Source organism: Hallella absiana, from assembly GCF_025457485.1.
GTDB classification, from domain to species: domain Bacteria; phylum Bacteroidota; class Bacteroidia; order Bacteroidales; family Bacteroidaceae; genus Prevotella; species Prevotella absiana.
Window position 1 is genome coordinate 1 of the sequence record NZ_JAMXSP010000002.1, and the last position, 57671, is coordinate 57671.

General features: G+C 52.0%; 36 protein-coding genes and 1 pseudogene (1 of these 37 running past the window's edge). 23 read left to right on the top strand and 14 right to left on the bottom strand.

Annotated features, from left to right (window positions below; genetic code table 11):
- Nucleotides 1–137: 137 nt before the first annotated feature.
- The 4 genes from NG346_RS01090 to NG346_RS01105 form a co-directional block, all read right to left on the bottom strand.
- The gene (locus tag NG346_RS01090) at nucleotides 138–1196 is read right to left on the bottom strand and encodes an Outer membrane protein SusF domain-containing protein (RefSeq protein WP_262288133.1); all 1059 of its coding nucleotides are present in this window, start codon (nucleotides 1194–1196) and stop codon (nucleotides 138–140) included.
- 15 nt (nucleotides 1197–1211) lie between these two features.
- Nucleotides 1212–2381, bottom strand: coding sequence for a SusE domain-containing protein (locus NG346_RS01095; RefSeq protein WP_262288134.1), 1170 nt, complete (start codon nucleotides 2379–2381; stop codon nucleotides 1212–1214).
- Between the two features lie 74 nt (nucleotides 2382–2455).
- Nucleotides 2456–4039, bottom strand: coding sequence for a RagB/SusD family nutrient uptake outer membrane protein (locus tag NG346_RS01100; protein WP_262288135.1), 1584 nt, complete (start codon nucleotides 4037–4039; stop codon nucleotides 2456–2458).
- Between the two features lie 21 nt (nucleotides 4040–4060).
- The gene (locus NG346_RS01105; RefSeq protein ID WP_262288136.1) at nucleotides 4061–7165 is read right to left on the bottom strand and encodes a SusC/RagA family TonB-linked outer membrane protein; all 3105 of its coding nucleotides are present in this window, start codon (nucleotides 7163–7165) and stop codon (nucleotides 4061–4063) included.
- A 275-nt stretch (nucleotides 7166–7440) separates the two neighbouring features.
- Here NG346_RS01105 and NG346_RS01110 point away from each other — a divergent pair, with 275 nt between their 5' ends.
- The 5 genes from NG346_RS01110 (at nucleotide 7441) to NG346_RS01130 (ending at nucleotide 17265) form a co-directional block, all read left to right on the top strand.
- A complete protein-coding gene (locus NG346_RS01110; protein WP_262288137.1) occupies nucleotides 7441–8790 on the top strand; it encodes a site-specific integrase in 1350 nt (449 codons plus the stop codon).
- A gap of 903 nt (nucleotides 8791–9693) precedes the next feature.
- Nucleotides 9694–12741, top strand: a complete 3048-nt coding sequence (locus NG346_RS01115) for a SusC/RagA family TonB-linked outer membrane protein (protein ID WP_262288138.1) — start codon at nucleotides 9694–9696, stop codon at nucleotides 12739–12741.
- A 25-nt stretch (nucleotides 12742–12766) separates the two neighbouring features.
- On the top strand, nucleotides 12767–14476 hold the full coding sequence (susD, locus tag NG346_RS01120; RefSeq protein ID WP_262288139.1) for a starch-binding outer membrane lipoprotein SusD: 1710 nt from the start codon (nucleotides 12767–12769) through the stop codon (nucleotides 14474–14476).
- Between the two features lie 73 nt (nucleotides 14477–14549).
- The gene (locus tag NG346_RS01125) at nucleotides 14550–15731 is read left to right on the top strand and encodes a SusF/SusE family outer membrane protein (protein ID WP_262288140.1); all 1182 of its coding nucleotides are present in this window, start codon (nucleotides 14550–14552) and stop codon (nucleotides 15729–15731) included.
- A gap of 22 nt (nucleotides 15732–15753) precedes the next feature.
- A complete protein-coding gene (locus tag NG346_RS01130) occupies nucleotides 15754–17265 on the top strand; it encodes an Outer membrane protein SusF domain-containing protein (RefSeq protein ID WP_262288141.1) in 1512 nt (503 codons plus the stop codon).
- Between the two features lie 158 nt (nucleotides 17266–17423).
- Here the strand turns inward: NG346_RS01130 and NG346_RS01135 are convergent, their stop codons facing one another.
- Complete coding sequence (locus tag NG346_RS01135; protein WP_262288142.1) at nucleotides 17424–18416, bottom strand: hypothetical protein; 993 nt, start codon at nucleotides 18414–18416, stop codon at nucleotides 17424–17426.
- Here NG346_RS01135 and NG346_RS01140 point away from each other — a divergent pair.
- The 8 genes from NG346_RS01140 (at nucleotide 18388) to NG346_RS01175 (ending at nucleotide 31176) form a co-directional block, all read left to right on the top strand.
- The gene (locus tag NG346_RS01140) at nucleotides 18388–18822 is read left to right on the top strand and encodes a hypothetical protein (RefSeq protein WP_262288143.1); all 435 of its coding nucleotides are present in this window, start codon (nucleotides 18388–18390) and stop codon (nucleotides 18820–18822) included. The genes NG346_RS01135 and NG346_RS01140 overlap by 29 nt on opposite strands.
- A 233-nt stretch (nucleotides 18823–19055) precedes the next feature.
- Nucleotides 19056–20081, top strand: a complete 1026-nt coding sequence (locus NG346_RS01145) for a LacI family DNA-binding transcriptional regulator (RefSeq protein ID WP_262288144.1) — start codon at nucleotides 19056–19058, stop codon at nucleotides 20079–20081.
- A gap of 106 nt (nucleotides 20082–20187) precedes the next feature.
- Nucleotides 20188–21498 (top strand): MFS transporter, encoded by a 1311-nt coding sequence (locus NG346_RS01150; RefSeq protein WP_262288145.1) that lies wholly within the window; start codon nucleotides 20188–20190, stop codon nucleotides 21496–21498.
- A gap of 47 nt (nucleotides 21499–21545) precedes the next feature.
- Complete coding sequence (locus tag NG346_RS01155) at nucleotides 21546–22118, top strand: phosphatase PAP2 family protein (RefSeq protein ID WP_262288146.1); 573 nt, start codon at nucleotides 21546–21548, stop codon at nucleotides 22116–22118.
- A 223-nt stretch (nucleotides 22119–22341) separates the two neighbouring features.
- Nucleotides 22342–25038, top strand: coding sequence for a 4-alpha-glucanotransferase (locus NG346_RS01160; RefSeq protein ID WP_262288147.1), 2697 nt, complete (start codon nucleotides 22342–22344; stop codon nucleotides 25036–25038).
- Nucleotides 25039–25172: 134 nt separating this feature from the next.
- On the top strand, nucleotides 25173–27317 hold the full coding sequence (locus NG346_RS01165; RefSeq protein ID WP_262288148.1) for a glycoside hydrolase family 97 protein: 2145 nt from the start codon (nucleotides 25173–25175) through the stop codon (nucleotides 27315–27317).
- A 101-nt stretch (nucleotides 27318–27418) separates the two neighbouring features.
- The gene (gene pulA, locus NG346_RS01170) at nucleotides 27419–29320 is read left to right on the top strand and encodes a type I pullulanase (protein ID WP_262278976.1); all 1902 of its coding nucleotides are present in this window, start codon (nucleotides 27419–27421) and stop codon (nucleotides 29318–29320) included.
- A gap of 14 nt (nucleotides 29321–29334) precedes the next feature.
- Complete coding sequence (locus NG346_RS01175; protein WP_396266673.1) at nucleotides 29335–31176, top strand: glycoside hydrolase family 13 protein; 1842 nt, start codon at nucleotides 29335–29337, stop codon at nucleotides 31174–31176.
- A gap of 125 nt (nucleotides 31177–31301) precedes the next feature.
- Here NG346_RS01175 and NG346_RS01180 read toward each other — a convergent pair whose 3' ends face one another.
- Together NG346_RS01180 and NG346_RS01185 are read right to left on the bottom strand one after the other, a co-directional pair.
- Nucleotides 31302–31937 carry a lysine exporter LysO family protein gene (locus NG346_RS01180; RefSeq protein ID WP_262288149.1) on the bottom strand — a complete coding sequence of 212 codons (636 nt, stop codon included), beginning with the start codon at nucleotides 31935–31937 and terminating at the stop codon, nucleotides 31302–31304.
- Nucleotides 31934–32215 carry a lysine exporter LysO family protein gene (locus tag NG346_RS01185; RefSeq protein WP_262288150.1) on the bottom strand — a complete coding sequence of 94 codons (282 nt, stop codon included), beginning with the start codon at nucleotides 32213–32215 and terminating at the stop codon, nucleotides 31934–31936. The genes NG346_RS01180 and NG346_RS01185 overlap by 4 nt, the downstream gene beginning before the upstream one ends.
- Before the next feature lie 665 nt (nucleotides 32216–32880).
- Here NG346_RS01185 and NG346_RS01190 point away from each other — a divergent pair.
- The 5 genes from NG346_RS01190 (at nucleotide 32881) to NG346_RS01210 (ending at nucleotide 41380) form a co-directional block, all read left to right on the top strand.
- Nucleotides 32881–35661, top strand: a complete 2781-nt coding sequence (locus tag NG346_RS01190) for a TonB-dependent receptor (protein WP_262288151.1) — start codon at nucleotides 32881–32883, stop codon at nucleotides 35659–35661.
- A 38-nt stretch (nucleotides 35662–35699) separates the two neighbouring features.
- Entirely contained in the window at nucleotides 35700–36944 is a 1245-nt protein-coding gene (locus NG346_RS01195; RefSeq protein ID WP_262288152.1) for a DUF4876 domain-containing protein, read from the top strand.
- Nucleotides 36934–38490, top strand: coding sequence for a DUF6850 family outer membrane beta-barrel protein (locus NG346_RS01200; protein WP_262288153.1), 1557 nt, complete (start codon nucleotides 36934–36936; stop codon nucleotides 38488–38490). Before NG346_RS01195 ends, NG346_RS01200 begins: the two co-directional genes overlap by 11 nt.
- A gap of 423 nt (nucleotides 38491–38913) precedes the next feature.
- Nucleotides 38914–40236 (top strand): ATP-binding protein, encoded by a 1323-nt coding sequence (locus tag NG346_RS01205; RefSeq protein ID WP_262278982.1) that lies wholly within the window; start codon nucleotides 38914–38916, stop codon nucleotides 40234–40236.
- A 526-nt stretch (nucleotides 40237–40762) separates the two neighbouring features.
- Nucleotides 40763–41380 carry a fumarylacetoacetate hydrolase family protein gene (locus NG346_RS01210; protein WP_154535136.1) on the top strand — a complete coding sequence of 206 codons (618 nt, stop codon included), beginning with the start codon at nucleotides 40763–40765 and terminating at the stop codon, nucleotides 41378–41380.
- A gap of 88 nt (nucleotides 41381–41468) precedes the next feature.
- On the opposite strand, the gene NG346_RS01215 is transcribed toward NG346_RS01210, so the two are convergent.
- The gene (locus tag NG346_RS01215) at nucleotides 41469–41765 is read right to left on the bottom strand and encodes a hypothetical protein (RefSeq protein ID WP_262288154.1); all 297 of its coding nucleotides are present in this window, start codon (nucleotides 41763–41765) and stop codon (nucleotides 41469–41471) included.
- Between NG346_RS01215 and porU the strand changes: the two are divergent.
- The 3 genes and pseudogenes from porU to ispF all read left to right on the top strand — a co-directional run.
- Nucleotides 41710–45246, top strand: a pseudogene (gene porU / locus NG346_RS01220) (type IX secretion system sortase PorU); the annotation flags it as partial. The gene NG346_RS01215 and the pseudogene porU sit on opposite strands and share 56 nt — an antisense overlap.
- 88 nt (nucleotides 45247–45334) lie before the next feature.
- Entirely contained in the window at nucleotides 45335–46525 is a 1191-nt protein-coding gene (porV, locus tag NG346_RS01225; RefSeq protein WP_262288156.1) for a type IX secretion system outer membrane channel protein PorV, read from the top strand.
- Between the two features lie 34 nt (nucleotides 46526–46559).
- A complete protein-coding gene (ispF, locus tag NG346_RS01230) occupies nucleotides 46560–47051 on the top strand; it encodes a 2-C-methyl-D-erythritol 2,4-cyclodiphosphate synthase (protein ID WP_263010665.1) in 492 nt (163 codons plus the stop codon).
- Between the two features lie 861 nt (nucleotides 47052–47912).
- Here ispF and NG346_RS01235 read toward each other — a convergent pair.
- Both NG346_RS01235 and NG346_RS01240 read right to left on the bottom strand, forming a co-directional pair.
- The gene (locus NG346_RS01235) at nucleotides 47913–48845 is read right to left on the bottom strand and encodes a peptidoglycan DD-metalloendopeptidase family protein (RefSeq protein ID WP_262278986.1); all 933 of its coding nucleotides are present in this window, start codon (nucleotides 48843–48845) and stop codon (nucleotides 47913–47915) included.
- A gap of 241 nt (nucleotides 48846–49086) precedes the next feature.
- Nucleotides 49087–51714, bottom strand: a complete 2628-nt coding sequence (locus tag NG346_RS01240; RefSeq protein WP_262288157.1) for a response regulator — start codon at nucleotides 51712–51714, stop codon at nucleotides 49087–49089.
- A gap of 679 nt (nucleotides 51715–52393) precedes the next feature.
- Here NG346_RS01240 and NG346_RS01245 point away from each other — a divergent pair.
- Nucleotides 52394–52696: a hypothetical protein gene (locus NG346_RS01245; RefSeq protein WP_262288158.1), complete on the top strand. Its 303-nt coding sequence runs from the start codon at nucleotides 52394–52396 to the stop codon at nucleotides 52694–52696.
- 296 nt (nucleotides 52697–52992) lie between these two features.
- A complete protein-coding gene (locus NG346_RS01250) occupies nucleotides 52993–53385 on the top strand; it encodes a hypothetical protein (RefSeq protein ID WP_262288159.1) in 393 nt (130 codons plus the stop codon).
- Nucleotides 53386–53538: 153 nt separating this feature from the next.
- Here NG346_RS01250 and NG346_RS01255 read toward each other — a convergent pair whose 3' ends face one another.
- From NG346_RS01255 to NG346_RS01270, 4 genes are all read right to left on the bottom strand, one after another.
- Nucleotides 53539–56112 carry a TonB-dependent receptor gene (locus NG346_RS01255; RefSeq protein ID WP_262288160.1) on the bottom strand — a complete coding sequence of 858 codons (2574 nt, stop codon included), beginning with the start codon at nucleotides 56110–56112 and terminating at the stop codon, nucleotides 53539–53541.
- 16 nt (nucleotides 56113–56128) lie between these two features.
- Entirely contained in the window at nucleotides 56129–56767 is a 639-nt protein-coding gene (locus NG346_RS01260; protein ID WP_262288161.1) for a DUF4974 domain-containing protein, read from the bottom strand.
- The gene (locus NG346_RS01265; RefSeq protein ID WP_262288162.1) at nucleotides 56754–57260 is read right to left on the bottom strand and encodes an RNA polymerase sigma factor; all 507 of its coding nucleotides are present in this window, start codon (nucleotides 57258–57260) and stop codon (nucleotides 56754–56756) included. Before NG346_RS01265 ends, NG346_RS01260 begins: the two co-directional genes overlap by 14 nt.
- 70 nt (nucleotides 57261–57330) lie before the next feature.
- Nucleotides 57331–57671, bottom strand: the 3' portion of a protein-coding gene (locus NG346_RS01270) for an efflux RND transporter periplasmic adaptor subunit (protein WP_262288163.1). Its footprint extends 784 nt past the window's final position; only the last 341 of its 1125 coding nucleotides appear in the window; its start codon lies off the right edge, out of view — the gene reads right to left on this strand; the stop codon is at nucleotides 57331–57333.

Below are 57671 nucleotides of genomic sequence, written 5' to 3' on the forward strand. Positions count from 1 at the left end.
ATCTTTTCTTGTTCCATGACCGCAAAGGTAAGCAAAAAAAATAGTTTTAGCACGCTATCATATCAAGTTCTTTGGTTAGGCAGCGGCATCCGTCCGCCACGGACAATCCCCCTTGGGCCTGATAAAGCGGTAAAAACTTACTTCTTCGTAATAACCACTTTATTGTTGCCCTCGTAAGTGAGATAGAACTTCACTTCATAGGTTCCGTCCTCAGCAACCTCAAGGTTATTGCCATTAGAATATGTCATGTTATCATAGTCGGTGACACCAGCTTTACCACCCCACGATATTGTCCAATCATGATTCATACGGATCTTGAACCCCTTGGATGCAGCAATAGTGCCTGTCCATTCCCAACAGCCATCAGCTACATTGTAGGTCATATCCTTATCATGTGAGTTGTTGTCACCATCAGCAGGCCATCCGCCGACGCCATCGCCGGTTATGCTCAGACAATTAATCTTTGTCAGAGAATAAGTACTGGAGTTCAAATCCACATCTATCATGTAGAAGCCAGCTCCCGGATCAGGGATATTGTCTGAACCATCCTGAGTGAGCTTACCCTCACCATTGTACTCATAGTCGCCATCCCAGTTGTCAGCATTTGGCTTGAACTTGAATGCGCCATTAAGGTAGTAGAAGCCCTCGTACTTGCCGTCCATATCAGGCGAGCGCAAAGCGTGTGAGGTGCTCCATCCGCTTTCGTTACCAATTTCATAGAAGAACTCGGAGAAATTAGGAGTAACGAGAGTTACAGGACTTGTGAAATCAGCGGTAAGCACATAGCCCTCGCCCGAGGTAACCAACACAGAGTCGGTTAAAGTAACAGGGACCTGACGCTCTACGCCAGCTTTACCATACAAGTTCTCAACGGCCTTCTGCAGGTCAGCAGCAGCCACCTGGTTCTTATCGTCTGTAGAGAGTTTCACCGATGCCTTCTTGTCGGCACTGAACAGAGTAAGGAACTTTTTCTCACTACTTACAGCAGCATCAGACTTCAAATCATAGCTGAAGAACTTAATGGAGTCTGTGCTTACCTTGTTAAAGTCAACGGCCTCACCCGGAGTTGCAGTCAAAGAGATAGACTGCTTAGCCTCCTCTGGATTGGACTGGGGCGAAACCCAGCTGTCGTATTGGTCACCGGAGCAGCTTGCGAGCAGTGCCACAGTGCCAAGAGCAAATATAATCTTTTTCATAGTTGTATTCATTTATTATTCCTGATAGATGAAGTTGTACTGACCGGTCAGATCATTGAACCACACCTGATATTTTCCTACTTTCACCTTGATATCCTTACCATTCTTGGCTGCGGTACCATGCGTGAAATCGGAAGAGCCGAACTTCGTACCATCATTCATAACGAAGTGGCAGCTACCATTCGCGGTGATATCAACAGTGCCTACCCAGTCGTGGTTCTTTGCACCAGCGTAAGTACTGAATGCCTTCAGCTCAACATTCACATCACCCTCCAGTTTCACGGATGTGTATTCAACGGGTGTGTCCGTAATGGAAGTAGCAGGAACAACGCTAAGTTCTTTCTTGTCGGTACGGTAAGTCACCGTATAGTAACCATCAGAGGGAACGAAGAAGTTCTGTGAGCCACCATCATTCCAAACAGGAGAGAGAGCACCGTCGGATGTACCAATCTGTTCAGCCCAGTTATCAGTGGCAGAATGACGGAACTTGAATCCAAGAGAAGCAGGGAAGTATCCCGTGTAAGAGAACTTACCATCACCGGTAGTCATATCATACTTCTCACCAGAAATAGGATAGAGAGGAATCATGTCCTTACCGATGTTACCGCCCCAAGAACCATCACCGATGCAAGAACCGATAAGATACCAATAGTTCGGCTCCTTGTCACGCAGGTTGATCCAATAAGGAGTAACCTTAATCTTTACAACATTACTATAGATAGTATCGTTGTTGAAAGCAGATGCGCAGCGTACATACACATCCTGCTCAGCAGGAACTTGGTTTTTGCTCCATTGCGTGACTCTCATGATAGCCGTAGCCACATCACTAGCCAGAACATCATTGGAGCAAACCGTCTTCACACCTCCAGCCACACTATAGGTTGGAACCGTCGTTCCCGTTGGATCGTCCTTAGCCTGGGCATAGGAAACAGAGAAGTCGTTAGACGGTGAGAACTGCAATTCATACTGCGCTGTCACAGGGAAGCCGTAGTCAGGCTGTGACCATGTGAAATGGAGCGTATTAGAAGCAGTCAGATCAACTGTAGAGTTTGCATAGGCCGGCTCATTCAGTTTAAACGAGGTAGGCGTCTGCAGAACAGGATTGTTGTCGCGGTCGTCTTCGCAGGAAGCGAACACAGCCATGGCACAAAGCAACAAAGCTGAAGTCTTAAATATATTTTTCATGGGTTTATTCCTTTTAAATAATTCTCAGGATAAGGATGGTTGCTTTGCCATCCCCTATCCTAAGAAAAGTTTGATTAATAGCCAGGGTTCTGCACGAGCGAGCCCTTGACATAGTTAGCTGGAATAGCAAAGATATTGCGCGTCTTGTCAAAGTTGCGGCCTTCCTTCACACCACCTTTATAACTCCAGTTATAGTTGTTGCTGCCACCAAAGCGGTTGAAGCGAATCAGAATAGGACGACGCAAGCCTTCGAAATAGAACTCGCGGCTCCACTCATCGCAGATGTCATCAAGACTATATCCTGCCTTCTCCTCAGCATGAGCACGGGCGCGAAGCGCATTGATATACTTTGTACCTTCAGCATCTGTTGAGCCACCATTGAGTCGTGCATCAGCCTCAGCATAAGTAAGGTAAGCCTCAGCAACGCGGAAGAGGAAGAAATCACCATCGACAAAGTTTGCATCATGAGCGGCCGAGCCATCAGACTTCACATTGGTCCACTTAGCGCAAGCGAAGCCATCGGTAAACTTACCCTTGTATCCGAGACCATTGTCGAGCGTACGTCCGGCACCGTCAAAGATAGCGCGGTCATCACCGGCATCCTTAACCATCTCTTTGCTATCAACATTAGGTGCGTCGCCGTCCTTGAAGAATTTAAGAATAAGGTCTTTACGGCAACGGTTTCCTGACCAAGTCTGGCTAGTGCCTTTGTCACCCATGGTACCATCCCATGTAGAAGCGATAAGGAACAGCACGCCAGCCCAAGATGTCGTAGTTGTTCCATCTTGACCGATGCGGAAGATACCCTCTTGAGCAGCGCTGGACTCTCCATTGTCGCCCATGAACAGCATCTGGTAAGCAGAGAATCCGTTGGCCCCCGTAGTGTTGAGCTTATAAGGAGAATTAATCACCTTCTTAGCATACTCCTCGGCTTTCTTCCACTCAGGAGTTCCTGTGTAGACCTCAGCATTGAGGTAAAGACGAGAGAGGAGAATCCACACGGCGGCCTTGTCGGCAGTCAGATAGCCCTTGTCTGTAGAATGCTTCACAGATGGGTCGGGGAGCAGAGGCTCCACCTCGAGCAGCTCTTTCTCTATCCAGTCGTAAGCCTGTTTACGTGTCATGTATGAAGGCTCATCCGTGATGTTTGTAGAGAATGGAATATTGCCAAAAGCATCCATGAGGAAGTAATACTCCAAAGCCCGGAGATAGCGAATCTCAGCTGTCTTGGTGGCATCCACATTTCCGCAGCTGTTGATATACTGGTTGCAGTATGTGATACCTGTTGTCAGACGAGCGAAGAAGCCGTTGAGCATCGGCTGTCCAGAACCATAGGAGTTATAGTCAAACTCCTGGATACCGGCATCCGTCCAGTGGCAGATGGCTTCATCAGTAGTAAGCTCGTTGGAATTCCACAACTGACGGATAAAACCAGACGTACCACCGTCCAGACCGTCGATATCACAGTCACCATCACCCTGGCTGTTACCTGCCATGGCCAAGTTGGCGAAGCACTTGTTGAAGAGTGCATTGGGCTGTACCTCAGTGTTCATGTTCGGGTCAATGGGCGTTACGTCCAAGTCACCCGTGCAGGATGACAGACCGAACATCATTGCTGCCGCAGCCACAGAGAATATATATTTGAATTTCTTATTCATGACTGAAAAATCTTTTATGAGTTAGAAGTTAAGGTTCAGACCGAAGATCAGAGAGAACGGACGCGGATAGAGGTTGTTGTCATATCCATTGAACACTTCCGGATCAAGTCCATCATACTTGGTAATAGTGAACACGTTGGAAGCAGTAGCATAGACACGTCCACTGACACCCTGATAGCCTGAAGACTTGAACAAGTTGTTGAAGCTGTAGCCCAGCGAGATGTTGTCACACTTCAGGAAGCTGGCATTGTGTATCCAGCGGTCAGAGAGCTGCACATACTCGGTGTTGGTTGTCCAGTTTTCAGCAACAGCCTTTGTAGTGGTGTTGCTTAAGAACTTCGTAGAAGGCCACAATCCATTCTCGCTGACATCGTGGAATCCCTGGTTGACAGCATCATAGACATAGTTGCCGATGTTGGCACGCAGAGAGAAGCTGAAATCCCAATTCTTATACTCCAGACGCGAAGCGAAGCCCATCGTCACAGGAGCCACCGGGCTCTTGTAGAAATAGCGGTCGGCAGAGCTAATCTGGCCGTCACCGTTTCTATCAACAACGACACCCTCAATAGGTTTGCCATTCTTGTCATAAGCCTGCTGATAGACCCAGAACGAGTTCATGGTGTGTCCAACAGCCTGATACTCAAGGTGCTTATCCGTACCAATGGTGATGGATGTGTTAGCGACAGGCTCATCGCCGGTGCTCACGCCATTGAGGTTTGTGATACGGTTACTATTGTAAGTGAAGTTGTAGTCGAGGGTCCAGTACCAATCCTTAGCCTGAATGGCTTTCCACTCAAACGAGGTCTCCACACCCATGTTACGCAGCGAACCAATGTTCTGGTAAGCCTGGTTACGGTATGCGGTGAACACCTTTGTCGGAGCGTAGTTGATCAGGTCATCGGTCTTACGATAGTACCAGTCTACGCTACCTGTCAAGCGCTGCTTGAACAAGCCCCAGTCCAAACCGATGTTATAAGTGGTAGTTGTCTCCCACTTCAGCTTCGGTGTATAGTTGTTAGGACGGTAGAGTGTGCCCTTATCATCAGCGGCAGGGTACAGCGTACGGTCATCCTTGTTAATCGTGTAAGAAGGAATCCAGCCATAGTCCTGTCCCACATCCTGCTGACCGGTCTGACCCCAGCTCAGACGAAGTTTCAAATCAGAGAGCCAGTCGATATCGCGGAATTTGTTCTCCTCGTTGACTTTCCACAAGAAAGCGAAAGAGGGGAAAACAGACCAATGGTCTTGGAAGCGGGAAGAACCGTCGTCACGTACAGTGGCAGTGACATAGTAGCGGTCCATCAAGCTCCAGTTAGCACGGCCAAAGAAAGAGACCAGGTAGTTCTCAGTCTTGTAGTAGTACGACTTGTCATTGTACTTACTTCCAGCCTCATGGTCTGTGCCGGCATAATTTGCGCCATAGTAGCCATAGTAGTTATTTCTGGTTCTTCTCCAGAAGTGTTGCCACTCATAACCACCCATGATATCAAAGTGGTTCTTGGCCTGGTCGTTGAAATCGTGGAAATACTGAGCATAAGCACTCAGAGTGAGGTTTCTCTTGAGAATGCTCTCAAAACCATGGTTGCCATAGTAAGCATCGCCGTTGCTTGGGTAAGCCGGAGAGATGTCGGTATTCTGGCGGCCATTAGCGATGTCGGCACCCAAGGTAGTATGCAGGCGCAAGTCCTCAAAGCCATGCACCTTATAGTCAAAGTCTGCACTTCCGATGAACTCGCGGCTGTTGGCCACATCTTTCTTTTCGTTCATCAGAGCCAGTGGGTTGGCAGTAGCCAACTCATTATAAGTATAAGGCCAACTGGAGTCGTTGTAATTGGCAGCCTTCGGCCACTCATAGTAGCCACCGAAATTCTTCTGCATCTGGCTGAGATAAGCGCCAAAGAAGGGCTGTCCTCCATAGGTCTGCTGCTTATAGAAGCTGTTGGTATAAGCATACGGGTCCTGAGTAGGATCGAAATGAACAGCAGCGCCCACAATGCCACCGTCAGCGAAGCGGCTATGTGCATACATGCCCTTGGCATTGAGGTTGATGTTCAAGTGATTGTCAAGAAGAGACGGATTCAAGTTCAGTGAAGTGGTCACACGCTTGAAGTCAGAGGTCTTCACAATACCCTGCTGGTCGGTGTATCCAACACTGACACGATAGGGAAGGTAAGCTCCGGCGGAACCCGACACGGTCACGCCATGATCCTGGCTGATGGCAGTACGATAAATCAAATCCTGCCAGTCTGTGTTTGCCGTACCCAAGGCCTGATAAGCTTCGGAGTTTTCACCAAACTTACCTTTGATGAAACTACGGAACTCATCTCCGCTTAGCACATCAACGGTTTTAGGATTCCAGCTGACAGTAGCACTGCCATTGTAAGAAACCTTCACTCCGCCCTTATGTCCCTTCTTGGTTGTGATGATGATAACACCATTAGAACCACGGCTACCATAGATAGCTGTAGCGGAAGCATCTTTTAAGACATTAAAGCTTTCAATATCCTGCGGGTTGATGCTCGCCAAGATATTAGACACACCTTTGACACCATTATTGTCAATAGGAATATTGTCTATGACGATTAACGGGTCGTTGCTGGCGTTCAGAGATGAACCGCCACGAATACGGATATTAGCACCGGCACCAGGGGTACCGTCGTTGCTGGTGATAGTTACACCGGCAACCTTACCCTCCAACATATCCTGGGGATTAACCACGACGCCCTTGTTCTTGCCATCAGGGCGAAGAGCAGTTACCGAACCGGTAAGGTCAGCTTTCTTAGCCACACCATAACCGATGACGACAACCTCGTTGAGGCTTTTCTCGTCGGGTTTCAGCGTGACCACCATATTGTCGCCGGCAGCGACTGTCTGCGGAGCCATACCCAAGTAAGTGAATGTGAGCTTGGTACCCGGAGCTACGTTGATGCTGTAGTTACCGTCCATGTCGGTGATGCCCACCGTCTTGCCATTGGCAGTGATGGTAGCACCCATGACGGGTTCGCCGGTAGCATCCTTGACCTGACCCTTGACAGCACCAGACTGAGCAAAGGCCGTAGCGGAAAGGAACAGACCGCCTGCAAGAGCGAGCGTCCTTAGCGGCAATTTGATTTTTACCTGCTTCATTTGCTTTAAATTTAAGTTAATGTTATTGCATTGTTTTTAGTTATCTGCCTTATCTCGATGTATCTCTTTGGGCCATCCCGTGACCTTGTGGCTGCTATTTAGGTTCCTCCTCAATATATAGGTTGTATGAGCAGTCTTAGGTTACATCTTCATGTGCAAAAGTACTTTCTTTAACTTATATTTGTCGATTTTTTCCAGCAAAAACATTACCTTTGCATGCAGTGGAACTAATAACTACAGATCTACCTTGTTTGTTGAATAATAGACTTTTATATATGCAGTACAATATTGTAAAGGACAATTCTGAAACATACCTTTTGGCATATTATGACAGATGGATTCACAATTTTGAGCGTATGGTCACTGGTGGCTTAAAAGCCGAAAGCACATTAAGAAAGCACAAGGTGGTTTACAAAAAGATAGCTCAATTCTTGAAGGAGGAAATGGAAGTCTGCGATCTTCCACTCCTTAGCATTCAGCCGTCTTTTATCATTAACTTCCATCTTTTTCTTAAACAAACTTGCAAACTGGCACACAACACCATTTGGAATTACCTGACACCCGTGCAGATGCTATTGCACAAGGCTTATCAGCAAGGGATCGTGCCGCAATACCCTTTTGCAGACTATCATAATCATATGGAGGATACGGATCGTACCTATCTGGCTCAGGAAGAACTGAACTGTCTGCAATGCTTTCCATTTGACAGTACTCCCAAAAGAGCTTACCTGAGGGATCTCTTCGTCTTTTGCTGTTATACCGGACTGGCATATATCGATCTCAAGCGATTGCGCAAAGAAAACATTGTCCGAAACCCCATTGACCACCAACTGTGGATTCACACCTACCGTAAAAAGACAGGTACGGAAGTCAACGTCAAACTACTCCCCATAGCACTGGACATTCTCAGCCGCCGATGTACAAAAAAAAGCTCGGAATACGTCTTTGACGTGCCCTCGCTGGCCGCGTGCAACAAAATGCTCAAAACAATCACTAAAAAATGCAACTTGCATAAACATATCACCTGGCATGCGGCACGCCATACCATGGCCACCGTCATCTGTCTGTCAAACAACATGTCCATAGAGGTGGTCGGCACTTTGCTGGGACATAAAAATATCCGCAGTACGCAGATCTATGCGAAAATCACCAAGCAAAAACTCAGCTTGGAGATGGATACGCTGTGCCAACGCCTCAAGCCTCAGGCAGGATGCACAGAACGCATGTTGCAGTCTTCTTTCCCAAACACTACTTCTCTCTGTATGTATTCTTCGGCGCCTGTCAATTCAAGTGCCTCCACCACGTCCTCTCTATCATCGACTGTTGAATCTGTTGATCAAGACATGACAGCCCCGCAAAATTTAAACACAGATGCGCTTACACCCTCCACTGCTGACGCGTGCACAATCCAACGTTCCACGCGTATGACCACGGCGCATATGGCGGCTCTGCTCCATGCTCCTCTGCGATCGGTAGAGTCGACCATCATGGAACTCACGGGGGCTGTCAACGCCTCGGCACAATACGCTCCCGACACAATGCTCGCCGTCGCTTTGCTTTTGGACACTTCCGAGGCTCAAGAGTTTGTAAAGAGCGTCAGAATGCGAATAAAAGGCAAAAAATGAAGCAGACATTCGGAATATAGGATAACTGTTTAAGAATAAAGACTATATAGAAAAACAATCCGAAATGAAGACCTTCTGTTGGCAACCTGTTTAGAAATAATAAGTATAAAGTGTAAACCATGTTAGGAATAACAGACAAAATGTCCCCAAGCCATCACACTGCAGCACACTATAAACCTACCATGCATTTCTCGTTTTGAAATTTCTAAGAGGGAAAAGACTTTTTCCTACGTAGGAAAAGACCATTCCCTATGTAGAAAATAATCTTTTTCTATAAGATTACCAAATCGAACACATAGGTTCTTTCCCATACGCACATAGGTTCTGCCCCATGCTAACATAGGTTTGGTACTATGCGCACATAGGTTCTGCCCCAAGAACAAAGCATGTTCGTATTCAATCATAGGCAACATCAATGTCTGTCATACCTATTATATATATATTGGTCTCTTTGTCGAATAGGTCTTTTGTTGTGACTGCTCCTTAGGATTTCCTCTCTTCAGTCAAGTCAACGAAGACTTCTCTCGTAGAAAGGGTATTGACGTAGGGGAACGGTAATGCCTTGCGACACAGAAGATTCAATTGTAAGATGTAGTGTGGCGGCCGCATTGCTGCTCATGCAACAGCTTATGCAACAGTCATGACAGACAGTGATCTTTTTACACTATTGCAAACGTTTGCACGGGGAAAAGAGTGTTTTTGCTGGAAAAACTAAACAAATATAAGTTAAAGAAAGTACTTTTGCACACGAAGATGTAGTCTAAGACTGCTCATACAACCTATATATAATAAGGAGGAACCTAAAACAGCAGCCACAAGGCCACGGGATGGCCCAAAGAGATACATCGAGATAAGGCAGATAACTAAAAACAATGCAATAACATTAACTTAAATTTAAAGCAAATGAAGCAGGTAAAAATCAAATTGCCGCTAAGGACGCTCGCTCTTGCAGGCGGTCTGTTCCTTTCCGCTACGGCCTTTGCTCAGTCTGGTGCTGTCAAAGGTCAGGTCAAGGATGCTACCGGCGAACCCGTCATGGGTGCTACCATCACTGCCAATGGCAAGACGGTGGGCATCACCGACATGGACGGTAACTACAGCGTCAACGTAGCTCCGGGCACCAAGCTCACATTCACTTACTTGGGCATGGCTCCGCAGACGGTCGCTGCCGGCGACAACATGGTCATCACCATGAAAGCAGACGAGAAGACGCTCAGCGATGTCGTCGTCATCGGTTACGGTCGTGTCAAGAAGGACGACCTCACCGGTTCGGTCACAGCCATCAAGCCCGATGAGCTCTCTAAGGGTATCACCAACTCAGCCTCCGACATGCTTGTTGGTAAGGTGGCAGGTGTGGATGTCCAGACTGCCGGTGGTACTCCTGGTGCAGGTGCTACGATCCGTATTCGTGGTGGTTCGTCACTGAACGCTTCCAACGACCCACTCTATGTCATTGATGGACTTGTCATTGACGGTAACACAGCTACTGGTATGTCCAACATCCTTGCTGGTATCAACCCGAACGATATCGAGACCTTCACCGTGTTGAAGGATGCCTCCGCAACAGCCATTTATGGTTCTCGTGCATCAAACGGTGTTATTATCATCACTACCAAAAAAGGTAAGGCTGGTTCCGCTCCCAAGCTCGCCTACAACGGAACAGTGACAATGTCTCATACGCAGAAACGCTATGACGTGCTCAGCGGTGATGAGTATCGTAACCTTATCACCCAGCTCGGTGGCGATGCTACATTGCTCGGCACAGCCAACACCGACTGGCAGGATGAGATCTTCCGTACGGCTCTCTCTACCGATCATAACATCTCCATCTCCGGTGGTCTGAAGAACATGCCTTACCGTATCAGCGGTGGATACCAGTATGATGAGGGTATCATCAAACAGTCGGACATGAACCGCTGGAACAGCAGTGTGAACCTTTCTCCGCACTTCTTCGACTCTCACCTGAACTTCAATATCACTGCGAAGTACACCTATGAGAAGAACAACTACACTGGTAACGGCGGTGTTGTGGGATCTGCGCTGAAGATGGATCCTACACGTCCTGTTCGCAGCGACGACCCCATCTTCCAACAGTACACAGGTGGCTACTGGCAGTACACACAGGCTGCAAAGTTCAATAATTCTAACTGGGCTTACACAACCAACGGAAACGCTCCTGCCAACCCCGTTGCTACTCTCGGTCTGACAAGCACCATCGCACATACCAACGATTTCACCGGTAACGTGGAAGCTGACTATAAGATTCATGGCTTTGAGGATCTGCACCTCCATGCCAACTTCGGTGGTCAGTACACCAACTCTCGCCAGACAAGTGATAACTCTATCTACTCTCGCGAGAACAACTACTATGGTTGGGATGGCATCACTCGTTATTATAAGTACAGCATGACGGGCAACGCCTACGCTGAATACGCTCACGTTTGGGGTATCCACGATTTCGATATCATGGGCGGTGCAGAGCAGAGCCATTATCATCGTACCGGTTACAACCAGGGCTTCGGTCTTGACGGATACAACTCCGACCATCAGAAGTTAGCTGAGCCCGCAAGATACAATGAGGCGTTCCGTGACCAGCAAGCTTGGGGACATCACTATTCTATCCTCTCTTACTTCGGCCGTTTGAACTACACGCTCGCTGAGAAGTATTCATTGACCGCTACGTTCCGTGCCGATGGTTCTTCTCGTTTCGCAAAGGGTCACCAGTGGGGTTACTTCCCTTCGGCAGCCTTCATGTGGCGTATCTCTTCGGAGAAGTTCTTCAAGAATATGCCTTGGTGGAACGACTTCAAGCTCCGTCTCTCTTATGGTCTTACCGGCCAGCAGGACCTTGGTGACCTCGACTTCTACTACACACCTCTCTATTCGAAGAGTGACCAGTATGCTGAGTATCCTTTCGGTAACAAATATTATACAACCCTTCGTCCGCAACCGTACAATACGGATCTGACCTGGGAGAAGACAGCAACGTATAATGTCGGCTTCGACTTCGGATTCCTCAACAACCGTATCACGGCAAGTGCTGATGCTTACTATCGTAAGACGACCGATCTGCTGCAGAGCGTGATCATTCCTACAGGTACGATGTTTGCTGAGCAGCTCTGGGAGAACATGGGCTCTCTGGAGAACTATGGTGTAGAGTTCACGCTCGATGCTAAGCCTATCGTTACCAAGGACTTCACTTGGGATTTGAGCTACAACTTCGGTTGGAACCACAATGAGATTACAGAGCTCCGCGGTGGCGAGGGCGACGACTATTATCAGTGGAACACCTCCAACACCATCTCTCGTGGTAACTCTACATACCTTCAGGTACAGAAGGTGGGTGAACCGATGAACTCCTACTTCGTCTACCAGCAGGTCTACGACAAAGACGGCAAACCCCTGGAGGGTGTCTTCGTTGACCGCAATGGTGATGGTATCATCTCTGAGGCTGACCGCTATTGCTATAAGAGCCCCGCTGCTCCTGTCACCATGGGTCTGACCACCAAGTTTACTTATAAGAACTGGGATCTCTCGGCAAGCTTCCGTGCTTCTATCGGCAACTATGTCTATTATGACAACCTGTCGAACAACACCTATATCAGCGCTACAGGTCTGTATAGCAACAACGCCTTCCAGAATACCACACCGGATGCCGTGGCTCTCGGATGGTCGGGTATCGATGCTACTACAGGTCAGCAGACACAGCACTGGCTCTCCGATTACTTCGTCCGCAACGCTTCCTTCGTGAAGTGCCAGAATATCACATTAGGTTACACCTTCTCTCACCTTTGGGGTGGCGAAGCTGGCGGACGTGTGTTCCTCACAGCTCAGAACCCGTTTATCATCACCAAGTATGATGGTCTTGATCCTGAGGTACAGAGTGGTATCGATAAGAACCCCTATCCGCGTCCATGGAGCCTGCAATTCGGATTGAACCTGAACTTCTAATATTAACGGAAAAAGAACATTCACAATGAAACATATATTAATTAAATCGATTGCCGTTGCGGCTCTTACGTTAGGGTTGACAACCGGTTGCAGTGATGAGCTGAACCTCTCGCCTATCGACCCGCAGTCGACATCTACATACGATGAGCAGGGCCTGCTTGCCAAGATGTATGGTATGCTTGGCCTCTCCGGTCAGAAAGGTCCTGACAACAGTGGTGATATGAGTATCGATGCCGGTGAGTCGGGTTTCTACCGTACCACTTTCAACCTTGAGGAGCTTGGTACCGATGAGATCCTTTGGGCATGGCAGAACGATACCGGTATCCCTGAGGTGACAACCATCAGCTGGAACTCTTCTACCGGCCGTGTACAGTGGGCTTACAAGCGCCTGATGTACGATATCACACAGTATAACTTCTACCTCCATGAGGTTGCCGATAATGATGCCAATAAGGGTGTTCGTGCAGAGGTACGCTTCCTCCGCGCCCTCCACTACTGGTATCTGTTGGATCTCTTCCACAACTGCCCGTTCAAGACTACCTTCGATACGTCTACTTATCCTGAGTATAAGACCGGCGCGGAGATGGTGAAGTGGCTTGATGAGGAGCTGACAGAGATTGAGCCTCAAATGGCTGAGATCGGTGCTTACAACAGTGGTGAAAATTACGGTCGTGCAGACCGGGGCGCTGCTCTCCTGCTCCATGCCCGTCTTTGGCTCAATGCCCACGTCTATGATCCTACGATCACTACACAGACAGCCATGACAAACGCTAAGAAGTATGCTGATGAGCTCGTTGGCAAGTACGCGCTGTCTAAGACTGCCAAGAATGGTCACAGCGGGTATGCGCAGCTCTTCATGGCCGATAACGACGAGAACACTGACGCTATGAAGGAGATTATCTTCCCGATTCGCCAGGACGGCAAGCATACCATGACCAACTCCTGCGGTATGTACCTGCTCAACTCTTTCCGCAAAGCCGGTATGCCCGACATGGGCACAACCAACGGTTGGTCGTGTAACTTCTCTCGTGCAGCCCTTGTGCGTAAGTTCTTCCCGACCTTGGACGATTGCCCTTTGTCTACCGAAGATGCTCCTAAAGATGCCACAGAGGCCGATATTAAGGCACTGGACCAGAAGGACGGCTCTTCTACCGCTCAGATTCTCGAAAAGGCCGGCGATGACCGTGCCCTGTTCTACGGTGGTCGCGGCGGTGGCGTCCGCAAGCGCAAGACAGACAAGATCTCTTCATTCAACGATGGCCTCTCTATCGTGAAGTGGGATAACCACCGTGCTGATGGTCAGGCTGTCCACAACCCGGGCTCCGATCGTCCTGACTTCGATGTGCCTTTGATGCGTTATGCCGAGGTGTTGATGATTGAGGCGGAGGCTAACTATCGCTTGGGCAATGCCAATGAGGCGCTCAACTATATCAACCAAGTCAGAGATCGCGCAGGGGCTGAGGCGCTCACCGCTGACAAACTCTCGTTGGAGACCATCTGCGACGAGTGGTGTCGTGAGTTCTATGCTGAGGGCCGTCGTCGTTCCGACCTCGTACGCTTCGGTGTCTTCGCCGGCAACAGCCGTGGCTTGAATGGTAATATGTATGTTTGGGACTGGAAGGGCGGCTCTGCTGACGGTCGTATCGTAGACAGCCACTTCAATGCATATCCTTTCCCGGCTACTGAGATCCAAGGCAATCCTAACCTCAAGGGTCATCAGAACCCCGGTTATTAATGCTTATTTTCACCTTCCCCGAAGAGGGGAGGGGTGAGACGATAAACATATCTAATTTTAATAGGTTAATTCAATGAAAAACATAATCAAAAGCATCGCTTTCTCGCTCTTGGCTATTGCGGCTATCCCGATGATGACCGCTTGCTCAGAGGACAGAGACAGCAACCCCACGCTGGAGATGGCTTCGGACTTCCATCTCAACACTCCGGCCATAGCAAAGGGAGGCAGCACTTATGACTTAGCTAAAGGTGCTACGCTGAATCTTACGTGCAACCAGCCTGACTTTGGCTACACCGCACCCATCATCTATGAGGTACAGGTGGCTATTGACCCTAACTTCAAGCAGACGACAGAGGCGGGCGGTGATGTCGCTTTCTCGACCCTGAAATCTACTTACACCTCCGCCAACATGAATGTGGACGGCACAGAGCTCAACAACGCTGTTGTAAAGCTCTACCAGAATGCCCATGGCGGTGCTGACCCCACAGGTATTGACATGCCGGTCTACATTCGTCTGCGTGCACATGTCGACTTCACGGACAATACCTATATCAATTCGAATGTTATTACGCTTCCTCATACGCAGGTAAGTTATGTAGCAACGACTCCGACGACTATGTACCTCTCTGGTGCTTCTATCCATCATGGCAACGAGGCTAAGCAGATGGGCTTGATCTATGGTGAGACCGAATACTTCTACTGCATGATGTATGCGGATGCCAATACTTCAGTACATTTCGGTGACGACAATACGGCATCCAATGGCTTCTCCAATGTCTCCAAGCTGGAAGACAACGCCAACGCTGGTCTCACGGCCGCTGCCGATGGCGGTATCCAGTTCGCCAAAGCCGGATGGTACATCATTGTTGTTCAGGCACATGCCGACGCAGCCAGCAACAAGATGGTCTATACCTTCCGCACTGAGGCTCCGAAGGCATACATCATTGGTGCCGCAGCTGGTGGCGACTGGAGCGATCCTACCACAGGCTGGGAACTCTCTGTTCCTGAGACTGCCGACGGTGAGTGGGTTTCTCCTGCATTCGCAGCAGGTGGTGAGCTCCGCGCTTATATGAAGATCCCAGGATGGAATTGGTGGCATACTGAGTTCACTATTTACAAGGGTAAGATCTACTACCGCGATGTTAATCTCATCGATAGTTGGGCTAAAAACAAAGGTGCCGGCTATTCTGTCACCTGTGCTCCTGGTCAGAAGCTGCATGTCAACTTCGATACCGATGCAATGGAAGTTAAGTAAAACTATTTAATAGAATACAACAATGAAATTGAAAAGATATTTCTTGGGCATGGCTGCAATACTTACCCTTGTCGGCATGAGCTCTTGTAAGGGCGACTACGACGACTGGGCAGGCCTGCAGACCAATCCGGAGGAGAATGCTGTCACTATCCCCGGTTTCACGTCACAGACAACATCTTCTGAGACGAACCCTATCAATCTGAACAATGCTCAGCCTGTGAAGGACAGTGTAAACATTGCAACACTTCAGGTGCCTGCTGAATACCAGTATGGTGTGACGAATGTCCGTGTGGTGCTCAAACCTACGGGTGAGGGTGCCAAGTCTACAGTCTCAAAGACGTTTGATCTAAGCACGAACTGCAACATGGACAGTGCTACGATCCAGCAGTATGTCTCTGACAGCTATGGTCTGAAACCTGTTCCACGTAAGTTCTCTGCAACGGTGCTTGCCTCTGCCAAGACCGGCAACGACTATGTGTATGTCAATACCGGTACGTTCGATGTGTACGTAGAGCCGAAGGCTCCCGTGCTCTCTGAAGTAGGTTACTATTTCGTTGGTAATGTGAAGGGCGCTGTCAAGGCTGATGGTAAATATGGTTGGAATGAGAACGATACACAGTTCAAGTATGAACTTGGTGGTGCTGATCCCTATTCGAACCCCGAGTTCACTATTCGTGTCCCAGCTAAGGAACTGACCAGCGACCATCTCGAGTTCAAGTTGCTTGACCTGGCTCATAAGGGTGACTGGAATGCTCCTACCGTGCTCGGTGGTGATGCTCATACCCACGATCTCACCGTGGACGAAAAGAAGCCTGTTACCACCAAGCTCATTGACAATGGTAAAGGTGGAAACATTCAGTTTGCCGGCACAACAAAACAGTATTATATCATCCATGTCAACCTCCTCGACCAGACGGTCTACGCTACTGCAGAGGATATCCCGCAGCTCTTCATGACAGGTGCCAACTACGGTTGGGACGACAAGTGGATGGAGCTGACCATGGTTAACGGTAACCAGGACCTCTTCTGGACCGTTAAGTACTTTGACAAGGACGAGCAGTTCAAGTTTGCTCCACAAGCCGGTTGGGATAATAGTTTCTCCCCTGTTTGCGATGGTGGAGACCAAGCCAGCCACTTCGCAATAGATGGTGGTAATGTGAAGTGCAGCAAGGCAGGATGGTATCTCCTCGTTGTAGACCGTGCTAAGCATACCTTCAAGGCTTACACGCCGAAGGTCTACCTCATGGGTGATACTTCTGCTGACGGATGGGGTACACGCACCAAGGCCGACTTGTTCTCCACACCTTCCACCAGAGACGGTAGCTTTGTATCACCAGCACTGAAGAATGACAATGCCGTACGTATTTATGTTGAGATTCCTGAGACTGATTGGTGGAAAGCCGAGTTCGGCGTTGCCGCCAACAAGTCCATCCAGTATCGTGGCAACAGTGGCTCAGACGGTGCATCCTTCACCTCTGGTGCTGGCAAGAAGGTCTATTTGAACTTCAGCACAGAGACTGGTGACATCAAGTAATCATTTGGCTTCATCATATAAGCGTATATTTTAAATAATATATCCGCTAACATCTAAAAAGGGGCAGCTCCGTTGCGGGGCTGCCTTTTTTTGTAAGCAGCGGTATGTAGGGTTCAATAGGACGCTGCTGAGCAGCATCTTACAGGACGAAGCGTCTGTCACTCGCACAGCCGGCGGGCTATCTCGTTGAGGCCGAGGCACTCGGAGCGGCTGATGGTCTTGCGCTCATTGCTGTGAAAGGTGGGTCCGAGGAAGAGAAGCTGACCACGTGCGCAGGCATCAAAGCTTTTGCCCGACGGCTTTGTCAAAGGCGCAAAGCCGTTGTCCTTGAGGATGATCTCCGGAAAGCCCGCGTCGAAGGCGGCACGCATGATGGCTCGCTCGCCCGGTGAGATCGAAGGCGAGACAAGGATAGCCCCATGGCGGCAAAGAGCCAGCGCCTTTGCCTTCTCTGCCTCTATCTGTTGCTCAGTGAGACTTCGTGAGCACTGTATCTGGATGTAAAACGGTTTGCGGAGGAGAAAACGGTTGCCCAAGGCTGAGAACGTCATGCCCTTCCATTCCAACGATCGCTGGACACGAAAGAACTCTGGGTGCTCGCGCTTGACAAGAAGCCGACGGGGATTGTCCATAACATAGCGTATCCAAGCATCGAGTTGTCCTTCCCTGAGAAGTATCTTATCATTATAGTTGATTTCATAAAGGATGCCATGACGGCGGTCCTGACGATTTTCATCTTGGTGCTGACGCAGTTTGTCAGCAGCATACTCTTCTGGACAAAGTGCAAGGTAATCATGTCGGCAACCTACCTTGAAGCCGTTGAGAATCTTACCCAAAGAGCGGGAAAGGCGCTCTGTGACAAAGAGAATGCCGTGGAAATGGTCGGGCATGAGTTGAAAGACGATGCCTTTCATCTCCGGTATCCGTGCCAGCATCCCTTGCCAGTTCTCGATAATGGCCTCGCCGAGAGCACTGGGCGACAGACGTGGAGCATCGGGAGCACCCACAGGTTGGCGCACGTCGCCAACCACCTCACCGAAGAGCGGCCGACGTCTCTCCACACACATCGTGATCAGATAGATCTGGCGCGCCTGGTAGTCATGGCCTTCCAAGCGCCGATTCATGGAGGCGATCTTTGGTCCTGCGTACATCAGCTTTTGCTTTAGCGTCTCTTCGTCCATAGGCAAACATTGTTTCTTCGTTTTTTGCAAAGATAAGGCAAAAAAAAATAGGCAACAACAAAAGTGGGCAAAAACTTTTAAGAGAAAAGAGAAAAAAGGAAAAGGGAAGGAGAAAAGGGAAGAAGAAAGGAAGAATAGGGAAGCAAGGAAAGGCGAGGAAGGCAGGAAAAGGCAAAGAAGGCAGGAAAAGGCAAGGAAGGCAGGAAAAGGCAAGGCAAGGGTGCGCTGGGTTCAGTTTGATGCTGCTGAGCAGCATCGTACAGAACAGAGCAAGCCGCTGAGCAGAACAGAGCAAGCCGCTGGGCAGAACAGAGCAAACCGCTGGGCAGAACAGAACTTCCCCTTGTACGAAACAGTGCAGACCGTCGCCGATTAGCAAGCCGCACGCTGCGTGCGCAATCGTTTGCGTAAATAATACTTAAATAATCATAGCACATATAGGAGGGCTCTCGCTTTTTTTGCTACTTTTGCACAGCAGGCACATGTAGCGTGTGTAAAAGCAAGAAAAGCGTTATATACAGAGCAAATACAAGGCGCAGACGGTTTGCACGCCCGCCATGGTCATGCAAAAACTTTGCGGCAAGTCTGCCATACAACCTAAATTTGACAATGGAACAACCAGCACCTATCACCATGAAGGACATCGCCAAAGCTCTTGGCGTGTCGGTGGCCACTGTGTCAAGGGCAATGAAAAACAGTCCCCGCATCAGTGATGAGCAGCGCGAGCGTATCCAGCAATACGCGCGCGAGCACAATTATATCCCCAACGTGATTGCAGAGAACCTGCGCAACAGTCGCACGAAGCCCGTGAAAATCATCGGTGTCATCGTACCGCAGTTCGATCACTTCTATTTCTCCTCGATCCTTAGCGGCATCGAGCAGGAAGCCATGTCACGCGGATACACCATCATGGTGGGACAGAGTGCCGAGCAATACGACCGCGAAACGCTTCTCTGTGATAAGTTCTATCAGAACAAGGTCTGCGGCATCATCGTCAGCCAAGCCAAGGACACGATGAACTACGACCATTTCAAGAAGCTCATCAACAGCGGTGTGCCCTTGGTATTCTATGACCGCATCTGCACCGGCGTGGATTGTAGCCGTGTCGTCGTCGACGACTATCAGGGAGCGTTTAATGCCGTGAGCCATCTCATCGAGACCGGTTGCCGCCGCATTGCCTGCTACATGTCGCCGATGACGCTTGAGATCTCGAAGAACCGCTACAACGGTTACCGCGACGCCCTGTTGCGCTACGGCTTGGAGCCCGACAAGAAGATGTTCCGCATCTGCGACAATCGTGCCGACGCCGAGGCCATCACACCCGACTTGCTATCGCAGGACGAGAAGCCCGACGCCTTCTTTGCCGTGAACGACGACACCGCCATTGGCATTCTGTATACCGCCAAGCGCATGGGCTTCCGTGTGCCGCAGGATATCTCGGTCTGTGGTTTCACCAACGGACAGCGCGCCGTGGCCTGCGACCCGATGCTCACCACTGTGGAGCAGCGTGGCGTACTCGTCGGCGAGGAGGCCGCCGACATTCTCATCAGCAAGGTAGAAGGAGAGATACCCATGGACAAAGTCGTCAAGCGCGTCGTACGTACGAGACTGATCATCCGCGGCACAACGAGATAAACGACAGACACTATAGAAGCTATAGAAACCATAGATGCTATAGATGCTATAGATACAACAGATACAATAAAGATCATAACCACCGAACAACTAAAAGAATCACGATATGAAAGAAAAACCAAATCTATCTTTCTGGGGACTGTGGAACCTGAGCTTTGGGTTCTTCGGCGTACAGATTGCCTATGCTCTGCAGAGTGCCAATATCAGCCGGATCTTCGCCACGTTAGGTGCAGACCCGCACAGCTTGAGCTATTTCTGGATACTGCCGCCGTTGATGGGCATCATCGTACAACCGATTGTCGGTACTTGTTCCGACAAGACCTGGTGCCGCTTCGGTCGCCGCATTCCCTATCTGTTCATCGGTGCCGCCATTGCCGTACTTGTGATGTGTCTGCTGCCGAACTCCGGCTCGTTTGGCATGACCGTGTCTACAGCCATGACCTTTGGTTTGATCGCACTGATGTTTCTCGACACCTCTATTAATATGGCCATGCAGCCTTTCAAGATGCTGGTGGGCGATATGGTCAACGAAAAGCAGAAGGCTGCCGCCTACTCCATTCAGAGTTTTCTGTGCAACGCAGGCTCACTGGTAGGCTATGTTTTCCCCTTTGTCTTTGCACTCTTAGGCATTGCCAACACCGCGCCTAAGGGTGTTGTCCCCGACTCTGTCATCTATAGTTTCTATGTCGGTGCCGCCATCCTCATCCTCTGTGTCATCTACACTGTCGCCAAGGTAAAAGAGTGGAATCCAAAGGAATACGAGGAATACAACGGAGTGAAGGAAGACGTCAAGGAAGAAGAGAAAGGCAGTGGCAACTGGCTGACACTGTTGAAGAACGCCCCCTCCACATTCTGGAAAGTAGGTCTTGTGCAATTCTTCTGCTGGTTTGCATTTATGTATATGTGGACATACACCAATGGCACCGTGGCCGCCAACTGCTGGGGCACCACCGACGTGACCAGCGAGGGTTACCAGGCTGCCGGCAACTGGGTAGGCATTCTCTTTGCCGTGCAGGCTATCGGCTCCGTGATTTGGGCTCCTATCCTGCCGAAGTTCACCAACCGTAAGGTTGCCTACGCCGTGAGTCTGCTTTTGGGTGGCATCGGCTTTGCCTCCTGCGCCTTCATCCACGACCAGTATCTGCTGTTCATCCCGTTCCTACTCATCGGTTGCGCTTGGGCCGCCATGCTTGCTATGCCGTTCACCTTTGTCACCAATGCCCTGCAGGGCTATGGCCACATGGGTGCCTATCTGGGACTCTTCAACGGCACCATCTGCATCCCGCAGATCGTAGCTGCCGCCATCGGTGGCACGCTGTTGGCACTTGTAGGCAGCGTGCAGAGCCACATGATGATTGTAGCCGGTGTCGCTCTCGTGCTCGGTGCACTGAGCGTGAGCGCCATCAAGGAAAAATAGATTCTAAAAAAACGATAACAACTATTGCTTTTAGTGTCATTCTCTCTATGAAAAGACTTTGGAGCATACCTCTTTCCCTACTGCTCGCTTTGCCCACATGGGCACAGCGAGCCTACCACGGTGACGGTCCCGACGACGTACTGCGTTTCGTGCCCGTCGCCACGGTGTATGCACTCAAGACATGTGGCGTAGAGAGTAAAAGCGGATGGAAACAACTGGCTGTCAACACCGTTGTCTCCTACGCCTTTTCTGCTGGCACCACGTGGGCACTCAAACACAGTATCCATGAGTGGCGACCCGACTGGACCGACAACCACTCCTTTCCCAGCGGACATACTGCATTGGCCTTCACCGGTGCCGTCATCCTCGACAAGGAATACCGTCACGTCTCCCCCTGGATCAGCGTGGCAGGCTATGCCGTGGCAACGGGAGTGGCTGTCGACCGCATGGCACGCAACCGCCATGCCTGGCAGGATGTCACAGCAGGAGCCGCCATCGGTGTGGGCAGTACGCTCTTGGGCTATTGGCTCGGCGAGAGAATCACAGGAGAGCACAACCGTTACGCAGTGACCACAGACGGACAAAGCCTCAGCCTCTGCATACAACTCTTCAACAAATAATCCCCCTACCCTCTCATACTCTCACTGTGTTTAACTTTTGCGCTGACAAGCTAAATCACCTGACGACACGATAAAGTATGAGGACAAGCTGAAACTTTCAAGATCCAAGCAAAGCATTACAATCGTTTGCACAATCTTTTCTGCTGTTTGTGCAAGTCCATGACATTCAACCATCTATTTTTTCGTAATTTTGAACGTGAAATTATAAAAAACCTAAAGCTCGATGAACTTAATATTTAGCATAGACTACAAGACGGTTTTCGGAGAAGAACTGGTCTTGAACATTATGAAAGATGGAGCCGTTGCGCAATACCATCTGGGCACCACTGACGGTGCACGATGGACATGCCAGCTGACCATCCCCGATACCAATCAAGTGTTGGAATATTATTACAGTGTAGACGCCATCGGCAGTGAGCATCGTCATGAGTGGACCACCGTACATCACAAGCTGGAGCTCAATGCCTCCAAGGGCAAGAGCTACACGATGTATGACCATTGGTCCGACATCCCTGAGGACGCTTATCTCTACAGTTCTGCTTTCACGGACTGCCTCTGTCCTCATACACTGCATGAGCTTCCCTCTTCATCATTCAGCAAAACCGTACGACTGATCGTGCGTGCTCCCCAGCTGCGCTCCTCTGAGCGTCTTGCTATCATCGGCAGCAACCCCGCCTTAGGAGCTTGGGACTCCACAAAAGCCGTGGAGATGACCGAGCACAACATCAACGAGTGGGTAGTGGATCTCAATGCCGACGACTTCCCCGAGGGAGAGATGGAGTTTAAGTTCGCCGCTCTCGACAGCAAGAAAGACGTCACGCCACTTTGGGAGTGCAGCAATAACCGTACAATAGAATTACCGGAAATGAAAGACGGCGAGGTCGTGGTCTATGATCTCAACGAGGCTTACATGCCCATCTACAACACCAAGATCGCCGGTACGCTCGTGCCAGTATTCTCCCTGCGCTCAAAGACCAGCTTCGGCGTCGGTGACTTCGGCGACCTGAAGAAGATGATCGACTATATCGACAAGACCGGGCAGCGCGTACTGCAGATCCTGCCGATCAACGACACCACGATCACTCACACGTGGACCGACTCCTATCCTTATAGTTGCATCAGTGTGTTTGCACTGCATCCGATGTATGTAGACCTCACACAACTGCCACAGCTGAAGGACGCCAAGGAGCGCGACCGCTTCGAGAAACTGCGCGTTGAGCTCAATGGTCTGAAGCAGATCGACTATGAACGTGTCAACAATGCCAAACTCGAATATCTCCATCTGCTCTTCGCTCAGGAGGGCAAGCAGATGATGAGCTCTAAGAAATATCACGAGTTCTTCCACGAAACAGAGCAGTGGCTCGTGCCCTATGCTCAATATGCAACATTGCGCGACAAGTATGGCACGGCCGACTTCTCACAGTGGCCCGACCATAACACATGGGACGAGGCCGACAGAAAAGAACTCTCCAACAGCCGCAGCAAGCTATATAAAGAGGTGGAGTTCTGGTATTTCGTTCAGTATATTCTCAACACTCAGCTCGACGAGGCTCATGCCTACGCACGCCAGCACCACGTCATCCTCAAGGGCGACATCCCTATTGGCGTGAACCGCTATGGCTGCGACGTATGGATGGAGCCACGCTACTTCAACCTCAACGGACAGGCCGGTGCGCCACCCGATGACTTCTCTGTCAACGGTCAGAACTGGGGCTTCCCAACCTACAACTGGGACGAGATGCTCAAAGACGGTTGCCAGTGGTGGGTACGCCGTTTCCAAAACATGGCGAAGTTCTTCGATGCTTACCGTATCGACCACGTGCTCGGCTTCTTCCGCATCTGGGAGATTCCAATCAACTCGGTACACGGTCTGCTCGGTCAGTTCGCTCCCGCACTTGGCATGACAGCCGACGAGATCCGCGGCTATGGCCTCAACTTCCAGGAAGAGAGATTCACCACACCGTTTATCACCGACTGGACACTGGAGCGTATGTTCCATGAGAAAGCCAACGATGTGAAGGCTAAATATCTCGACCGCATCGACGGCGAGCGCTACAAGATGAAACCGGAGTACGACACTCAGCGTAAGGTAGAGAAAGTCTTTGCCGGTGTCACCGACCAGGACGAGCTCAACATCCGCGATGGTCTTTACGCCATGATCAGCGACGTGCTCTTTGTACGCGACACCAAGGATGCCTCGAAGTTCCATCCGCGCGTGTCCGCACAGTTCAGCTTCATCTACGAAAGCCTCTACGACAACGACAAGGGAGCTTTCAACCGCCTGTACAACGACTACTTCTATCGCCGCAACAACCAGTTCTGGTATCGCGAGGCCATGAAGAAGTTGCCGCGACTGGTCGAGGCCACACGTATGCTCGTCTGCGCCGAGGACCTTGGCATGGTGCCCGACTGTGTGCCATGGGTCATCAACGAGTTGCGCATCCTCTCACTGGAGATCCAGTCCATGCCGAAGGATCCACACGTACGCTTCGGCCATCTCTCACGCAATCCTTATCGCTCGGTCTGCACGTTCTCCACTCACGACATGCCGACACTGCGCCAATGGTGGGACGAGAACTACGAGCGCACACAGGACTACTACAACAGCATGCTCTACCGTGGTGGGGCTGCTCCGCATCCTCTGCCAGGCTGGCTCGCTCGCGACATCGTCTCGCGTCAGCTCACCTCTCCTTCTATGCTCTGCATCCTGAGCATACAGGACTGGCTCGCCATCGACGACAAGCTGCGTTTGCCCGATGCCAATGCCGAGCGCATCAATATTCCCGCCAACCCGAAGCACTACTGGCGCTACCGCATGCACCTCAACATCGAGGATCTCATGACCAACAACAGCTTCATGGCTAACGTCAAGGAACTGGTCAACCAGAGCGGGCGCACCAACACCTTCGGAGAAAGATAAGGAAAGTCAACCCCTAACCCCTCCCAGGGGAGGGGAAGGCTAACGCAGAAATAGGAGACTATAGAAACTATTGGGGCTATAGGGTCTACAGAAGCTATAGCCCTTAACCAAATGATAATATTAAATCAAGCGATATGAACAAGATAGCAAGCATCATCTCTTTGGCACTGCTCATGCCCTTGGCAGCTTTGGCACAGACGGTGAAGTCGCCCGACGGCAACGTCAGCCTCACCTTCTCGCTCACCGGCAATGGCGTACCCACCTACGAGATGACCTATAAAAACAAGGCTGTCGTCAAGCCTTCACACCTCGGACTTGAACTTGCTAAAGACAAGCACGCCAGCAAGGGCTTGCGCGAGACCAGTCTCATGGACGGCTTTACAGAAACCGGCAGCACAAAGTCAACTTTCGACGAGACCTGGACTCCCGTCTGGGGACAGTATGCCAAGATCCGCAACCACTACAACGAGATGGCCGTGAACCTCACGCAATCCGCTACCAAGCGCAAGATGACAATCCGCTTCCGTGTATATAATATAGGTATGGGTCTGCGCTATGAGTTCCCACAGCAGGACTCTCTGGTGTATTTTGTCATCAAGGACGAACACACTCAGTTTGCTATGGCTGGTGATCACACCGCATGGTGGCTTCCCGGCGACTATGACACTCAGGAACAAGAAACGCAGGAGAGCAAGCTCTCTGAGATACGCGCCCGTTTCCATGACGCCGTGAACTGGAACAATTCGTCGGTTGCTGTCTTCTCGCCCACAGGCGTGCAGACCGCCTTACAGATGAAGACCAAGGACGGACTGTATATCAACATCCATGAGGCCGCCTGCATCGACTATGCCACCATGCACCTCAACCTCGATGACAAGAACATGGTGTTCGAGTCGTGGCTCACTCCTGATGCCACCGGTATGAAAGGCTATATGCAAACTCCCTGCAATACGCCTTGGCGCACCGTGGCCGTAAGCGACGATGCTCGCGACATGCTCTCTGAGGCCAACAACCTCATTTACAATCTCAACGAGCCCTGCAAGATCAAAGACACTTCCTGGATCCATCCTACAAAGTACTGTGGCGTATGGTGGGAGATGATCGTCGGCCGCAACTCATGGAACTACACCGATGAGTATCCGTCCATCAAGCTCGACAGCATCGACTGGAGTAAGGTGAAACCCAACGGCCGCCACGGTGCCAACAACACCGAGGTGCGCAAGTATATCGACTTCGCCGCTGCCAACGGTCTCTCCGAGGTACTCGTCGAGGGATGGAACGTAGGTTGGGAAGACTGGGCCAACCATTGGAAGGACTATGTCTTCGACTTCGTCACGCCTTATCCCGACTTCGACATCAAGGCACTCAACGACTATGCCCACTCCAAGGGCGTGAAACTGATGATGCACAACGAGACTTCTTCGAGCGTGGTCAACTACGAGCGTCATTTGGAGGCTGCCTACAACTTAATGAACAAATATGGCTACGATGCCGTGAAAAGTGGTTATGTGGGCGACATCATCCCACGCGGGGACCATCACTTCTCGCAACCGATGAACAATCACTATCTCTACTGCGTCAAGGAAGCAGCCAAGCACCATATCATGGTCAATGCTCATGAGGCCACACGTCCTACCGGCATCGCCCGTACATGGCCTAACCTCGTCGGCAACGAGAGTGCGCGCGGCACGGAGTATGAGGCTTTCGGCGGCAGCTATCCCAACCATACTGTCATCCTGCCCTTCACTCGTCTGCAGGGCGGCCCGATGGACTATACACCGGGTATCCTTGAGACTCAGCTGAAGACCTGGAGCGACAACCCAAGCTATGTACACACCACACTTGCGGGGCAGCTCGCTCTCTATCTCGTCATGTGGGGACCATTACAGATGGCTGCCGACCTACCCGAGAACTATGCCAAGTACAACGATGCCTTCCAGTTTATCAAGGACGTTGCCATCGACTGGTCCGACAGTAAGTATATCGAGGCTGAACCTGCCCGCTACATCACCGTAGCACGCAAGGCAAAGGGCAGCGACAACTGGTTCCTCGCCGGCAAGTGCGACGAACATGGACATCAGAGCACCGTGAAACTCGACTTCCTCGACAAGGGCCGCAAGTACGAGGCTACGATCTATGCCGATGCCAAGAACGCCAGCTACGACAAGAACCCAAAGGCATATGTCATCACCAAACGCACAGTGAAGAAGGGTGACACCCTAAAGTTCACCGAGGCACCCGGCGGAGGATTCGCTGTCAGCCTAAAGCCTGCCCGCTAACCCCTCCCAAAGGAAGAGGAAAAGCGGATCGGAGGAGTTCTATACCTTCCCCTACACTCCTCATTTTCTCTACACCCCTAAATCACCTTTAGCAACAAACCATGAACATCAGACAACTATCAATATCTGTCATCGCTATGTTGGCAACAAATATGTCTGCTTGGGCGCAGGATGTCTTTCGCGAGATGTCCTACAGTCCCAAGCAGACTGTTTTTTATCTCAATAGCCCCAAGCGACCTACCCTCTCGTTGTGGAGCGACGGCGACGGCGGTCAGCCTCTGCGTACGGTGAAGATGCGCGCCGACGGCAAGAACCGTTGGAAAGCCACCGTCAAGGGCGACCTCAAGGGACAGTTCTATAGCTTTAACATCGGACGCGGTGACACACCGGGCGTCTTCGCCAAAGCAGTAGGCGTCAACGGACAGCGCGGTGCTATCATAGACCTGCGTCAGACCAACCCGGAAGGCTGGGCTGATGACCATAGGCTCACCACCCATTCACCTGCCGACCTCGTCATCTACGAGATGCACCACCGCGACTTCTCCATCGCCAGCCACGCCGACCATCCGGGTAAGTTTCTGGCACTGTCAGAGCCTTGGGCGGTGGACTATCTCAAGAGCCTCGGCGTCAACGCCGTGCATATTCTGCCGTCGTTTGACTTCGCCTCTGTCGACGAGGCCAAACTCGACAAACCACAGTACAACTGGGGCTACGACCCACTGAACTACAACGTGCCGGAGGGCAGCTACTCCACTGATCCCTATACCCCCGCCACACGCATCCGTGAGTTCAAGAAAATGGTACAAGCCTTGCACAAGGCTGGCATACGTGTCATCCTCGACGTGGTCTATAACCATACCTTCGACCTCGACAACAGCAACTTCCAGCGTACCTATCCCGACTACTACTACCGATTCACCAAGGACGGTAAGCCCAGCAACGGCTCGGGCTGCGGCAACGAGACCGCCTCAGAGAAATCGCTCATGCGCGAATTCATGCTCGAAAGCGTGAAATACTGGGCCACAGAATACCACATCGACGGCTTCCGCTTCGACCTCATGGGCGTGCACGACATCCCGACGATGAACGCTATCCGACAGGAGCTCACAGCCCTCGACCCGAACATCTTCATCTATGGCGAAGGCTGGAGTGCAGGCAGCTGCGCCCTTCCCAACGACCAACTGGCCATGAAAGCCAACATGAAACAAATGCCGGGTATCGCCGCCTTCTGCGACGATTTGCGCGATGCTGTACGCGGACCGTTCAGCGATGACCATAAACCCGCGTTCTTAGCTGGACTGCCGGGGAGCGAGGAGAGCATCAAGGCAGGCATCGCAGGCATGATTGCCCATCCGCAAGTGGACTATACCAAGGTGAACTACAGCAAGGAGCCATGGGCCACCGAGCCCACACAGATGATCGCTTATGTCAGTTGTCACGACGACATGTGCCTCGTCGACCGTCTGAAGGCTTCCATCCCGAACATCACGTCATCTGAACTACAAGCCCTCGACAAGCTCGCCCAGACGATCGTATTCACCTCTCAGGGTGTGCCCTTCATGCTCAGCGGTGAGGAGTTGCTGCGCGACAAGAAGGGTGTGCACAACAGTTTCAACTCGCCCGACAGCATCAACGCCCTTGACTGGGGCAACCTGCAGCGCTATCCCGGTGTCACAGATTACTATCGCCGGCTTATCGCCCTGCGCCGCCATCACCCGGCTTTCCGTCTCGGCTCAGCCGCCGCAGTGCGTGAGCATCTGGAGTTCCTGCCGTCGCAGCCTGCTCTGGTAGCCTTCCACCTGAAGGGTCTTGACGGCATCGACAGTTGGAGCAACATCTATGTCATCTTCAATGGCAACCGTGAAACCCGCACCATCACGTTGCCAGAAGGCACATACCGTGTGGTCTGCCAAAACGGACAAATCGACGAGACCGGCCTCACTATCCTACCTGGAGGTGACGTAAAGGTAAGCGGACAGAGTGCGATGATTATGGTAAAATAAATATAATAGAAGATATGAAGAAAACGCTCATGACTTTAGGACTGGGACTGATGATGGCCACGGCAACTTCTGCCACCACCATCAGCCGCATCGACCCCACTGACTGGTATGTGGGGATGAAAGACCCGAGCCTGCAGCTCATGGTCTATGGTAAAGATGTAAAGAATGTCAAGCAAGTCACTACCGACTACGCCGGCGTGAAGGTGGACTCCATCGTCCGTCTCGACTCACCCAACTATCTGCTTGTTTACCTGAACCTGCAAGGTGCCAAAGCCGGACGGATGACGCTGAACTTCGACGGCAAAAAGGTGCGCTACACGCTTAAAGACCGCACCATGCGCGGCGAGGATCACAAAGGCTTCTCCAACGCCGACGTGCTCTACCTGCTCATGCCTGACCGTTTCGCTAACGGCAACCCGAAAAACGATGTCGTCAAGGGTATGCGTGACCAGACCTGCGACCGCACCAAGCCAAGTCTGCGCCACGGCGGTGACCTCGCCGGCATTGAACAGCACCTCGACTATTTCACCGACCTCGGCGTCACCGCACTGTGGTTCACTCCGATCTTAGAGAACAATTGGCCCAACGACCATGGCGTGAACAGTTCGTACCATGGTTACGCCACCACCGATTATTATAAGGTAGATCCGCGCTTCGGTACCAATGCGGAGTACAAGCAACTCATCGACGAATGCCACAAGCGTGGGCTGAAGGTGGTGATGGACATGATCTTCAACCATTGCAGCGATTATCATCCCTGGAACCTCGACCCGCCTACAAAGGACTGGTTCAACAATCCCAACTACGGCTTGCAGACAAGCTATAAGCTGACCCCGGTTCTCGATCCCTATGCCTCGAAGCAGGACATGTGCGAGACCGTCGACGGATGGTTTGTCAAGTCCATGCCTGACCTCAACCAGCGCAATCCTCACCTCATGCGCTACCTCATCCAAAACAGTGAGTGGTGGATAGAAACAGCTGGCATCGACGGCATACGCATGGACACCTATCCCTATGCCGACCGAAAGGCGATGGCCGAATGGATGAAAACCCTCGACACGGAATATCCCAACTTCAACACCGTAGGCGAGACGTGGGTCACCGAACCAGCCTACACCGCCGCCTGGCAGAAAGACTCAAAGCTCAGCAACATGAACAGCTATCTCAAAACTGTCATGGACTTCAGCTTCTTCGACAAGCTCAGCCAGGCCAAGCATGAAGAGACCGACGACTGGTGGAAGGGACTCAACCGCATCTACAACAGTCTCTGCTATGACTATCTCTATGCCGACCCGTCGCACGTGCTGGCCTTCATCGAGAACCACGACACCGACCGCTTCCTTGGCAATAGCAAAGACTCCACAGCACTGAAACAGGCACTCGCCCTGCTGCTGACGATGAATCGCATCCCACAACTCTACTACGGTACAGAGGTGCTGATGAACGGAACCAAGGAGGTCACCGACGGCAATGTACGACGCGACTTCCCTGGCGGTTTCCCCGGTGACACGCACAACTGCTTCACCGCCCAAGGCCGCACCAAGGCCGAGAACGCCATGTTCCAGTGGGAAAGCAAACTGCTCCACTGGCGTCAGGGCAACGACCTCATCAGCAAGGGAAAGCAGACACAGTTCATCCCCTTCAAAGGCATCTACGTCATCGCACGCCAGTATCAGGGGCGCACGTCGCTGACCATCCTCAACGGCAAGCGAAGCGAGGCCACCATGTCCGTAGCCCGCTATGCTGAGGTCATCGGCAAAGCCACCACTGCAACCGATGTCATCACCGGCCGCAAAATCGACCTCACCCACGACATCACCCTGCAACCCAGGGAAGCCCTCGTGGTGGAATACTAAAAAAATTTAGGAAGTTCTTTCCTCTTTGAAGAAAGCACAGAGAGAAATGAATAAAAAGCAACGGCCGCCACGTAATCCCGTGACGGTCGTTGCTGTTTTTTCTTGTAAAGATGATGCCCCTTTCCCTATAGGTTCACGCTGCAAAAGAAGGTGACGAGTATCGGAACGCTCACCTCCAGGCAGAGCCCATGGAAGATGGCGATAGGCATATAGCGCTTGTTGCCCGTGCTGCTCAGAATGGAAGGCAGACACACATCCATGGACGAGATGCCCGCCACACTGATCGCTGCCCATCCGCTGCCACGGTGAGCGACAAAACGGCAACTGAGCAACGACACCATCTCTCGCACGATATTGGCCAGCAGCGCTATCGTGGCCAGTTGGTTGGCAGCGGCAGAACCGACGGCGCCCGCCTTGACCTGACTGATGAGCACCGACGAGAGCGAGTAATAGCCAAAACCGCTGCCCACTGCAAGGAAGTCGCTCAGCGAATGACCACTGAACAACAGCACCGCCGTGGCGGTAAACAACAAGGTTCCAGCAATGGTAAACACCGGCAGCAACAGCATCTCCCAACGGAATCCGGCAAACAGCCGGTCGAGATGCTCCATCGACCCGATGCCCATGCCCACCTGTACAATGAGCAACTCCAAGAGCAACATCGGCAACTGAGGGTTGAGCAACCAATGGGGAGTGACACCGGTCATGCCTACAAGTACGCCGGTCAACAGCGAAACGAACAAGAGCAGGTTTCCTTTCATGCCTCGCCCTCCGTCTTTTTCTGCATGAGATGGTTGAACAGACGGGCGGCACCAAAGCTGCCCGCCATACCCAACAGTGCCACCACCACGGCCTCCAGACCATAGAAGCCGATGTTGTGCATCAGCGAGTCGTTGGAGCCCAAACCCAGTCCGAAGACAAAAAGCAGGGCACAGATAGTATAATGAGCGCTTGTCTCTACCTTGTGGATATGTGGCACTCGACGCAGCGCAAAGCCCAGCACGATGCCGACAAGCAAGACAATAAGTATCCTAAACATTCTTTTCCTTTATTGGTTACGGCTTGCAAAGGTATAGAAACAGCATCAATATACAAAAGGAAAAGGCAGTCAATTAGCATAAAAACCGTATATTCATAGCTTTTATTGACCTGTGTCAAGCATTTCGCAACCGATATTGTGATGATGTGACGCGGGACGCATCACCTCCTACTTCCTCAGCTCTTGGCGGTAATCACTCCCCCCTCTCCCTTTGGAGATTGGTTAGGGGGTGAGGCCGAAGGGGTATAGGGGTGAGGCAGTATTTAGGCATTGACGCTGTTCTCCCGCAACAGTTGCAAGTCATCATTTGCAGAACGGCAGCGTCAATGTATTCAGTGTTTGCTTTTGTCATGGATCTGTTTTGGGAATAATGCTATGATTGAAATACTTACGTGCAAAAATACAAATAACCAGTCAGTATCGTAAATCTATCACTGAGTTTTTGGCTTGCATGGCTGTATTTCCGCAAACAAGTATCCACATTAATAGGTATTCTCGTGTGTTTATTAAGTTGCGTTTGCATTCTTTCGCTCTTTTTTTGTTACCTTTGCAACGTATTAGTCATATTCATTGTAGAAGTTTAGGTAACACTCATCTTGCCAATGCACATTGACCTAACTGCCAACACATCATATAAATATAATCACTATCTATAATCACAAGCAATGATACAAAAGCAGACATTCCATTATCTACTTCTGTTCGTCACCCTGCTGTGGCTTGCGCTCCCGGCTTTTGCCGGACCGGTGCTGGGTCACAAGCTGACGGTGAGCGTGACAGATGCCTCGAATAAGGAGCCGATCGTCATGGGCTCCGTGCAGCTCCAGCCGCTCGGCTCCAATGCCGTGACCGACATGGACGGCAAGGCCACGATCACCAATATTCCCGACGGCAACTATCAGTTGGTGGTGAGCTACGTGGGCTATGTCACCTCCACAACGCAGGTGAAAGTCTCCAAAGACGTCGACATGCACATTTCCTTGCGCATCAGCGACCTCTCACTCAAAGAGGTCGTCGTCACCGCCAAACAAAACGCTATGGGTACGAGCAGCAAGATCGGACGCCAGGCCATCGACCACCTGCAGGCCTCCTCTCTGGCCGACATCATGCAGTTGTTGCCCGGACAGATCATCAAAAACACCGACCTCACCAGCCAGTCCAACCTGCAGTTGCGCACGCTCGTGAACAACAACACGAGTGCCTTCGGATCGAGTATCATCGTCGACGGCATGCCGATGAGCAACAATGGCGCGATGACCCAAGGACCCTTCAGTGCCACAGCGTTCACCGGCACGGACCTCCGGCAGATCAGTGCCGACGACATCGACAACGTCGAGGTGGTGCGCGGCATCCCCTCGGCAGAGTATGGCGATCTCACCTCCGGTCTTGTCATCGTTCACTCCAAGGCAGGTGTCACGCCGTGGCAGGCTAAGGCTAAGATCAATCCCGAACTGCAGAACTACTCACTCAGTAAGGGCTCCTCGCTCGGCCGCGCCGGCATCCTCAACCTTAGTGTCGACTATGCCAAAGCGTGGAGCGATCCGCGTCTGCGCACCCGTTCCTATCACCGCTGGACGGGCAGCATGGCTTGGAGCTATAACATCTCCAAGACATGGCACATCGACACCCGCGTGAGGATGGCACAGACACGTGACTGGAGCGGCAACGATCCCGACGCCCGACAAGACGGCTCGGAGACGAAAAACGACTACCTCTCGCTCGGCTTCACCCACAACGGCAAGATACGTCTCGACCGTATCTTCTCACGCAACCTGAGCTATACCCTCGGCGTGAGCTATGCCTGGCAGGACAGCCGCAACACCGCCTTCGTCTCCGTGCCCGGCGGACTGCTGCCCATCATCACGGCCATGGAGACAGGCTACCACCCCGTGAGCTGGGCCACACAGAGCTATCTCGCCACCAGCAAGACGGAAGGGCGACCGGGAAACATCTTTGCCAAGATTGCCGATGACTTCTATTTCCACTGGGGCAAGACACGGCAGAGCTTCAAGGTGGGTGCTGAATACCACTACGACTGGAACGATGGACGCGGCTACTTCAACCTCGACGAGAGCCGTCCGCTGCGTCCCAACGCCAACGGTCGTCCACGTGCCTACTCCGACATCCCGGGGCTCCATCAGCTTGCTGCCTACGCCGAGGATCACTTTGTGTGGTCGCCCAACCGTGTCAACCACCTGCGGGCACAGATCGGTCTGCGCTTCACAGCCCAGCAGCCTTTCTCCAACCTCAGCACCACAGCCCTCAGCCCGCGCGTCAACCTCTCGTTCGACGTGACGAGATGGCTGGCTCTCCGCGCCGGCATCGGCCTCAACAGCAAGACACCGGGACTGAGTTATCTCTATCCCGACAAGAAATACGACGACCGCGTGGCTGTGAACTACATGCCGCAAGGTGCCGACGCTGCCGTGCAGCAACTTCTGGTCTATCACACGCAGGTGTATGACGTGAAGCGAAGCACGGACTTGAAGAACGCCACCACGACGAAGATCGAAGCCGGCGTGGACGTAAAGCTGCCCTGGGGCGGAAAGCTGAGTGTGCTGGCTTATCACGACAAGACGCCCAACGGCTTCGGGGCGGCAACGGAATACTTCACCTATCCCTCAATGGTCTATGACGTTTCTCATGGTCTCATCATCACGCCGGGAGCCGCCACCACCGTGGACTACGCCAATCCCGCACGCACCGACCTTGTGTATATGACCACGGGAAAGATCGGCAATACCAACACCACGATCAACAAGGGACTGGAGTTTGACTTCGACCTCGGCACCATCCGGGCCATCAACACGAGCTTTTACTACAGTGGTGCGCTCTCTGAGACCAAGACCTACAGCACCGATCTCAACACTGCCAACGTCAAGACGGCTCTGCTGCCCTCTGCTTATTCGGCTTACGGACTGACGCCCTTCAAGGTGGTCTATCCCTCCGGCTTGGACTATGACCTCTACCGGCAGTACGTGAGCACCGTGCGTGTGGTGACGAATATCCCGTCGCTGAAGATGGTGGCATCGCTCGCCGGGCAATCTATATGGCAGACCTACAGCTGGAGCTATATGGCCGACAAGCAGGCCATAGGTCTCATCGACACCAACCTTGGCTACCACGCACTCTCCGCCGACATGCAGAACGGCTATCTCGACTATGCCGGCAACTACTACACAACCCTGCCCGCCGGCACACAGGGCATTGCCGTCGCCGACCTCGCGCTCAACTACAAGGATAACGTGCCCACAAAGACCAAGCCGACATGGAATCTCTCGGCGCGACTCACCAAACAGCTCGGCAACATCGGCGGACTCTCACTCTATGTCAACAACGTCATCTTCTACGAACCCTACAAGGTGGCGAACAACAACACAGGAACGCTCGTGCAGCGCAACACCAACAACTTCAGCTATGGCATGGAGCTCTATTTCAACTTATAATCAACAGATACCCTATACCATATTATATATATAAGCAGATGAACAACAAGAAACATACAGGTCTGTGGACGCTATTGCTGCTGTTTCTGACCCTCATGGTCAGCTGCGTCGACTATAGCGACACGACCCAGACCATCAATGTGGACATTCGCGTGGAGCAGCCCACCGATGCCACCACACAGCTCGCCCTTGGCGGTCATACCGTGACGCTGACCCGGGAAGGCGGAGGCGAGACAACGGCCGTGACCGACGACAATGGCATCGCACACTTCACGGAGCTCATCCCCGACGTATACACTGTCTCGGTGTCATGGCCCCTTACTGCCAGCGAATATCGCCAGGCCACTGGCGACACGGAAGTCAACGACGGTGCCATCGTAGCGGGCAGCAGTCATTCCCAACTGCTCACGACTGACACAAAGGCCTCGCCGCTGACCCTCGCCACACAGTTCACCATCACACGCTCGCTCGTCATCTCAAAGGTGTTCTATGCCGGCATGAAAGATGTAAACAAGAAAAACTATCTCGCCGCACAGTATATCGAGCTCTACAACCAAGGCGACGAGGCGGTGGACATTGCGGGCATGTACCTCGGACTTGTCGAGTCAAATGCCTCACCGGCTTATACGCTCGAGCAGATCGCTTCTGGCTTTCAGGACTCCGTGGTCGTGCTCAAGCAGCTGTTCCGCATTCCCGCCGCTACACCTCACTTGGTGAACCCCGGACAGTCGGTGGTGCTCACCAACAGTGCCATTGACCACACTGCTAACGTCGGCACGCCCATGAATCTCTCCGATGCTGACTACGAGGCCAAGGACGCACAGGGAAAGACGCTCAACAACCCCGCGACACCGGCGCTCGAACTGGTCTACACGGCGTTCAGTGCCATCTCGAAGATGAACATCGGACAGGGAGGTCCCACCGGCGTGGTACTCTTCCGCAGCAATGCCGCCGTGAGTTCCTGGCAGAAAGTATACAACTACGGAAAGACCTCGGGCAGCCAGTGGCTCGCCGCCGGCATCTCGCAGATCCTCGACGGCGTGGACATCCTGAAATATAAAAACACGGGTACCATTGACCTCGCCACCAAACGTCTCCTGCCCGTCATCGACGCGGGAGCCACCTACATCCACTCTGCCAGTGGATACAACGGCGAGACCGTATATCGAAAGAAATCCACACGCAAAGGAGCCAAGGGACAGTATATCCTGCAGGATACCAACAACTCGACCAACGACTTTGCCGTTTCATCCACTCTAACGCCACGCAACTATGAATATTGATCATAAGACGCTCACCCTTGCTCTTTTAGCCGCATCCTCTACATTCCTCCCTACGACACTGCAGGCTCAGACCATCGACGAGTCATCCTATCGCCTCGCCGACGCCGCCTCGCTCTGGTCCACCACCACTAATGCGGCCGGTCTCACCCTCGACGACCGCGTCGACCGGGGTGTCGCCATGATGGAGGGCAGCCACGAGAACCGTGACTTCCACCACGTGCAGGAAGGCAATCAGGACAACAGTCTTCGCTTCTTCACCGAGCGCTATCAACACTTAGGACGCTACCTCTATGGCTATGGCAAGTTCGACTTTGACATGGGTCGTACGAAGAACCGCCGGTGGAGCGACGTGCGCCGGACCTACAACAGTGATCCGTTTATCTCCGGCAGTGAGGTGAGCGGCAGCTACGACCGTCAGGACATCAGCCTCACGGCAGCCGTCGGCACCACTGCCTTCGGCCCTTGGCGCTTCGGCCTGCGCCTCGACTACCAGCTCGGTGACCTGAGTCGTCTGCGCGACCCACGGTCGAGAAGCGAAATGCTCGACTATCGCCTCACGCCGTCCCTCACCTACTCCATCGGCCGCTCCACGCTGGGCTTGGAGGGACACTACCGCCGCTACAAAGAGAAGATTCCTGACATCACCACCGTGCAGACTGATCCCAACATGAAATACTACACGATAACGGGAATGGAAAACGCCAACGGTGTCGTCGCCGGCTACAACGGCTACATGCGCGAATACGTCAACCATGAGTTTGGCTTCCGCCTCTCCTATGCCTGGCAGTCGACCTCCTGGTCCTCACTCACCGAGGCTGGCATCGACCGCGGCAGTGAAGGAATCTACGGTGCCTATAAGTATCAGCCGGGGCACTACCATGTTTATCGCTATGCCGTAGCCAACAAGACGACATGGCGCACACCACGGTGGCTCCACGTCGTACAGGCCCGCCTGCAATACGAAGAGGGCTACGCCGACGAATATCGCCAGCAGCTCACCATCACCACAGACTCCACAACGGGTTACAACACCTACAAGTATGTCAACCAGATGACTTACAACAAGCGCTGCCGCGTGCGCCTGCTCGACGCCGCACTGGGCTACCGCCTCAACAGTGCGTCGGAGCACGGCATCAACGGCTACATCGGTGTGGACGGCGCATTGCGCTCGGTCCACAACGAGTACCATCTGCCCGCCTCGTCCTTTGCCCATCACTATGCCGACTGGGGGCTCGCTGCCGGTCATGGCTTCTTTGCCAATCGTTTCTGGATGGATGCCGCCTTCCGCCTGCGTCAGGTCTTTGACAACCGACTCAGTCTCGCCGATGCCACCACGCCCTATGCCCAGCAGGTATGGACAGCCGACTATGACGACTACTACACGGTCAACTCATGGAGAGCACGCCTCGCTCTGACCTATCAGCAGCCCATCACCGTCAAAGGCCGCACCTCGATGTGGTTCGCCCGGCTCGATGGTGGCTATCTCCATGCCGCCAACAGTCAGCACAACAGCAGGGCAAGCCTGGCCATCGGCCTGAGATTTTAATATCAACACAAAAACAAAACATGTGGTTAAAAGCCAGTGATGGTAGTTTTTGGTTAACGCACCGCTACGCGGAATAAAGAATATAAACGAATATAACGAATATATATTCTCGATATTCGGTTATATTCTTGATGCCATCGAAGATGGCACGTTAAAAGAAAAAGAGAAGGCTGGTTAGCGCTCTCGGGGATGCGCCAGCCCTTTGCGTTCTTTGCGGCTTTGCGATAGATAACTTCTACATGCACGAACACTTCCCCAACAAAACTCCCTTGGAAAAGTGACAGTGCAATGGCAAAAACTCCCTTGAAAAAGTGACAGAACAGCGAAAAACTCCCTTGAAAAAGTGACGTCATTACGAAAAACTCCTTTGAAAAATAGGAAGCAGCAACAATAATTACCTCATTATCACGTTGTTTCTGTTATATGGATACACTCAAGCGAAAGATAGAGACGACCCTTGTGGCATGGAAAGAAAAGGACGGTCACAAGCCACTGGTCATTAAAGGTTGCCGCCAATGCGGGAAGACCTTCACCGTTATGCACTTTGCCGAAGCTCATTATTCCCATGTTGTCTATGTCAACTTCATGGAGAATGATGACTTTCAACTTGCCTTCAAACAATCGAAAAAAATCGATGATATCACGATGAACCTCTCTGCTATGATACCTTCAGCCAGGTTCAATCCCAAAGATACCTGTATCATTCTGGACGAGATACAGGAGTGTCCTGATGCGCGATCGGCTTTGAAGTTCTTCAAGCTCGATGGTAGATATGATGTCATCGCTACCGGCTCTCTCCTCGGGGTGAAGGGCTATGGCACACATGGGAGCAAGGCTTCTATCCCCGTGGGGTATGAACAGAATGAGGAGATGTACCCGCTCGACTTTGAGGAGTTTCTTTGGGCGATGGGAATAGATGATGACATCATCAGCTACATCACTTCCTGCAAAGACGAGGTGAAGCCTGTCAACGACGCGATCCACCAGCGTCTGTCGCAACTTGTACGACAATATATCATCGTAGGTGGTATGCCCGAGGCGGTAGCGAATTTCGTACAGAACAGAAACATGGGCGAAGTGTTGCAGATACAGCGTGACATCATTGGAGGTTACAAGGAGGATATGCTGAAATATGCTCCTGAGACCGACAAGCCACGCATCAGACAATGCTTTGAGTCCATACCACGACAATTGGCAAAAGAAAATAAGAAATTCCAGTATTCCGTCGTACAGAAAGGCGGAAAGGCATCACAGTTCTTGGGTAGCCTGCAATGGATAGAGGATGCGGGTATCATCTGCCGGTGCTATAACCTGCACATCACAGAACTTCCCCTTGACGGCAATGCCGACGAAACGACTTTTAAAGTGTACATGGCCGATACCGGACTTTTCGTTTCTATGCTCGAAGACGGCACGCAAGCCGACATTTTGCAAGGCAATCTATACGGTTACAAAGGTGCCATCTATGAGAATGTGATTGCGGACATGTTGCACAAAACGGGTCGCAAGCTCTATTATTTCCGAAAAGACAGTGGATTGGAGGTTGATTTTGTGATTAGGTACAACGGAGAATGCGTTCTCCTGGAGGTAAAGGCCAAGGACGGGAATACCAAGAGCACACGTACCATCCTATCCCATCCCGAGAAATATCATGTTCATCATGCCATCAAGCTCGGCAATTATAACGTTGGCCTCAAGGACGGGATCCTCACGCTGCCGTTGTATATGGGCTTTCTCTTGAGATGAAACAGGGCCGGCAAATGCCGGCCCCGTTTGCTATGAATCAAATCGTATTATCTGATTACAACCTTCTTACCGCTCCCACCATGACATCGGGGGAGCAAAGACTTCGCAATCAGGCTTGTACCTGAAAGCGTATAGCATAGAGCGTTTAAAGGAAGCAAGCCTTATTTACCACTGATGACAGTGCCTTGTGAGGTATAGACGGAGCTGTTGCTGAGCTTCTGTGCGCCGGCACCGTCGTTGAGAACGTATTTGGCGGAGGCGAAGCCGGCAGGGATGATGACCTTATATCGTCATAGGGCTACCCCACTTACAAGAAAGTCGGACGTAAGCAAACCGAAACGGCAGAAAATGACGGGGCACGATTTTGTGTTCTCCTCTTTTTATATTAAATTTGCAACATAATCATCACGTCGGAGACCACCGACGACCGCTACTACGATCTCAGCGGCCGTAGCGTCAACCAACCCAAGGACAGCGGCGTGTATATCCATCATCAAAAAAATCATCGTGAGATAAACAGCATAGTATGAAGATATTCTGCATTGGAATGAACTACGCCGCGCACAATAAAGAGTTGCACGGCACATTAAAGAAACCGGATGAGCCGGTTATCTTCCTCAAGGCTGACTCCAGTCTGCTGAAGGACCATAAGCCGTTTTTCATCCCCGACCACTTAGGACGCATCGAATACGAGACCGAGGTGGTGGTGCGCATCTGTAAGCTCGGCAAGACCGTGCCCGTGCGCTTCGCCCCCCGCTACTACGACGCGCTGACGGTAGGCATCGACTTCACGGCACGTGAGCTCCAGCACAAGCTGTCGGCAGCGGGCCAGCCATGGGATCTCGCCAAGGGCTTCGACGGAGCAGCTTGTCTCGGCGAATGGGTGCCGAAGGAAAAATTCCGCGATCTCAATGCCCTGCGCTTCCATCTCGACATCAACGGGCAGACCGTGCAGGAAGGGTGCACCGCTGACATGCTCTATAAGATCGACGAGATCATCGCATATATCAGTCAGTACTTCACCCTCAAGACGGGCGACATCCTCTTCACAGGTACGCCCGCCGGTGTGGGACCCGTACATATCGACGACCACTTAGAGGGATACCTCGAAGAGAGAAAGGTGCTGGAGTTTAAGTGCAAATAAAAGAAGAGGAAATAAACCCCAAGCCCTCTCCCTAGCCCCCGAGCCCTCTCCCTAGCCCTCCCCCAAGGGGGAGGGAATGAGCCCACCCTTAGATACCGATGAGTTCTACGTTCTCTATGAGTTCTATGCCCTCTATGATCTCTATAACCTCTATGTTCTCTATGACTAAACGACAAGGAAAAATGAAAGACCCCATATACCACCCTTTACCCGGCCGCTCTTTCCCTCCCCTCAGGGGGAGGGCTAGGGAGAGGGCTCTCCCTTTACCCGGCCGCTCTTTCCCTCCCCCCAGGGGGAGGGCTAGGGAGAGGGCTCGGTCTCTTCTCTTCCTCTTCCTCCTCCTTCTTTTCCTCACTCTTCCTCTCTCCGCCCAGCGATTCTTCAACCTGACCAACGAGCAGGTGCGCATCGACAGCACACTGCCACGGTTTACCTATACCGTCGCGCTGCCGACGAACTATAGCGACTCGGTCTATACGCCGTCTATTCTATACCCCGAGTTCGTGGATATGGCAGAGAGCGACATCGAGGCTTACCACCGGCTGAGCAGTGAGACGCTGCCGAAGCTGCCTGCCATCGAACAGCAGGTGGTGATGAACCGCCGCCAGCCTAACCTGCAGCTGTCATTCTGCCCGCTCGTCTACCGCAACGGCAGATACCAGATCCTTGCCAGCTTCATGCTGCGCTTGGAGGCAAAGGCCGCCACGGCACCGGCACGACAGATGGCGAAAGCCAACATTCTACAAGCATCGTCCGCCACAGACCGCTACGCTGCTCACTCTGTCTTAGCCTCCGGCCGATGGGTGAAGATACGTGTCCCGGCCTCGGGCATCTACCAGCTCAGCAGTGACCTTGTCCGTCAGGCAGGATTCTCCGATATCAACAAGGTGAAAATCTACGGCTACGGCGGTAACCTGCAGGACGAGGTTCTCGACGGCAACACGCTCAAGGCCCTCGACGACCTGCCCGAGGTGGAGCAGTGCATCGTAGGCGGCAAACATCTCTTCTACGCCAAAGGACCCGTGAGCTGGAGCAGCAACACGGCCGCACAACGTACACGCAACTTCTACTCCGACTATGGCTACTACTTCCTCACGGAGAGCAGCGACGACGTGGCAACCATCGACAGCACAACCTTCCTGAAGAAAAACTATCCCACCGCCGACGACTATCACAGCCTCTATGAGGTCGACGGATACTCGTGGTACCACGGCGGACGCAACCTCTTCGACAGCGAGACCATCAGCCAAGGCAACACCAAGCGGCTCGTGCTCTCCAACATATCAAAGTCTAAGACAGGAAAACTCAGTGTGGCGGTGACCGCCGGACAGACCAGCACGGCACAGATCATGCTCAACGACTCGGTGCTCGGCACGATGAGCATCAAACTCAGCGGGGGAGAATACAACGACTATAACAAAGGCGGGGAGAGCTACGCTACCTATGCCATCAACACGCTGCACGCCAACGACACCGTGAAGATCATGTGTACCGATGGCGGACCGCTCCGTCTGGACTATGTGTCGATGGCGTGGAGCAACCCCGCGCCTAAGCCCGACCTCACCACAACCTTCCCCACACCTGCTCTTGTGGGCACCATTACCAACCAAGACCATCATGCCGACACTGCTGCAGACATGGTGATCATCATCCCTACTTCAGGTAAATACTTGGAGCAGGCACAGCGACTGGCTGACTTCCACGAGAAGCACGACAGTCTGCGCGTGCGCATCGTCAAGGCCGATGAGCTCTACAACGAGTTCAGCAGCGGCACGCCCGATGCCAACGCCTACCGCCGCTATCTGAAGATGCTCTACGACCGCGCCGACAGCGATGGCGACCTGCCCCACTATCTGCTGCTCTTCGGACGTGGCGTATGGGACAACCGCATGCTCACCAGCGACTGCCGCACCCTCAATGCCGATGACTATCTGCTCTGCCACGAGAGCGAGAACTCGTTCAACGCCGTGCTCTGCTATGTCGACGACGGCTTCTTCACACGACTCGACGACGGTGAGGGCGGCAACCCCTTGACCAAGGACATGGACGACATCACCGTGGGACGCTTCCCCGTGACAAGTGTCGACGAGGCTAAGGTCATGGTCGACAAGACCATCGCCTATGCCGAGAACAGCAACGCGGGAGCCTGGCAAAACGAACTGATGTTCATGGGCGACGACGGTAACAACAACCTGCACATGAACGACGAGAACGACAACGCCGACTATATCGAGGCACTGCACCCTGAATATGTACTGAAAAAGGTGATGTGGGACGCCTATACCGAGCAGGCCTCGGCCACGGGCCACTCCTACCCCGAGGTGTCAGCCATCATCAAACGCCAACAGCAAAACGGTGCGCTCATCATGGACTATGCAGGGCACGGCAGTGCTACGCTCATCGCCCACGAGGGTGTGCTCAAGCTCTCAGACTTCCAGACTTTCTCCAATGCCAACCTGCCACTGTGGATCACCGCGTCGTGCGACATCATGGCCTTTGACGATGTGGAAGACAACATCGGCACGGCGGCCGTCGTGAATCCCAACGGCGGGGCTGTGGCTTTCTTCGGTACCACGCGTACGGTGCTCGCCTCATACAATAAGCTCATCAACCGCGCCTTTCTCACTGCCGTGCTCAGCCGCAAAGACGGAAAAGCACTGACCCTCGGCGAGGCGCAGCGACAAGCCAAGAACCAGATGATCACCACCGGACAGGACCGCACCGTCAACAAACTGCAATACTCGCTGCTCGGCGATCCCGCCCTGAGACTCAACCTGCCCGATCCGTGTATCGTCATCGACTCGATCAACGACATTCCTACCGCATCGCCCACACGACAGAAGTTAAAGGCGGGAAGCATCGCACGCATCGCCGGACACGTCAACAAGGCCGACGCTGAGAACTTCAGCGGTGTAGCCACAGCAGTGGTCAGAGACTCGAAGGAAAAGATCGTCTGCAAGGAGAACTACAGTGCAGAGGCTGACTCTGCCTTCGTCTTCTATAGCCGCAACAAGATTCTTTATACAGGATCTGACAGCATCCGCAAAGGACGCTTTGCCTTCACCTTCTCGGTGCCGATGGACATCAACTACAGCGACGAAAGCGGACTGGTGAATGTCTACGCCGTCGACAGCAAGCACACCAGCATTGCCAACGGCGTGAGCGACCACTTCACCGTGGGCGGATCCACGACAGCCTCTGCCGACACGATAGGTCCGAAACTGTTCTGCTATCTCAACACACCGGAATTCCAAAACGGAGGCACGGTGAACTGTACCCCCTACTTTGTTGCAGAGATCAGTGACACCAGCGGCATCAATGCCACGGGCAACGGCGTAGGACACGACCTGCAGCTCATCATCGACGGCGACGCCAACAAAGTCTATTCGCTCAACGATGAGTTTACCTATGACTTCGGCTCCTATACCAGCGGCCGAACGGCTTACAGCATCCCGTCGCTCGAACCGGGCAAGCACACGCTGACCTTCCGGGCCTGGGACATCCTCAACAACTCGTCGACAGCCACGCTCGACTTTGTGGTGGCAAAGAGCCTGCAGCCAACGATCAGTTCGGTTGGCGTGTCGAAGAACCCTGCTTACAACACCACGACGTTCATCGTCAACCACGACATGGCGGGCAGTAAGGTCGACGTGTGCATCGAGGTCTTCGACATGAGCGGCCGCACGCTGTGGAAGCATACCGACACCGGCGTCACCAACCTCGGCACGTACACGAAGGACTGGGATCTGTGCGACGGTCAGGGCTGCCGCCTGCAGACCGGCGTATATCTCTATCGCGTGCGCATGTGCGCCGACGGCAGCAGCTACGCCTCGAAGACACAGAAACTCATCATCGTCAGGCAATAATCGACATACACTCTACGTTAATTTAGGTGTAGCTCTCTCCCCTACTCCGGGAGCCTACACCTTATTATATATATAGCACATCCTCAGAATGACAAGAACAGCACGTATCACGCTGGCATCTCTCTTTGCGGCCCTACCTCTATGGACCTTTGCGCAGGAAAAGCTCGACGAGTTCAACCCTGTGCAATATGCCATCATCTCACAGACCATCTCTCCCGATGCACGAGGAGCCTCTTTGGGTGATGCTGGAGCGGCAACAGACCCCGATGTCAACTCGCAACACTGGAATCCAGCAAAATATCCCTTTACCATCAGCCGTGCCGGTGTGGCGCTGAACTACACGCCTTGGCTCCGCCAACTCGTCAACGACATCGACCAGGCTTACCTCGCCGGCTACTACCGCATCGGCGAGCATAGTGCCGTGTCGGGGTCACTGCGCTACTTCTCCCTCGGTGAGGTGCAGACCAGCAGCAAGGACAACGCCATGACCGTCAACCCTTACGAGATGGCCATCGACGCTTCTTACTCGCTCATGCTCAGTGAGAAGTTCTCCATCGCCGCCACACTGCGCTGGATCTACTCCGACCTGCGCTATGACTACACCAGCGAGGACAACTCACCGGCATCGGCCTTCGCCGCGGATCTCTCGGCGTATTACCAGACTTATCCTACCATCGGATCACGCGAGTGTCAGCTCGCCTTCGGTCTCAACATCTCGAACATTGGTAGTAAGATCACGTTCAGCGGTTCGGATGCCGCAGAGTTCCTGCCTACCAACCTCAGACTGGGTACTTCGCTGATGGTGCCCATCGACGAATACAACAAGTTCTCCATTGCTTTGGACGCTAATAAGTTTCTGGTGCCCACACCGCCGACCATGGAGCAGTACACCAAGGAGACAGGACTCAGCGACAATCAAGGCTACGACCAGTGGGTGCATGAGCACTACAACAACACGTCGAGCATCAGCGGTATCTTCAAGAGTTTCAGCGACTCTCCGGAAGGCTTCAAAGGTGAGCTGAAAGAGATACAGTGGAGCGTAGGTGCCGAGTATACCTACAACGATAAGTTCTCGCTGCGCGCTGGTTACCATCATCAGGATCCGAGTCAGGGCAACATGAAGTACTTCACCGTCGGCGCGGGCTTCAAGATGAGCGTCTTCTCGCTCGACGCCGGATATGTCATCGCCACAGCCAAGACCAACCCGATCGACCAGACGCTCCGCCTGTCGCTGAGCTTCGACATGGACGGCATCAAGGATCTGCTGCACCGACGCTAACTCCTATTCTATATCACAATAACATCTCAACGAAATGCAAAGCTACAATATACCTCGTGTGGGCATGGGCTACGATGTCCACCAACTCGTCGAAGGCCGCGACCTCTGGCTCGGCGGCATCAAGATCGAACATAGCAAAGGACTGCTGGGACACAGCGACGCCGACGTGCTCATCCACGCCATCTGCGACGCGCTGCTCGGTGCTGCCAACCTGCGCGACATCGGCTATCACTTCCCCGACACCAGCGACAAGACGCTGAACATGGACAGTAAGATCATTCTGAAAAAGACGATGCAGCTGTTGGCTGACAAGGGCTATGTCCTTGGCAACATCGACGCTACGGTATGTGCTGAGCATCCAAAACTCAACCCACACATACCGGCTATGAAGACTTGTCTGGCCCACGTCATCGGCTGTGATGAGGACCAGATCAGCATCAAGGCCACCACGACCGAGAAGCTTGGCTTCACCGGACGTGAGGAAGGCATCAGCGCCTACGCCGTAGCACTGATAGCCAAGAGGTAACAGCCCCGGTGGTTCATCCTTCCGCTTTTTTTCTTGACAAAAGTCTGTTCGCTGCAACTCTCAATATAGAGAACGGCGAACAGGCTTTTTTGTTTATGAAGCAGCCGAAAGGCATCTGTTTCGTTGATTTTTGCCTGATGAAGGTGCCATCTCAGTGATTTTACTTGGTCATCTCGGCGCTTTTTAGCGATCAAAAAGGTGAGATGATATGGTCATCTCGCCTTTCTGACCGAAAATTCTCTAGAGAATTTTCTATCAGAAAGGTACGTTGACAAGACCTCAAAAACGTATATTTTACAACATACTGATTATCAGCATATTATAAAACTGGCCAAAATTCGCGAAATTTCGGCCTACTCTACTTTTATTTTCAACGGACGCCTTCTCGTGGCCTGTTTTTTGTCAGTTTATCCAACAATTACCTTTGCGTGAGCTTTCACATGTATAGCCTTGAAGGTCTAACGCTCCATCAAAGATGGAATAAAGAATATTGCCGAATATAAAGAATATTAAGCCACTCTTAAGTTGAGACCTCTTTTCGTGCTAAAGTTTTTATGAGTTACATGGGACTCTTGCCCTGAGGTGATACACATTGAACAGATTTTGGGTAATTACGCCAACTATGCACATGAGAAGAGCTAACTATAGAAGAATATAAGAGAACTTGTTAGAAACCTTTTGAAGGTAGTGCTCGTTCTATGGACTCAGTAAGGCGAAGCCATCTCCGTGAGCTCTATATATAATAAGGTGTGCATCTCCGATTCTCTGTTTCTCTGTGTGAGCATAAAAAAAACGGGCTCAAGCGTTTCCTGTTGGATGGGAACACTTGAGCCCGTTGCTATGAGGCTGTTGATTAAACGCTTATGCGCATCTGACGATCATGCCGGGACGCACGCGCTGCGTCTTGCGGAAGCCGTTGAGACGGCAGAGCTGATCGACAGAGATATTGTTCTTCTCGGCAATAGACTCCAGGGAGTCGCCCTTGACCACCTTGTAGTAGATACGCTCGCCGCTGTCGCTGCCGGCATATCCGCCACGGACTTGCTCGCTGCTGTATCCGCCATTGCCCACCTTGCCGCGGGCACGTGTGGCGAGATCAGACTCCGAGTCGTAGCGACGGCGGTTGAAGACATAGTAGTCGCCCGTGACATCCTGATTGCGGAAGTCGAACATCAGTGCCGGGTTGAGGGCTACGCCGCACAGACGCGTCTCGAAATGGAGGTGAGAGCCTGTGCTTCGTCCGGTGTTGCCGCCCAAGCCGATGGGCTCGCCGGCGCGCACCTGCTCGTTTTCGCTGACGAGTTGCTTGGAGAGGTGGCCGTAGATGGTCTCAAGGCCATTGGGATGACGGATGACGACATAGTTGCCGTAGCCGTTGGCTTCGTAGCGCACGATGCGCACCTTGCCGGAGAAGGCGGCACGGATGGTATCGCCGATATATACTTTGATGTCCAGGCCTTTGTGCATACGGCCCCAGCGGCTACCGAAGTTACTGGTGACGACGCGGCTCGGCGTGGGCATGCAGAAATGACGAAGGTTGATGACGAAAGAGTCGGGGAGCGCGGTGGAGCGGTGTGCGTAGCGGTTGTCCCACTCGTCGCCGTAGAGCTTGGCAGCGGGCGACTGCAGGTTTTCTTTCTCTGCGAAATGGCTGACCTCAATAGAGTCCAGCTTCTTGGCGCGGCGGTCGATAGGGGCTTGTCGTGCCAGCAGGTCCTGTCCCAGGACGGGCTCCGCCGCTAAGGCGAATAATGCGGATATTACGAATGATTTTATTGCCGATCTTAATGTCATAAAGTTATTATCTTATATCATAGGTTTAAGCCTTCAAGAGGAAGCGGATTCCTTGCAGTGAGATGAGTGTACCATACAACAATACATCAAAACGAATGAAGACGTTACAAAGATAATAAAAATGCGGTAAAATTGTTACTTGACACTTGTCTTTTATTGTCTCTTTAACACAATCCGCTGACTTTATGTATCTGTTTAACAAATATTTCGACGATGTTAACGCAAACAAATGGAAGCAACATTACTTTTTGGTATCTATTCCTCGCCGATAGTCGGTGGGGGTGATGCCACACACATTTTTGAAAGACCTGACGAAATTGGGGTAAGCGTCGAAGCCGCATTGGTCGGCGACATCGGCCAGGCTGATGCCTTGCCGGCTGTCGATGAGGTTCATGGCTTTCTTGATTCTTGCCCGCTGTATATATGCTGTAGGTGTCATACCCGTCATGGCGACCATCTTGCGATAGAACTGGCTGGTGCTCATGCACATCTTTGAGGCAAGGGCAGCCACGGTCACCTCTTTTCGACGGCCAATGAGCAGGTAGATGGTGTCCGTGACTTTGTGCAGGAATTGCAGATTGGCTGCTGTCTGTGGTGACGCGCTTTCCACGGGACTGACTTTCCGCTCTTCGTATATTTCCGCAAACTTCTTCAGCATCAGATCCCGTCCTTTGAGCAGGTTGCCGACATGTGTGCGCAGCATTTCGGCAGTGAAGGGTTTGGTCAGACAGGCGGCTACACCGGTTTTAGCGCATTCCAGTTGGTCTTGCTCGGTCACCTTTGCCGTGATCATGATGATGGGAATGTGATTGATAACGGGGTTGGAGCGTATCTGCCGGCACAGTTCCAGTCCATCGACTCTCTTGATGGATCTGTCTATGATGATCAGGTCGGGAATGCTGTCCATGGCCATTTGAAGACCTTCATTGCCGTCTGTGGAAAAGCTCAGGTCGCATTGACCGGTGAATATGGAGTTGATGAAGTTGGCCATGTCATTGTTGTCTTCGATGACCAGCAGATGTGGTAGTTTTTCCTGGCTGTGGGTGTTGGAAGGAAGCTCTTCTTCCGTTTTCTCCTCCACTTGCGCTGTAGCTTGTTGCGTATCGGGAGAGAGCGCATAATCGCTGTGGATGGGGAGGGTGACGTGTATGGTGGTGCCTTTTCCTAAGTCGCTTTGCAGAGTGATGTTGCCTTTTGCGAGATCAACAATCTGCTTGACCGTTGAGAGGCCGATGCAGGTGTTTATGTCTTTTATATTGCCTTCTTCCAGGAAGTAAGGAGTGAAGACCTTGTTTGCCACTTCTGGAGGCATGCCAATGCCCGTATCGCTCACGGTGAGATGCAGGATGTCTTTCTCACGACTGACAGTAGCGGTGACAGTTCCGTTCTTGGAAGTGTATTTGAAAGCATAGGCCAGCAGGGTGTTCATGATTTTTGCCGCGTATCCGGGCACGAAGTCCATTTCTATCTCTTCTTCCTTGATAAAATGATAGTTGATGCCTTTGTGCTCTGCTATGTCCTGATAAGACTGTGCGATCATTTCCATGAAAAGGCTGATGTTTCCATGCCGCCATTCATCGTCTTTGACGACAGCCGGGAGCATCTTGGAGGATATTACCTGATTGATGATCGTGAGTATGGCATTGCTTTGGCGCTCTATGGTCTTGGCCTTCTCCTTAGTGCTGTCCAGGGTATGGGAATCGTTTTGCATGGAACGGGTCAGTCCTAAGATGACGGTGAGCGGAGTACGGAACTCGTGGGCTATGTTGGTGAAGAAGTCTTCGCGCAAGTCCGCCACACGCTGCATGCCTTTCATGGTCTGCTTGCGTAGCTTATGGGAGTAGAGAAGTATGATGAAGGCAGCAATCAGAACTTCGAGAATGATCACAAATATAGTATAGGCGCGCTGGCGGGAAGAGCGCTCCTGCCGGAGCGTGTCATTTGCCTTTTCCACGATGTTCAGGCTGACACTCTGTATATGATCAATGCGGCCTTCGTCGATGAGACTGTCTTTTTCTGCCTTTGCTTTTTCGTGAAACAGCAGGGCTTTGCGGTAGTCACCTTGCTGTTTGTAATAATGATAGTATAGGCTATAGATGTCGACCAGATATTCGGTAAGGTGGTTTTTCTCTCCTAAGTCGCGTGCCGAGGCCAGGTAGTGGCTGGCATCAGTCCATTGTGAGGTATGCACATAGTATTTTGCAAGAGCTATGAGCGAAGGCAGGATATACCATGCGTCTTTCGACTTTTCCATCATCTGATAGGCGGTTTGGTACTCTTGGAGGGCTTGCTGGTCTTTTCCCTCTTGCTCACAGAGTGATCCGAAGTAGGTGTGGCAGAGTGATATCCCCATCACGTTGTGAGCCTTTTGGTTGTAGTACATTGCCTTTTTGTAAAAGATCCAGGCAGAGTCTTGCTTCCCACAGCGTGCATAGGCACTGCCCAAATTGGCGTAGTTGGTGGCTATGCCGCTGATCGAATTCATTGCTTTTTCTTCTGCCAAAGCCAGTTTCAACAAGCTGTCGGCTTGGCTGTAATTGTGTAATGCCAGGTAGGCATTGCCCAGACCATTGAGCGCAGCAGCTTTACATTTTCTGGCGATGTAGCTGGTGTCAGCGTAACTGTTGCTGGTCATCAAGGCTCTATAGTGGTATTGCAGGGCCATGCAGAAAATGCAAACCCGGCGATAGTCGGTACCGATCTCGTTAGTGGCTTGTATCCATTCCAGTTTGTCGTTGGCCGCCTGAGCGCGGCTTTGGCAGTCGGAGTGGACCTGCAGGGCTTGGGAGAAATGGTTGTCGAGGCGTAAAAGATTGCCGATGTGTCTTTGCACGATCATACTGCCTGTCGTGTTTCCTTCTCTTTCCATTTTCTTTTGCAACAGCCTTAGACTGTCCACGCTTGTGTAGGTAGCGGCCAGACTGTCCAGGCTTATGCGCTCATGCTGATCCGTTTGACTTGGGGCAGAATGCTTGCATGAGAACAAAAGGGGCAAGATGATGACAATCGTTATGCCTGTGGCGAGTCTCAGGAGTGTATGATGTATTTGGGTGTACAGAAAGCTCATGATTATATTATAGGTTTGGTCTTAGATAGGGCAAATATAAGAAAAAAAAGAGTACCGGCAAAGTTTTTTCTGTTTTTTTTGTGATTAGGCGGAGGTTGTGCCTTTTTGAAATCTTAAAATATATCATATATAATGTCTGTATTATCAGGAGCTTACTATGCTTTCACGACAGACAATGACAGAAACGATAAAAAAGAAAAGTTGTTGAAGGAAGAATTTTTATTCAGAAAGATAGCTTTTGTTTTAATAAAAATGTGTATCTTTGTCTTCCACAATTCTTTTATTAGGTTCTATCTGGTTATTATATTTGCATAATTATTAATTTTATATATTGAGTTATATGTCTGGTTTAGTTTATTTAAGATCCCTGATGGATGGGATAGAGATGGGGACTGTGAATGGCCCCATGATCTTATTGATTTTAGGGATGATTTTTATTGTGGTTGATGCGGTCTACTTGGGTCGTGTCATACGGGCTCGTATGAACAATAAGCGTGCATTGCGCTCCAATGTTGTTCACCAGTTCCACCGTCACGTCATTGACAGGAACAATCCAAAGTACAGTGGCGAAAGTAATAATCAGAATTTCGACAATCTCTTCCTTGATCTTTTCTTTGATTGCATTATCGATCATTTAGAATATAAGGACATGACAAAGGATCAGCTGGCCGACAAGATGCAGATCTCGCCACGCCAACTGGATTTGGCTTCCAAAAGGGCGACAGGCTTGCCGGCAATGAAGGTGGTGTCGATAGTGAGATCAGAATATGGGGTACATGAATAGTTCGATTATCACCATCAATCTATCATCGCAAATGTATTGATTTACTGAGCATTACGCTAAAGTCGCGCATGAACATGATAGGGATGCAACAGAAAGAAATCCTACTTTTGATAAGTTTTATCCCGAAAATGAAATCATGTAGTTGAAGGAAAACATCTAACTTTGCAGCGTGTTAAGACGAACAGTAGTAATAGAAATAACTCTGCGAGTCGTTACTTATGTTTCATTAAAATTTTAGAACTATGTCAGGTTGGGTGTTTTTAGCGTCTCTGTTTGAAAGCGTTGATTTAGACGTTATGGGCGTTCCTTTTATTGTTGTCGTTGCCGCACTGATCTTTGTCATTGCAGACGCCTTCTATTTGTATCGCCTCTTCGGATATAGAAAACGCTACAGTCGTGCGCTGAGATCCAATGTCGTCAAGCAGTTCCACCGTCACCTCACGGGTGTGCAGAAACATGTCATCAGCAATCGCAAGGACTACCACCAAGTGGACAGCCTCTTCCTTTCCTATTTCTTCGATACGATTCTCAATCATATAGATGATACGGACATGACCACTAAAGACTTGGCCGGCTATCTGCAAATCACCCCCCGGCAATTGGACAAGGCATCGAAGCGTGTCACCGGCTTGCCTGCTATGAAGGTCTATGATACTGTCAAGTCGCAGTATATTCCTCAGCAGTATTGATACCATACCTGAATACATAATATAGGGCACTTGTCATCCTCGCGGAGTGGCAGGTGCCCATTTTCTTTGTGCCTGTCTCTGTTATTGGGTAAGCTGGCGCAATGGCACAAACTGTAAGCTGGGGTCACTTTTTCATCGGCTTTCCCTAACTTATTAGAAGAAACCCTGGTCGTTGTCCTTGTTGTTGAGTTTCTTCTCGTCGTTGTTTTGTTTGCCGGAGAAGAGGTTGTAGCTCAGGGTGATGCAGAAGGTGCGCTTCTGACTGGTGACGCGGTTCCAACCGTGTTGGTCAAGGACATCGTTGTCGAGGATGCTGTTGTTGTACTTCGCTGCTGCGAAGGGGAAGATGCACACCAGCCCTACCATCAGCTGCTTCTTCTGGTAGTAGACGATGAGGTTCTGCGTGTTCTCAGCCGAACTAATGAAGCTGCCGTTGAGTTGCTTGTGCGGAATGCACTGATAGTATTCGGCACCCCAGCAGCCCTTGCGGAAGTCCACGGTCCAGGCCAACGGCATGTATTGGTGGTGATGCGTACCGATGATCTCGCTCTTCCCTTTCTGCCAGCGGTAGCCACACTCCAATCCAATCGAGAGCAGGTCGTTGCTGAACGGGTTGAGAGTCAGCGTACCCGAGAAACCATAGTTGAGCAGGTAGTCGCAGTTCTCGTCGCGTCCCACGATGACGCGGTTGCCGTCTATCGTTTGCCATTGGTAATAGGTGCTGAAGTCGTCGTCGATCTTGCGGGCGTCGGCAGTCAGATCCATATTTAGCCAAGGCAGGTTGAGCGAGTAGGTGAGCCCGATCTGCTTGTCGAGTGCACTCTTCAGCCAGGGATTGCCCGAGTAGAGCAGTCCGGGGATGGTCACCGTGCTGTTGTTGCTCAGATTGGAGATGTTCGGCGTGATGGTCGACATCTTGCCGCGCAGTCGCAGGGCACCGTTCTTCACATTGTAGGAGAGCAGGGCGTCGGGCGTGAAGTAGAGTTTGTGGAAGTGCGTGTCGTCGTTGCTCGTATTGATATAGGTGGCGCCAAGGCTTACGCGGTAGCCGATCTTGGCGATGCTGCCGTTGAGCTGTGCATAGGCATAGTGCTTGTCGTCGGTGGCATTGTAGTCGTATTCCTTGTAGTCGGAGAGGATGTTGGTGATGCGGTAATCCGACTTAGCCAGCGCGGCGCGGTAGCCGAGGGCGAGCTGCGTGCGACCCCAGTCCTTGGTGTAAGCCGCTTCGCCGATGAACGAGTATTTGTTGTTGTGCTGCCGCATGTCGTCGTCGAGGGTTTGCTGGGTCTCGTCGTTTTGGATGTTGTGCACATGCTGCTTGTTGTGGAAGAGGGTACCGACGGCGTTGAGCATGATCTCGTGTCCACCGGGCAACTTGCGGTCGAAGTAGAGGTCGAGCGATGGCGAGAAGCTGTTGCGCCGTTGCCGCTTGTCCTGTGTACCGTTGGCCCATAGTGGGGTTCCTTCTGCATTGATGTCCATGTTACTGTTCCAGAACCAGGTGAAGATGGTGGGCGTGAACTTCGCTTGGAAGTTCAGGCTGTCGCCATGGGTGAAGAGATACTTCAGATTGAAGTCGTGATGAGCATAGCCGAAGTGGTAGGTACCACTATAGTCGTAGGTAGCCCGCTTGTCCCCGTCTTTGAAGGTGTAGGTATCCTGCTCGTCGCAGTTGGCTGCATTGCGCAGTTCGAGTCGATAGTCGAGTGAGAACTGGTGTGGGCCGTGGTTGTACTTGGCGTAGACGTTGGTGTTGTTGAATCCCGACTTCGTACCCTGCATCACGTCGAAGCCTGTGGCGTAACCGTTCTCGGCGGCACGGGTGTGGATGTTGAGTACGGTACCGGCGTCAGCGTAGCGGGCCGGTGGCACCACATAGTAGTCGACGTTGCGGATGTCTTTGGCTTGCAGTGCTTTCAGGTCGTTGTCGCTGGCCTCGATGCCGTTGACGAGAATCGTGAGCGGCTTGCCAGAGAGGGTGGCAAGCTGGCCGCTGAGAACGTCGACGCGCAGTCCGGGCAGCGTGGCAATGAGCTGTTGGGCTTCTCGTGACGCTTTCACCTCCTCGTCGGAGAACGTGTAGACGTTGCGGTCCTCATGCTCCACCTTGCGGCGGCCTTTCACATTTACAGTTTTCAACTGGTAGGCATCGGGGCGCATGGTCAGCACACCGGCATGGGCCGTAGTGATATGACGGACGAGGCGTCGGTAGCCTACACTGGTGAGGCTGACAAGGACGTCGGTGGTCTTGCAGGGAATGACGAAGTCGCCGGCAGCTGTGGTCACGCCACCATTGATGAACGATGAGTCGCGCGGGCTGAGCACGGCGACATTGACAAACTCCATGGGCTGTCCGTTTTCGTCGACGACACGTCCCGTGAGCTTGTAGTTCTCCTTCTGTATGCACTCCACGAAGATCATATCGGGCAGCGCATGTCCCTTGCTGTCCTGCCCTTCGCCCTTGACCACTTTCATGGCGATGGGGTAGAAGCCGATGATCTGCCGGATAGCGTCGGGTACGCTTTGGTTGCGCACGTCGGCGGTGACCTTGAAGTCCTCAAGATCGTTGTAGGCAAAGTTGATGATATAGTGTCTGGTGGCGGTGCTCAGATAGCGCAGGGCATCGGACATGGAGGTGTTGCGAAAAGAACGGGTGACGGTCTGCGCATCTATTCCTAAAGACAGCATAGCCAGAACGGCAAGCAGGATGATCTTGTTTCTCATGTTGGATCCTCCTTGATTATTCCAGCACGAGGCTGCTACCGTCGAGTGAGATGTGGATGTTGTCGAACTGATTGAGCTGGCTCACCACCTGTTCGGCACTGCACTGACGGTTCCAGTTGAAGTAAAGTCGGATGCTCGCTGCCTGAGAGTTGCGGATCTCAGCCTTTAAACCGTAGTAGGAAGCGATCTCGTTGACAATGTTGGCAACGGGTGTGTTGATGAATTGCTTCATGCCGTTTGATTCCTGCGGTTGGCTCTTGATGGTGTTGCGGACAGCGGTTGTAGTCTTTGCTGTGGCTTTTGCCTTGACGGGAGTTACGGCGAGTTCCTTCTTAGGAGCCTGCTGACGGTGTCTTATCATTGTGATGGTGGCGAAGGCCAGTCCCGAGATGAGCACGAGACCGGCGGACACGGCGGCCACTTGTCGCCAGATGGAGACGTGTCGTCTCTCAGGCATGTATCGCTTCTCGAAGCGTTGCAGAGCCTCTTCCGTTTCTGTTTCGTCGGGTCGGTGGTCGTGGAGTGCGGCCGACGTGTCGCACATCAGCCGGTAGTATTCCCGGCAGTCTTTATCGCTGAGCACCTGCTGCCATTCCTCCTGGGAATAGCGGTCAGGCTTTTCCATCATAGCGATGAGTCGTTCAATCTTGTCCATGGTCTTGTTTGTTTTGTAGTTTCTCTTTGAGCGAGTCCAAGGCTTTTCGGATGCGTTTGTACACTGCTGTCTCGCTGATGCCTTCCGTCTTGGCGATCTCGGCATAGGAAAGCTGCTGGTCGTAGCGCTGTGTGAGCACGCGTCGGCAGGTGTCGTCGAGATCGCTGTCGAGCACTTGTCTCACGTTGTCGATGCGCTCCTCCATGTCGTCAGCACTGTCGCCCATTTGGCTGTCAAGGAGGTAGAGTCCTTGTATGCGCTGTTGGATAGTGCGGTTGCGCAGGAGGTTGAGGCAACGGTTGCGTACGGCGGTCATCAGAAAGGCACGCACCGTGGAGCCCGTGGGGAGGATGTCCTTGTGCAGGAGAGAGGCGAACACCTCACCTACGACATCCTCGCTCTCCGCGTCGTCGTGGAGGAGCAGCCGCGCCATCCGCATCATGTCGGGATAGTGCTGGCGGAACAGTTGTGCTATGGTCTCGTTGTTCTTCATTCACCTATATATACACATGAACTGTGAGAAACCTAACCAAGTAACAAGTTTTTTTCCTCTCTGTTATTCGCTATGCGTGGTTGTCGTCGCTATTGTCGTCCTTGACGATCTTCGGTCCGCGCACCTTGTCGGCCTTGGTCAGTCCGCTGGTGATCTGAATGTTGATGCCGTCGCTCAGTCCTGTGGTTACGCGCTTCTTGGTGTAAGTCTTCTTGTCGCCGGTGCCATGGATAATATATACATAGGTGTTGTTGCCTTGGAACTCGATGGCACTCTCGGGTACGGTGAGCACTTGGTTGGCCTGTGCCAATACGATCTCTGCCGTGGCACTGTAGCCTGAGCGGATCTGTGCCGTGCCGAGTCCGTGCAGGGCTGCTTTGATCTCAAACTGGTTGGTGCCGTTGGCTTCGG

Coding starts and splice junctions, on each gene's coding strand:
- NG346_RS01175 (WP_396266673.1), top strand. CDS start 29,335: ATGAAGAAAACGCTCATGACTTTAGGACTGGGACTGATGATGGCCACG.
- NG346_RS01180 (WP_262288149.1), bottom strand. CDS start 31,937: ATGAAAGGAAACCTGCTCTTGTTCGTTTCGCTGTTGACCGGCGTACTT.
- NG346_RS01160 (WP_262288147.1), top strand. CDS start 22,342: ATGAACTTAATATTTAGCATAGACTACAAGACGGTTTTCGGAGAAGAA.
- NG346_RS01200 (WP_262288153.1), top strand. CDS start 36,934: ATGAATATTGATCATAAGACGCTCACCCTTGCTCTTTTAGCCGCATCC.
- NG346_RS01115 (WP_262288138.1), top strand. CDS start 9,694: ATGAAGCAGGTAAAAATCAAATTGCCGCTAAGGACGCTCGCTCTTGCA.
- NG346_RS01195 (WP_262288152.1), top strand. CDS start 35,700: ATGAACAACAAGAAACATACAGGTCTGTGGACGCTATTGCTGCTGTTT.
- NG346_RS01250 (WP_262288159.1), top strand. CDS start 52,993: ATGGGCGTTCCTTTTATTGTTGTCGTTGCCGCACTGATCTTTGTCATT.
- NG346_RS01265 (WP_262288162.1), bottom strand. CDS start 57,260: ATGAAGAACAACGAGACCATAGCACAACTGTTCCGCCAGCACTATCCC.
- NG346_RS01110 (WP_262288137.1), top strand. CDS start 7,441: ATGCAGTACAATATTGTAAAGGACAATTCTGAAACATACCTTTTGGCA.
- NG346_RS01205 (WP_262278982.1), top strand. CDS start 38,914: ATGGATACACTCAAGCGAAAGATAGAGACGACCCTTGTGGCATGGAAA.
- NG346_RS01095 (WP_262288134.1), bottom strand. CDS start 2,381: ATGAAAAATATATTTAAGACTTCAGCTTTGTTGCTTTGTGCCATGGCT.
- NG346_RS01145 (WP_262288144.1), top strand. CDS start 19,056: ATGGAACAACCAGCACCTATCACCATGAAGGACATCGCCAAAGCTCTT.
- NG346_RS01090 (WP_262288133.1), bottom strand. CDS start 1,196: ATGAAAAAGATTATATTTGCTCTTGGCACTGTGGCACTGCTCGCAAGC.
- NG346_RS01260 (WP_262288161.1), bottom strand. CDS start 56,767: ATGGACAAGATTGAACGACTCATCGCTATGATGGAAAAGCCTGACCGC.
- NG346_RS01185 (WP_262288150.1), bottom strand. CDS start 32,215: ATGTTTAGGATACTTATTGTCTTGCTTGTCGGCATCGTGCTGGGCTTT.
- NG346_RS01245 (WP_262288158.1), top strand. CDS start 52,394: ATGAACAATAAGCGTGCATTGCGCTCCAATGTTGTTCACCAGTTCCAC.
- NG346_RS01125 (WP_262288140.1), top strand. CDS start 14,550: ATGAAAAACATAATCAAAAGCATCGCTTTCTCGCTCTTGGCTATTGCG.
- porV (WP_262288156.1), top strand. CDS start 45,335: ATGACAAGAACAGCACGTATCACGCTGGCATCTCTCTTTGCGGCCCTA.
- NG346_RS01100 (WP_262288135.1), bottom strand. CDS start 4,039: ATGAATAAGAAATTCAAATATATATTCTCTGTGGCTGCGGCAGCAATG.
- NG346_RS01130 (WP_262288141.1), top strand. CDS start 15,754: ATGAAATTGAAAAGATATTTCTTGGGCATGGCTGCAATACTTACCCTT.
- NG346_RS01140 (WP_262288143.1), top strand. CDS start 18,388: ATGGAGGCGATCTTTGGTCCTGCGTACATCAGCTTTTGCTTTAGCGTC.
- NG346_RS01210 (WP_154535136.1), top strand. CDS start 40,763: ATGAAGATATTCTGCATTGGAATGAACTACGCCGCGCACAATAAAGAG.
- NG346_RS01135 (WP_262288142.1), bottom strand. CDS start 18,416: ATGTACGCAGGACCAAAGATCGCCTCCATGAATCGGCGCTTGGAAGGC.
- NG346_RS01155 (WP_262288146.1), top strand. CDS start 21,546: ATGAAAAGACTTTGGAGCATACCTCTTTCCCTACTGCTCGCTTTGCCC.
- NG346_RS01240 (WP_262288157.1), bottom strand. CDS start 51,714: ATGGAAAGAGAAGGAAACACGACAGGCAGTATGATCGTGCAAAGACAC.
- pulA (WP_262278976.1), top strand. CDS start 27,419: ATGAACATCAGACAACTATCAATATCTGTCATCGCTATGTTGGCAACA.
- NG346_RS01255 (WP_262288160.1), bottom strand. CDS start 56,112: ATGAGAAACAAGATCATCCTGCTTGCCGTTCTGGCTATGCTGTCTTTA.
- NG346_RS01190 (WP_262288151.1), top strand. CDS start 32,881: ATGATACAAAAGCAGACATTCCATTATCTACTTCTGTTCGTCACCCTG.
- NG346_RS01150 (WP_262288145.1), top strand. CDS start 20,188: ATGAAAGAAAAACCAAATCTATCTTTCTGGGGACTGTGGAACCTGAGC.
- susD (WP_262288139.1), top strand. CDS start 12,767: ATGAAACATATATTAATTAAATCGATTGCCGTTGCGGCTCTTACGTTA.
- ispF (WP_263010665.1), top strand. CDS start 46,560: ATGCAAAGCTACAATATACCTCGTGTGGGCATGGGCTACGATGTCCAC.
- NG346_RS01165 (WP_262288148.1), top strand. CDS start 25,173: ATGAACAAGATAGCAAGCATCATCTCTTTGGCACTGCTCATGCCCTTG.
- NG346_RS01235 (WP_262278986.1), bottom strand. CDS start 48,845: ATGACATTAAGATCGGCAATAAAATCATTCGTAATATCCGCATTATTC.
- NG346_RS01105 (WP_262288136.1), bottom strand. CDS start 7,165: ATGAAGCAGGTAAAAATCAAATTGCCGCTAAGGACGCTCGCTCTTGCA.